Annotated in this window: 60 protein-coding genes and 4 pseudogenes (1 of these 64 running past the window's edge); 29 read left to right on the top strand and 35 right to left on the bottom strand. The window is 52.7% G+C overall.

Annotated elements, in window-relative coordinates:
* Positions 1-251 precede the first annotated feature (251 nt).
* Positions 252-1,682, top strand: coding sequence for a hypothetical protein (locus tag LJF34_RS21025; protein ID WP_231187542.1), 1,431 nt, complete (start codon positions 252-254; stop codon positions 1,680-1,682).
* Here the strand turns inward: LJF34_RS21025 and LJF34_RS21020 are convergent, their stop codons facing one another.
* Entirely contained in the window at positions 1,683-2,747 is a 1,065-nt protein-coding gene (locus tag LJF34_RS21020; protein WP_231187540.1) for an iron transporter, read from the bottom strand.
* Positions 2,748-3,127: 380 nt separating this feature from the next.
* Here LJF34_RS21020 and LJF34_RS21015 point away from each other — a divergent pair, with 380 nt between their 5' ends.
* Positions 3,128-3,592, top strand: a complete 465-nt coding sequence (locus LJF34_RS21015; protein ID WP_231187538.1) for a CPBP family intramembrane glutamic endopeptidase — start codon at positions 3,128-3,130, stop codon at positions 3,590-3,592.
* Between the two features lie 48 nt (positions 3,593-3,640).
* On the opposite strand, the gene LJF34_RS21010 is transcribed toward LJF34_RS21015, so the two are convergent.
* From LJF34_RS21010 to LJF34_RS20995, 5 genes are all read right to left on the bottom strand, one after another.
* A complete protein-coding gene (locus LJF34_RS21010; protein ID WP_231187536.1) occupies positions 3,641-3,841 on the bottom strand; it encodes a hypothetical protein in 201 nt (66 codons plus the stop codon).
* 135 nt (positions 3,842-3,976) lie between these two features.
* Positions 3,977-4,180 carry a plastocyanin/azurin family copper-binding protein gene (locus LJF34_RS29295; protein WP_342765890.1) on the bottom strand — a complete coding sequence of 68 codons (204 nt, stop codon included), beginning with the start codon at positions 4,178-4,180 and terminating at the stop codon, positions 3,977-3,979.
* 87 nt (positions 4,181-4,267) lie between these two features.
* The gene (locus tag LJF34_RS21005) at positions 4,268-5,260 is read right to left on the bottom strand and encodes an arsenic resistance protein (protein ID WP_231187534.1); all 993 of its coding nucleotides are present in this window, start codon (positions 5,258-5,260) and stop codon (positions 4,268-4,270) included.
* Positions 5,261-5,602: 342 nt separating this feature from the next.
* The gene (locus tag LJF34_RS21000) at positions 5,603-6,070 is read right to left on the bottom strand and encodes a DUF6789 family protein (RefSeq protein ID WP_231187531.1); all 468 of its coding nucleotides are present in this window, start codon (positions 6,068-6,070) and stop codon (positions 5,603-5,605) included.
* Positions 6,071-6,155: 85 nt separating this feature from the next.
* Positions 6,156-6,563, bottom strand: a complete 408-nt coding sequence (locus tag LJF34_RS20995) for a DoxX family protein (protein WP_231187529.1) — start codon at positions 6,561-6,563, stop codon at positions 6,156-6,158.
* Between the two features lie 153 nt (positions 6,564-6,716).
* Between LJF34_RS20995 and LJF34_RS20990 the strand changes: the two genes are divergently transcribed.
* Complete coding sequence (locus tag LJF34_RS20990) at positions 6,717-7,085, top strand: helix-turn-helix domain-containing protein (RefSeq protein ID WP_231187527.1); 369 nt, start codon at positions 6,717-6,719, stop codon at positions 7,083-7,085.
* Positions 7,086-7,179: 94 nt separating this feature from the next.
* Here LJF34_RS20990 and LJF34_RS20985 read toward each other — a convergent pair whose 3' ends face one another.
* Positions 7,180-7,470 (bottom strand): helix-turn-helix domain-containing protein, encoded by a 291-nt coding sequence (locus tag LJF34_RS20985; RefSeq protein WP_231187525.1) that lies wholly within the window; start codon positions 7,468-7,470, stop codon positions 7,180-7,182.
* Positions 7,471-7,633: 163 nt separating this feature from the next.
* Here LJF34_RS20985 and LJF34_RS20980 point away from each other — a divergent pair, with 163 nt between their 5' ends.
* The 9 genes from LJF34_RS20980 (at position 7,634) to LJF34_RS20940 (ending at position 15,525) form a co-directional block, all read left to right on the top strand.
* Positions 7,634-8,047 carry a hypothetical protein gene (locus LJF34_RS20980; RefSeq protein ID WP_231187523.1) on the top strand — a complete coding sequence of 138 codons (414 nt, stop codon included), beginning with the start codon at positions 7,634-7,636 and terminating at the stop codon, positions 8,045-8,047.
* 347 nt (positions 8,048-8,394) lie between these two features.
* Positions 8,395-9,426 (top strand): hypothetical protein, encoded by a 1,032-nt coding sequence (locus LJF34_RS20975; protein ID WP_231187521.1) that lies wholly within the window; start codon positions 8,395-8,397, stop codon positions 9,424-9,426.
* Between the two features lie 208 nt (positions 9,427-9,634).
* Positions 9,635-11,293, top strand: coding sequence for a hypothetical protein (locus tag LJF34_RS20970; RefSeq protein ID WP_231187519.1), 1,659 nt, complete (start codon positions 9,635-9,637; stop codon positions 11,291-11,293).
* Positions 11,290-11,550: a hypothetical protein gene (locus LJF34_RS20965; RefSeq protein ID WP_231187517.1), complete on the top strand. Its 261-nt coding sequence runs from the start codon at positions 11,290-11,292 to the stop codon at positions 11,548-11,550. The genes LJF34_RS20970 and LJF34_RS20965 overlap by 4 nt, the downstream gene beginning before the upstream one ends.
* Complete coding sequence (locus tag LJF34_RS20960) at positions 11,547-12,611, top strand: hypothetical protein (protein WP_231187515.1); 1,065 nt, start codon at positions 11,547-11,549, stop codon at positions 12,609-12,611. The genes LJF34_RS20965 and LJF34_RS20960 overlap by 4 nt, the downstream gene beginning before the upstream one ends.
* On the top strand, positions 12,604-13,926 hold the full coding sequence (locus LJF34_RS20955; RefSeq protein ID WP_231187513.1) for a hypothetical protein: 1,323 nt from the start codon (positions 12,604-12,606) through the stop codon (positions 13,924-13,926). The genes LJF34_RS20960 and LJF34_RS20955 overlap by 8 nt, the downstream gene beginning before the upstream one ends.
* Positions 13,868-14,758 carry a hypothetical protein gene (locus LJF34_RS20950; RefSeq protein WP_231187511.1) on the top strand — a complete coding sequence of 297 codons (891 nt, stop codon included), beginning with the start codon at positions 13,868-13,870 and terminating at the stop codon, positions 14,756-14,758. Before LJF34_RS20955 ends, LJF34_RS20950 begins: the two co-directional genes overlap by 59 nt.
* Before the next feature lie 133 nt (positions 14,759-14,891).
* A complete protein-coding gene (locus tag LJF34_RS20945) occupies positions 14,892-15,257 on the top strand; it encodes a hypothetical protein (protein WP_231187509.1) in 366 nt (121 codons plus the stop codon).
* A 4-nt stretch (positions 15,258-15,261) separates the two neighbouring features.
* Positions 15,262-15,525 carry a hypothetical protein gene (locus tag LJF34_RS20940; RefSeq protein WP_231187507.1) on the top strand — a complete coding sequence of 88 codons (264 nt, stop codon included), beginning with the start codon at positions 15,262-15,264 and terminating at the stop codon, positions 15,523-15,525.
* 314 nt (positions 15,526-15,839) lie between these two features.
* Here LJF34_RS20940 and LJF34_RS20935 read toward each other — a convergent pair whose 3' ends face one another.
* The 13 genes from LJF34_RS20935 to LJF34_RS29285 all read right to left on the bottom strand — a co-directional run bounded on the left by LJF34_RS20935 (position 15,840) and on the right by LJF34_RS29285 (position 25,463).
* Positions 15,840-16,325 carry a SprT-like domain-containing protein gene (locus tag LJF34_RS20935; RefSeq protein ID WP_342765895.1) on the bottom strand — a complete coding sequence of 162 codons (486 nt, stop codon included), beginning with the start codon at positions 16,323-16,325 and terminating at the stop codon, positions 15,840-15,842.
* Positions 16,326-16,346: 21 nt separating this feature from the next.
* Complete coding sequence (locus tag LJF34_RS20930) at positions 16,347-17,690, bottom strand: hemolysin family protein (protein WP_231187810.1); 1,344 nt, start codon at positions 17,688-17,690, stop codon at positions 16,347-16,349.
* Positions 17,691-17,697: 7 nt separating this feature from the next.
* Complete coding sequence (locus tag LJF34_RS20925; RefSeq protein ID WP_231187505.1) at positions 17,698-17,985, bottom strand: hypothetical protein; 288 nt, start codon at positions 17,983-17,985, stop codon at positions 17,698-17,700.
* A gap of 115 nt (positions 17,986-18,100) precedes the next feature.
* Entirely contained in the window at positions 18,101-18,529 is a 429-nt protein-coding gene (locus tag LJF34_RS20920; RefSeq protein WP_231187503.1) for a hypothetical protein, read from the bottom strand.
* Between the two features lie 3 nt (positions 18,530-18,532).
* Complete coding sequence (locus tag LJF34_RS20915) at positions 18,533-18,973, bottom strand: ArsR family transcriptional regulator (protein WP_231187501.1); 441 nt, start codon at positions 18,971-18,973, stop codon at positions 18,533-18,535.
* Between the two features lie 173 nt (positions 18,974-19,146).
* A complete protein-coding gene (locus LJF34_RS29290; RefSeq protein WP_342765894.1) occupies positions 19,147-19,395 on the bottom strand; it encodes a hypothetical protein in 249 nt (82 codons plus the stop codon).
* A gap of 205 nt (positions 19,396-19,600) precedes the next feature.
* Positions 19,601-19,930, bottom strand: a complete 330-nt coding sequence (locus tag LJF34_RS20910) for a hypothetical protein (protein WP_231187499.1) — start codon at positions 19,928-19,930, stop codon at positions 19,601-19,603.
* Between the two features lie 173 nt (positions 19,931-20,103).
* Positions 20,104-20,298: a cold-shock protein gene (locus LJF34_RS20905; RefSeq protein WP_231187497.1), complete on the bottom strand. Its 195-nt coding sequence runs from the start codon at positions 20,296-20,298 to the stop codon at positions 20,104-20,106.
* Between the two features lie 329 nt (positions 20,299-20,627).
* Complete coding sequence (locus LJF34_RS20900; RefSeq protein WP_231187495.1) at positions 20,628-20,909, bottom strand: hypothetical protein; 282 nt, start codon at positions 20,907-20,909, stop codon at positions 20,628-20,630.
* Positions 20,910-21,491: 582 nt separating this feature from the next.
* Positions 21,492-21,881, bottom strand: coding sequence for an SWIM zinc finger family protein (locus LJF34_RS20895; RefSeq protein ID WP_231187493.1), 390 nt, complete (start codon positions 21,879-21,881; stop codon positions 21,492-21,494).
* A gap of 1,163 nt (positions 21,882-23,044) precedes the next feature.
* Entirely contained in the window at positions 23,045-23,431 is a 387-nt protein-coding gene (locus tag LJF34_RS20890) for a VanZ family protein (RefSeq protein WP_231187491.1), read from the bottom strand.
* A gap of 286 nt (positions 23,432-23,717) precedes the next feature.
* Complete coding sequence (locus LJF34_RS20885) at positions 23,718-24,779, bottom strand: complex I subunit 1 family protein (protein WP_231187489.1); 1,062 nt, start codon at positions 24,777-24,779, stop codon at positions 23,718-23,720.
* Positions 24,780-25,151: 372 nt separating this feature from the next.
* Positions 25,152-25,463 (bottom strand): helix-turn-helix domain-containing protein, encoded by a 312-nt coding sequence (locus LJF34_RS29285; protein WP_231187487.1) that lies wholly within the window; start codon positions 25,461-25,463, stop codon positions 25,152-25,154.
* Positions 25,464-25,581: 118 nt separating this feature from the next.
* Between LJF34_RS29285 and LJF34_RS20875 the strand changes: the two genes are divergently transcribed.
* The gene (locus LJF34_RS20875) at positions 25,582-25,791 is read left to right on the top strand and encodes an SWIM zinc finger family protein (protein WP_231187484.1); all 210 of its coding nucleotides are present in this window, start codon (positions 25,582-25,584) and stop codon (positions 25,789-25,791) included.
* 115 nt (positions 25,792-25,906) lie between these two features.
* On the opposite strand, the gene LJF34_RS20870 is transcribed toward LJF34_RS20875, so the two are convergent.
* Together LJF34_RS20870 and LJF34_RS20865 are read right to left on the bottom strand one after the other, a co-directional pair.
* The gene (locus tag LJF34_RS20870) at positions 25,907-26,305 is read right to left on the bottom strand and encodes a PIN domain-containing protein (protein WP_231187482.1); all 399 of its coding nucleotides are present in this window, start codon (positions 26,303-26,305) and stop codon (positions 25,907-25,909) included.
* Positions 26,302-26,547, bottom strand: a complete 246-nt coding sequence (locus LJF34_RS20865; protein ID WP_231187480.1) for an antitoxin VapB family protein — start codon at positions 26,545-26,547, stop codon at positions 26,302-26,304. Before LJF34_RS20865 ends, LJF34_RS20870 begins: the two co-directional genes overlap by 4 nt.
* 277 nt (positions 26,548-26,824) lie before the next feature.
* Here LJF34_RS20865 and LJF34_RS20860 point away from each other — a divergent pair.
* A pseudogene (locus tag LJF34_RS20860) lies at positions 26,825-26,991 on the top strand (IS6 family transposase); the annotation flags it as partial.
* Positions 26,992-27,885: 894 nt separating this feature from the next.
* Here the strand turns inward: LJF34_RS20860 and LJF34_RS20855 are convergent.
* From LJF34_RS20855 to LJF34_RS20835, 5 genes and pseudogenes are all read right to left on the bottom strand, one after another.
* Positions 27,886-29,604, bottom strand: a complete 1,719-nt coding sequence (locus LJF34_RS20855; RefSeq protein WP_255666347.1) for a transposase — start codon at positions 29,602-29,604, stop codon at positions 27,886-27,888.
* 69 nt (positions 29,605-29,673) lie between these two features.
* Positions 29,674-30,993, bottom strand: a complete 1,320-nt coding sequence (locus tag LJF34_RS20850) for an MFS transporter (protein WP_231187476.1) — start codon at positions 30,991-30,993, stop codon at positions 29,674-29,676.
* A 663-nt stretch (positions 30,994-31,656) separates the two neighbouring features.
* Positions 31,657-32,292: pseudogene (locus LJF34_RS20845) on the bottom strand (transposase); the annotation flags it as partial.
* A gap of 43 nt (positions 32,293-32,335) precedes the next feature.
* A complete protein-coding gene (locus tag LJF34_RS20840) occupies positions 32,336-33,043 on the bottom strand; it encodes a helix-turn-helix domain-containing protein (RefSeq protein WP_231187474.1) in 708 nt (235 codons plus the stop codon).
* Positions 33,044-33,077: 34 nt separating this feature from the next.
* Positions 33,078-33,461 (bottom strand): methylated-DNA--[protein]-cysteine S-methyltransferase, encoded by a 384-nt coding sequence (locus LJF34_RS20835; protein WP_231187472.1) that lies wholly within the window; start codon positions 33,459-33,461, stop codon positions 33,078-33,080.
* A gap of 106 nt (positions 33,462-33,567) precedes the next feature.
* Between LJF34_RS20835 and LJF34_RS20830 the strand changes: the two genes are divergently transcribed.
* Complete coding sequence (locus LJF34_RS20830) at positions 33,568-34,332, top strand: AzlC family ABC transporter permease (protein ID WP_231187470.1); 765 nt, start codon at positions 33,568-33,570, stop codon at positions 34,330-34,332.
* Positions 34,333-34,361: 29 nt separating this feature from the next.
* A complete protein-coding gene (locus LJF34_RS20825; RefSeq protein WP_231187468.1) occupies positions 34,362-34,682 on the top strand; it encodes an AzlD domain-containing protein in 321 nt (106 codons plus the stop codon).
* 454 nt (positions 34,683-35,136) lie between these two features.
* Here LJF34_RS20825 and LJF34_RS20820 read toward each other — a convergent pair.
* A pseudogene (locus tag LJF34_RS20820) lies at positions 35,137-35,532 on the bottom strand (transposase); the annotation flags it as partial.
* A 353-nt stretch (positions 35,533-35,885) separates the two neighbouring features.
* Here LJF34_RS20820 and LJF34_RS20815 point away from each other — a divergent pair.
* The 7 genes and pseudogenes from LJF34_RS20815 to LJF34_RS20785 form a co-directional block, all read left to right on the top strand.
* Positions 35,886-36,179, top strand: a pseudogene (locus LJF34_RS20815) (ABC transporter ATP-binding protein); the annotation flags it as partial.
* A 56-nt stretch (positions 36,180-36,235) separates the two neighbouring features.
* Positions 36,236-37,459: an ABC transporter substrate-binding protein gene (locus LJF34_RS20810; RefSeq protein WP_231187466.1), complete on the top strand. Its 1,224-nt coding sequence runs from the start codon at positions 36,236-36,238 to the stop codon at positions 37,457-37,459.
* A 2-nt stretch (positions 37,460-37,461) separates the two neighbouring features.
* Positions 37,462-38,682, top strand: a complete 1,221-nt coding sequence (locus tag LJF34_RS20805; protein WP_231187464.1) for an ABC transporter substrate-binding protein — start codon at positions 37,462-37,464, stop codon at positions 38,680-38,682.
* A 2-nt stretch (positions 38,683-38,684) separates the two neighbouring features.
* Entirely contained in the window at positions 38,685-39,923 is a 1,239-nt protein-coding gene (locus LJF34_RS20800) for an ABC transporter substrate-binding protein (protein ID WP_231187462.1), read from the top strand.
* Positions 39,916-41,130: an ABC transporter substrate-binding protein gene (locus LJF34_RS20795; protein ID WP_231187461.1), complete on the top strand. Its 1,215-nt coding sequence runs from the start codon at positions 39,916-39,918 to the stop codon at positions 41,128-41,130. The genes LJF34_RS20800 and LJF34_RS20795 overlap by 8 nt, the downstream gene beginning before the upstream one ends.
* A gap of 115 nt (positions 41,131-41,245) precedes the next feature.
* Positions 41,246-42,178 carry a hypothetical protein gene (locus LJF34_RS20790; RefSeq protein WP_231187460.1) on the top strand — a complete coding sequence of 311 codons (933 nt, stop codon included), beginning with the start codon at positions 41,246-41,248 and terminating at the stop codon, positions 42,176-42,178.
* 26 nt (positions 42,179-42,204) lie between these two features.
* Positions 42,205-42,513: a hypothetical protein gene (locus LJF34_RS20785; protein ID WP_231187459.1), complete on the top strand. Its 309-nt coding sequence runs from the start codon at positions 42,205-42,207 to the stop codon at positions 42,511-42,513.
* A gap of 280 nt (positions 42,514-42,793) precedes the next feature.
* Here LJF34_RS20785 and LJF34_RS20780 read toward each other — a convergent pair whose 3' ends face one another.
* Positions 42,794-43,006, bottom strand: a complete 213-nt coding sequence (locus tag LJF34_RS20780; RefSeq protein ID WP_231187458.1) for a hypothetical protein — start codon at positions 43,004-43,006, stop codon at positions 42,794-42,796.
* Positions 43,007-43,331: 325 nt separating this feature from the next.
* Between LJF34_RS20780 and LJF34_RS20775 the strand changes: the two genes are divergently transcribed.
* From LJF34_RS20775 to LJF34_RS20760, 4 genes are all read left to right on the top strand, one after another.
* The gene (locus tag LJF34_RS20775) at positions 43,332-43,568 is read left to right on the top strand and encodes a hypothetical protein (RefSeq protein ID WP_231187413.1); all 237 of its coding nucleotides are present in this window, start codon (positions 43,332-43,334) and stop codon (positions 43,566-43,568) included.
* A gap of 36 nt (positions 43,569-43,604) precedes the next feature.
* On the top strand, positions 43,605-43,859 hold the full coding sequence (locus LJF34_RS20770) for a hypothetical protein (RefSeq protein WP_231187457.1): 255 nt from the start codon (positions 43,605-43,607) through the stop codon (positions 43,857-43,859).
* Complete coding sequence (locus tag LJF34_RS20765; RefSeq protein WP_231187456.1) at positions 43,846-44,118, top strand: hypothetical protein; 273 nt, start codon at positions 43,846-43,848, stop codon at positions 44,116-44,118. Before LJF34_RS20770 ends, LJF34_RS20765 begins: the two co-directional genes overlap by 14 nt.
* A gap of 675 nt (positions 44,119-44,793) precedes the next feature.
* Positions 44,794-46,089: an O-acetylhomoserine aminocarboxypropyltransferase/cysteine synthase family protein gene (locus tag LJF34_RS20760; protein WP_231187455.1), complete on the top strand. Its 1,296-nt coding sequence runs from the start codon at positions 44,794-44,796 to the stop codon at positions 46,087-46,089.
* Between the two features lies 1 nt (position 46,090).
* Here LJF34_RS20760 and LJF34_RS20755 read toward each other — a convergent pair whose 3' ends face one another.
* The 6 genes from LJF34_RS20755 to LJF34_RS20730 all read right to left on the bottom strand — a co-directional run bounded on the left by LJF34_RS20755 (position 46,091) and on the right by LJF34_RS20730 (position 54,763).
* Positions 46,091-47,344 (bottom strand): transposase, encoded by a 1,254-nt coding sequence (locus tag LJF34_RS20755; RefSeq protein WP_231187453.1) that lies wholly within the window; start codon positions 47,342-47,344, stop codon positions 46,091-46,093.
* Between the two features lie 3 nt (positions 47,345-47,347).
* Complete coding sequence (locus LJF34_RS20750) at positions 47,348-47,488, bottom strand: hypothetical protein (RefSeq protein ID WP_231187451.1); 141 nt, start codon at positions 47,486-47,488, stop codon at positions 47,348-47,350.
* 1,862 nt (positions 47,489-49,350) lie between these two features.
* Positions 49,351-50,508, bottom strand: a complete 1,158-nt coding sequence (locus LJF34_RS20745) for an NAD(P)/FAD-dependent oxidoreductase (RefSeq protein WP_231187449.1) — start codon at positions 50,506-50,508, stop codon at positions 49,351-49,353.
* Positions 50,509-50,697: 189 nt separating this feature from the next.
* The gene (locus LJF34_RS20740; RefSeq protein ID WP_231187447.1) at positions 50,698-52,221 is read right to left on the bottom strand and encodes an aldehyde dehydrogenase family protein; all 1,524 of its coding nucleotides are present in this window, start codon (positions 52,219-52,221) and stop codon (positions 50,698-50,700) included.
* A 192-nt stretch (positions 52,222-52,413) separates the two neighbouring features.
* The gene (locus LJF34_RS20735) at positions 52,414-53,043 is read right to left on the bottom strand and encodes a helix-turn-helix domain-containing protein (RefSeq protein WP_231187445.1); all 630 of its coding nucleotides are present in this window, start codon (positions 53,041-53,043) and stop codon (positions 52,414-52,416) included.
* A 196-nt stretch (positions 53,044-53,239) separates the two neighbouring features.
* Positions 53,240-54,763: an aldehyde dehydrogenase family protein gene (locus LJF34_RS20730; protein WP_231187443.1), complete on the bottom strand. Its 1,524-nt coding sequence runs from the start codon at positions 54,761-54,763 to the stop codon at positions 53,240-53,242.
* Positions 54,764-54,912: 149 nt separating this feature from the next.
* Between LJF34_RS20730 and LJF34_RS20725 the strand changes: the two genes are divergently transcribed.
* Positions 54,913-55,977 carry a zinc-dependent alcohol dehydrogenase family protein gene (locus tag LJF34_RS20725; protein ID WP_231187441.1) on the top strand — a complete coding sequence of 355 codons (1,065 nt, stop codon included), beginning with the start codon at positions 54,913-54,915 and terminating at the stop codon, positions 55,975-55,977.
* A 732-nt stretch (positions 55,978-56,709) separates the two neighbouring features.
* Positions 56,710-56,878: the start of a class I SAM-dependent methyltransferase gene (locus LJF34_RS20720; protein WP_231187439.1), read on the top strand. Its footprint extends 239 nt past the window's final position; 169 of the gene's 408 nt are visible here — the first part of the coding sequence; it begins with the start codon at positions 56,710-56,712; the stop codon falls past the right edge of the window.

The raw sequence follows: 56,878 nt of genomic DNA, 5'->3' as shown, positions 1-56,878 counted from the left end.
TCACCGTAACAGAGTAGCTAAATCCCGTTCTATCTTTTCAACCACAACTGATCAAACCAAGCTATAGTTGTCAACTATTCTCTGTGAACAAGAATAATGGAGGTTGTGCGATTTCATTCTCAATTGTTTAGTACTGTGCACATAGTTATTTGAAAATCAATTCCCTGACCGGGGTCTATATTGTGTTATTTATTCTCATGCAGATCGTGGTTCGCTGGATACAATATCCCCCGGCTCATTCCAACTAGGCGATGATCTCTACCGGGGATGATTTTCCGAAAGTGATCGCCCGCTATATTCTCTTTAGTGTTGCTATCTACGGTTGTATCTTGTTTTTCATTGAGACCGCCTTTGCTAGTAATGCTGCGATTGGATTGTCAAAGGCATCACAGAAATCATTTAATGTCCCACAATGGCTGTACGTCGCTACTGGTGGCGCAGCTATCGGCGCGTCAGCGCTGCTCGCAAGCACCGTTACTGATCGTACGCTCATCAATACGCTACACGATCAGCAAACGTCTATTACAGCACGCATGCGGATACGAAGACTAGCAACTATCGTCGGGCGTGTGATTGGCATTCTTTGTCTTGGTCTCGTTCTGTACCGTGGTTTCTTCGGTCCTCAAATACCGACTGTCAATGTGGCTCTTATAATTGTATTTGCAGGTGTTCGTGCTGGATTGACGATGTTTGCCTATCTTGTTGGAAACGTTTGGCCTATATTGAATCCATGGCGAACTATTGCAGATTCCATTACCGGTCTGGTACCGACATCAACTGTCTCGTATCCTGACCGGTTTAGTCGGTGGCCGGCTGTGATCGGCTTACTTCTTTTCGTGTGGGTAGAAACGGTCACACCAGTTAATAAACAGCCAGATCTTTTGGCAGTCGCGATCCTCGTCTACACTATCGTAACGATCGTTGGTGCTGTCCTGTTTTCACCGTCTACGTGGTTCGCGAATGTTGATCCGATCTCTGTCGCATTTCGCTTCTATGGTGAAGTCGCGCCATTCCGATGGCAGCAGGAGAAAGTGAGTCTTCGCCCACCTGGATTTGAACTTCCACAGTCAGACACCGTCTTTGAAACTGCAGATATCGCGTTCATCATTGCCTTAATTTGGGAACTAACGTTCAGTGGATTTGTTACAACAACAGTCGGCGGCTCATTTATCAGGAGTATTGTTGCATTTGGCATTCCTCCTCTAATGTTGTACCTGCTGATCTTCGTTGGTGGCTATAGCCTCTTCTTCGGGGCGTACCTCAAGGCAGCAAATATCGCACGAGAGACAGGCGAAACCTATCTCACCCCTCACACGATAGGAATCCAATTTGCAGCGTCGTTGTTGGCGATCGCGGCCGGATATCACCTTGCACACTATTTCGGATTTTTTGTCTCGTTGTCGCCACTGCTTGCCACGACCATCGTATCACCGTTTTCACCGCCTGCCAATCCGCTCGTCTTGTCACTTCCGGGGTGGTTCGGAATGCTCCCGATTGCATTTGTTCTCATCGGTCATATGCTCGCAGTTTGGGTCACACATACAAAATCCTATGATCTGTTTCCTAGCCGTTTGCAGGCGATTCGCAGCCAATACTCGTTCATTATTGTTATGATTGGCTACACAATCATCAGTTTGTGGTTGGTGTCGCTACCGACAGCGAGTCCACCATTTGTCTCCTAATTAGACGGTGAATTTCACCGGAGGCATATTCATGAAGGCAGTTTCGTACCCATCGTGGCGCGCGAGTTGTGGTGGTGAGTCGACTTGGATTTGGAATGTATCTCCAGTTCGTACTTCCTTGAGTGCCGTTCCGTAATGAACTTCAAGTTCTGGATCGAGTCCGGCTGCAAGCGTGGATGTGGATAGAGTCGATCCATTTCTAATCTGCTTTATCGAGAGTGACATTCGCGGCAATGCGATTTTGTTATAGGGGGTTCGTGGTGAAACCGCTAGGTAGGGCGCGTTGTTCCCTGTGAATCGATTCTCACCAGTGATGAGCGTGACAACGAAATCTGCATCCCCGGACGATTTTGTGCCGATAACTCTCCCTGGCAACGATTTCTGAGGGGGAGCGCGTCCAGGAGGTACCTTTTCCATCATCGGTTTGATTGCCCCTCGGTTGCCCTGTTTTTTGCCGAGTTGACGGAATTCGAGGTTGTACACGTCGTCTGTGTCAAAATTGAAACTGATATTGACGCTACTCGGCTCTGTGAACCGAGACGCGAATGAACCGGTTTGCTTTATCTGAAGTGGACTCGCTTCGATCGTTGCTGTATATTGACCTTCACCATCGAGGGACACATTATCGCCGTAATGAGAGCCCATATTTTGTGAGAGCATCGGCCAGGGTGACCTGCTATCTACTATTTTTCCGTCCTTTTTAAGTTTCACGTGGACGTTAGCGGGCAACACGATTTCCGACTTTGGATCCCAGAGCGACACCATGAGGTGAAGTGAGTCATTGGATTGAACAGTGACCTTGTTACTCGTCTGGCCAGTCAGATTCCAAAATCGATGTGGAAATGAGTATGTAAGGGCAAATCGGTAATCACCATCTGTCGTTATCCCATACATTCCCATTTCTTCAACGTATGCAGGATAATACACAGCATCTGGCCGATTTTTCACGAGCGGAGGATCTCGCCACGCAGATTGCTTCTGGAACCCCAGTGATTCAAGGCACCCACTAAGGGTGATACCACCTGCGAGGGCAGTTCCAGCGCGGAGAAGCTCCCGTCGATGCATCGCATAGAAATTACAGAGGGACTGAAATGAGGGTACTGGTTTGGACGTCGAATTCGTGTCCGGTACCAAAAGAAGCAGATGGGTAGTCTACGTAGATGTGAAGGATGAGTCAATCGTCTCACCGACTTCATGCGGTTGGTACTGGGCTATTGTTGGCCTTTGGAGCGTTTGCAATCGGTCAACTAGTTGTTGCCGTAATAGTAATCGGTTTCTCAAGTATCGGAATCAATGTTGTAAATCGCCCCGCGATTCTTCTCGCCATCAGTGTCGTGATGCTTCAAGGAGTCACATTTGGGGGTGTTGCTCTCGCATACCTTCGGTATCGGCATCTTAGCCTCGATTTTATCCGAGTCCGAGTACCTTCGCTCCGTGACTTGGGAATGGTCATTGTTGGATTCGGAGCTATTTTCGGGGTACTCCAAGTGATAAGCCGAATTTTTGCCAGATTTGGGTTACAGTCTGCACAGAATTCCGTGGTTGATATTGCAGGGCAGAATCCAACGATCTTTCTACTCCTTGTTCCACTGTCGTTCATACTCATCGGACCTGGTGAAGAACTGTTGTATCGTGGCCTCATCCAAGGAATCCTTCGCAAGTCGTTTTCTCCCGTTCGTGCAATCATCCTTGCAAGTCTGCTTTTCGCTGCGATCCACATTTTCTCACTCCAAGGCCAATTACAGGGAAAGCTCGTCTATCTCAGTGTTGTCTTTGCGCTTGCGCTTGTTCTCGGGAGTTTATACGAATATACGGATAATCTTGCTGTCCCAGCACTCGTACATGGTGCATACAACGCAACGCTGTTTGGCTTCCAGTATCTTATTGCGACTGGTATGATACCTCGATAACGCTCTTTGATGATGGCTTCGAACACTGGTCTTTAGCGGATTCTACAGTCATTCTACCCGATCTGCAGAATCGATGAATCGACCGTATTCCACCCCGAGATAAAAAGAGATGAAGCCGATAGCAAGCGTACCACCACTCACAACCAATTTCATCGAATCAGTTAGTGGACTGATGATCGTCCCTGTTAGAATTGCTCCTAATAGCATGAGGAAGCTTCCAAACAACGTCGTTGGGGTGAACGGGATCATGCTTGATTCTGATAGCACTTCCAATAAAAGGTATTTGTTCGCCGATCTCGCGTCTTCGAGTCACCACTTCTGGACGATAAAAACTGTGAGGTTCTGATTGCAGGAATAGCGGAAGTCGTTCTTTCGGTAAATGGCTTACTGATCTTCATAGGCGACTGCTTTTTGTTTGATAATATGATGACTCGTTGTCACTTTTCCATCAGGAGGCATGCTTCCTTCAGCCGGGCCGCCTGGTTTCCCTACTACAATTCTTGCTATCATACACATTGTCTTATGCAGAATACAATAGTAGTCATAGGTTCCTTCTGTGTTGAATGTGTGCTCATATAGTACTCGCAAGTGAGGCCACGACTGCAATCACTGACGTCAGTCTCATTTACCTCATGCATTGTACACCCACAAGTGGATGTTCAGTTCGTCATTCACTTATGTGCCTGACGGAATCGAGGTGGGTGTGTCTGGGAGGAGCCATCCTGGAACCAGTCGTGTGAGAACGACCATCCCCATGAGTTCAACAAGCGTCTGAGTCACGACTACAGCTGGTGCCAGGTCGTAGCCCGAGGGGAGTGCGAGTGCCAACGGGAGAATGACCAGCGAATTTCGCGTCACAGAGGTGAATACCAATGCACGACTCTCGCCGACATCCATCCGGAAGAAGCCCGCTGCAAGCCGTCCGAACAGCGGCATGATGACAAGGAACGCAACGTACACCGGAACGACAGCGACGATTTGATCGATCGAATGCTGGACACGTGGCAGTTGAGAGGCGATGACGACGAACAATGTCGCTCCCATCATCGGTACCGGTAACCACCCCATTGCGTCCTGCCATTGCTCACCTTGCCTTGCTCGATCCGCCCAGATCTCGGTGAGCCACGAGAGTGCCAATGGAAGAGCGATGATTAGAACAAACGCCTCAACGAATGGGCCGACTTCAATGAACTCTGCCACTTGCTGACCCATGAATATCCAGAGATAAAGCGGGAGCAATAGCAATTGAACAAGCATCAGCGCCGGCGTCGTCGCGGTGATCTGTTCGGCGTCGCCATCCGCCAGCTCCGTGAATGTGATGACGTAGTCGATACACGGTGTCAGCAACACCATGAACGTACCAACGAGTATCACTGGTTTCTGCGGCAGGAATCGTGTGAGGCTAAACACCACCACAGGGACAACCACGAAATTCATGCCGAGCGCGGCCACCATGAATCGTCCATTTCGGAAGGCTCGCCTGATCTGAATGAACGGAATCTCCAAGAATGTCACGTACAACAGCACTGCCAGAACAGGATTAATGAGCAGTTCGAGGACTGAACTCGTACTTGGTAGTCCAAGACCGACCCCGATCGCGAGGAGGACGGCGACGGCGTACAATCCGACCTGATTGTGCTGAATCCACTGTTTTGAAAGTCGTGTCATGGAGTGGTCCCTATAGTCATTGAATTCTGATTCCACGGAAGAGTAGTATCCTCAGTACAGCCAAGATCGGTGCGGCGACGTATCGAACGAGTCGCTGATCGTTGGGACCGCTGTTGGGATACCGGGCAGCTGTGCTTGGGCGAAGCGCAAACAGGAAACCGACACCGATGAAGAAAAGCCCAATCCCATTCATTTGCACCAATCTCGTAGCGGAACTCGTAAGTCCACTTCGATCGTTCTCGGATCGTCTTCCCCATTCCCGAGTTGCTACAATTTTGAGTCGTATCGGAACGCTAGAATAAGGGTCCTCAACTAGGTAAGCGCACGGTAATCAGCTCCTCATCAGTCAGCAGTTGCAGCCGACTCTCTGCTCGTCACCGAAGTGGTACGATTCAACGCCCAACCGAGCACGCCACCATAGACCAAATGCAGAACGAATGTTGCAACCGCAACCTTGGGGGTAATTGCAGTCCCAAATACTCCCCAGCCGAGGAAGGGAAGGAACGTGACTTGCATGAGTGTCCAGAGCACGACGCCGAGACCAAGTCCCTTCCAGATCGTCACTGGATGCGCAACTCGGACGAGGGCTGCGCCGAACAGGCCACCGTACCCGAGATGGAGCTCGATGGCGAGTGCCATCAGCAGTGGTTTTGGGACACCACTGCCGAGGAGCTGACCGGCCACAGCTTTTGGGATTGGTTGTGGCATCGGGGATGTACCTGTTACCGTTGCTAGCAGCATGGGGATCGACATTGCGATTGTCGCACCAATTCCATAGCTGAATCCGCGTCTCAGTCGCTGTCGTGTCATGCTCAAAGAGACCAAGACCGACCACATAAGGCTAAGACAAGGCCGAACTGACGAACTCAGCAGAGCTATACTAGGTGAGGACACCCTAACCAAGGAGACGGTCAGTTGGTTGCCACAGCGAGTAGGAACCGGTGCCCAAAACCAAAATCACGCTGGATCCGACGAGGACGACGATGTTTTTCCAGTCTAGGGCGACGTAGAGTATCGCGACGATCATCACGGGAATTAAGGCTAAAGCTGCGAGTCGCCCACCAATTCCGAACAACAGCATCACAACTGCCGCTAGTTCGATAATCCCTGCTACGATGACCATTACTGCCGGAAATGGTATTCCATACGCATCAAAGAAAGCAACCGAGTCGCTGTACGTGACGAACTTACTCAGTGCTGGTTTCGCGATAAGTGCTATGAGAACGAGACGGAGACCTGTAAGAAGCCAGTTCGGGGTCAACTGATGAAGCGACTGAAGAGTATTTACGCGCACTTCTCCCATATCTGGCAGTCGTCAACAGCTCGAATAAGCATAAGCGAAGCTCATGCTGATGAGGTACTGCTTACTAACCAACTCTAATTACCGTATTGGCTTTGGAATGCTGACTTAGTAGCAGTATAGTAATGACGTCTCAATCACTACTGCTCGAGTAGAATGAACCAAGCATCCAACGAGGACTGCATTGCGTCGTGGTGTGCTGACGATGAGTGGTGTACTGTCACCTGTACAGCCCATCTTATCGGGAAGAAGTGGCATCCGGTTATCGTGCATCGGTTGCTTGCGTGCGGCCCACTCGGGTTTAACGCCCTCAAAGCAGAAATCGACGGGATCTCCAGTACTGTCCTCTCGAATAGCCTGGAGGATCTCGAAGAAAATGGCCTGGTGAATCGTGCGATCGTGAGCGAGAAACCATTTCGCGTCGAGTACTCGCTAACGACGGAAGGAACATCACTCAAGCCGATTATTGAGGCGATGGATGCCTGGGGCGATGACTATCTCAATCGATCCAAGGGCTGTGCCTGAATCGATGCAGTCTATCTCGTCGGATTTTCGTTGACATAATCATGCGTCGCTACGTGAGATCAAACCGGACTCCGATGCCGATTATCGACCAGGTTTAAGATTCGGTCTGGCTAGACTCATGCTCAGTTACCCATTCGAGCAGAGGATCAAGTTTCTCACGGAGGCTCTCTCCCTTCTCTGTGAGTTCATATTCGACACGTGGGGGAATTTCTGCATACTGCTCTCGGGAGAGGTACCCCGCTGCAACGAGTTCATCGAGGCGTGTCGATAACGTTGAACTGCTAACGTCGTCGAACATATCCTCGATTTCACTGTACCGAGCCGGTCCTAACGCCCCCACAACACAGACTACCTGCATTGCATAGCGGCGACTGAGTAGATCCATGACTCCACCAAGTGGACAGTAGCAGATTGGAACGCCACTAGTTGAATTCGCCGTTTCAGACGATGGTTCTTGATTATTCGCCATAGCTGTTGTTCACCGCAGCTCATTCGATACTTCGGCCTTGACAGTATAATAGCTTTGACTCTCAAAGTAAAAGCGCACCATGGTAGATTCCATTGAACGTACGAGAGACGAGCAGCCTGAAAACAGAGTAATCGATGATCATACGGAAGGAGATCTTCAAGAGATTACCTGCAGGTTCACGGAAGAACAGACCGACCAACGGAGAAAATGGGTTGAGGAGAACCTCCTCCCTCATTTAGAGACTATCGAGGAGCACGAGGACGGGTTCTCATTCGTGTTTGATCGGAATCCAGAGGCATACACTGCAGTCACAGAAGTAGCGTGGAAGGAAACTCAATGCTGTTCATGGGCCACGTTTGAAATCGAACTCCCGCCAAGCGATGACTCCCTCAAGTGGAATATCCGTTCAGACCGGAAAGAGGGTGTGGACTTCTTTAGGGAAAAGTTCCAGGAAACGCTCCAAGAATTCGAAGACGCAGCCACAGGCGACTAAGGTCTATGCTGTTCCAGCTGAAGGCATATCGTCTGGGCTTGGATTTTGTATATCGCCACATGAAAAGGCCGCTATCGTACAATAGCGATTCTATATCCGGTATTTACACTGGACGTGGTGGCGTGTAGTGCACTTCCGCCTTGTGCAACATGGAGCAGTGAGACAAATGGGTCCCTACCAATCAACTCTTCATATGCACATGGACCAAATTTACTGTCCCCTGAATCTCTAACCGGCAGTCGATTCGACCGGGTTGCCGCCCTCGAGAAAGCACGAAATCAGACTTCCCAAGAGAATAGTAATGTTCAGCAGTCGTCTTTTTCACGGTAGGTGACATATGTGCCATCATGGGCGACGCAGATAAGGACGAATCAATGGTCGGGCGGATGGATGAGTCCCGAATTCGATTTTGGTTTCTCCTCAATGGGGATCGGTGGGTGATTACTGGCATGCTCACGCTCGGTCTGTTCGTTATCCTCGTCGTTGCTGGGACAGTCGGCCCCTCATCGTTTCGCTCGGTCATGAGCAACACAAATCAAGTTGGTATCGCATTCCAGGCATTCATTGCGTCGCTTATCACCGGTGTGACGCTCGTCGTCACCATCGGTCAGCTAGTCCTCTCACAGGAACTCGGGTCGCTAAAAAGTCAACGGGAACGAATGAAGGCCACCGTAGAGTTTCGCCAAGATGTCGATAGTTTGATCGGGACCATCGGGCTGCCCGATCCCGCGGCATTTCTCCGTCAGCTTATTCTGACAAGCAAAGACCGTGCCGAGGTACTTGAAGACGTTCTTGCAGAGAACAGTGATGACGAATTACGCGACCAGGTCGATCAATTCGTTGTCGCTCTCATCGAAAACGCGAACGAAGTTGAAGAGCAGCTAGAGGACGCCGAGTTCGGTGAATTCAATCTCTTACGCACAGCCATGAACTATAACCATTCGTGGAAGCTATACGGTGCCCTATGGCTCCGGTCGGAGTATGATGACAGTCTCGACGATGAGGAACGAAATGCGTTCGATGAATTGATCGACGTGCTCATGTTTTTCGGCCCGACACGGGAGCATTTCAAAGCACTCTACTTTCAGTGGGAACTCGTCCGCCTCATCCGGTCGATTCTGATTACCGCATTCCCCGCATTGGCCGTCGCGATTGCGACACTACTCTATCTGGCACCGACCTCGTTTCCCGGTGTGACCCTCGGCGTCGCAAATATCATCTGGATCGTTAGTGCGTCCTCAGCTATCTCTATCATCCCATTTTTTGTGCTGACCTCGATCGTCCTGCGAATCGCGACGATTGCGAAGCGGACGAGTGCGATTGGGCCGTTCATTCTGCACGAATCGGACCGTGGCGATGATATCGACCTCGAGAATTAAACACTCATATATTACGCTCTCCACGCATGCGCTCGGCGTCTCCAAATCCGATGCGCGCCAACAATCCCAGAAGAACAAGATCAAACACAAGAGCGACTACGAGAAGAAAGAGCAGGAAGGTCATTGGGGAGCCGAATCGGCCTATCGCAAGTGGCAAGCCGCCTCGGACATCGAGAATTCTCTGACCGAGTCTGGCTCGGGGCTGTTTATGACATCAACCTACGTGAGCCTTCGCGCCAGCTCTGAAGAGCAGCTGCTTGATGCAGCGAAGACGATGAAACAGCGCTTCAAAGAACAACCCGCCCGGTGTGAAGTCGTCCCCGCCCACTTCCAGCAGGAAGAGATGGCACACTCGGCCGCCCCACTCGTCTACGATTCGATGAACAAGGCGACACCGATGCTTGGACGGGCGTTGGCAAAGCAAATGCCCTACACATCGAATAACATCTACGAGCCATCGGGAATCGAGGTTGGCATCCATCACGATCGGGACGAACCCACGATTGTCGATCCGTATCTTCGGGGAATGGGGTACAATATGATGGTGTTCGGCAAAATCGGGAGTGGCAAATCCACTACGTCGAAGAAAATCCTCACCCAACTCAAAAAGCGCAACCCAGAGATGAACGTCGTGCTCATCGACCCTCTCGAAGGGCTTGCAGGTCCGTCGAAGCTCTTCGATGCCGAGCAGATCGTCGTGGGGGGAGAAACAGGCCTCAATCCGTTGGAGATCAAAGAGACACCCGAGGAGAAGCTATCCGTTGTTGGTCGGACGACGCCGTTCAGCGAGGCGATGGAACGCTTCATCAGTTTCGTCGAGACATTCTACGACCTCGAAGGCCGAGAACTGGAAGCCGAGAAAAAGAACGTCTGGGAGAAAGCCGGACGGCGTGCCTACAACGAGAAGGGAATCACGAAGGACCCAGGTACGCACGGCAACGAATCACCGACGCTCCGTGACGCGATTCAGGAGATTGCACACATTGCTGGTGTCGGCGATAATCCCGAGATTCACCAGATGGGCGACCTCCTCGACGCTGATTTGAGTGAGACGGACGTCCCGCTGCGAACCCGCGAAGCGGCTGAGCGAGTACTCTCGGAGGATATTGAAGCGTTCCGCACACGCTATCGCCATTTCACGAAGGAAACTGGCTTCGATTTGAATGCCCACGGCGGGAGTTTCTACCTGGATCTGCAACTCAAGGAAGGGAAAGGCGAAACGGGGCTGATGCTCGGGTTGCTCCTCACGTCGGTCTACGAGATGGCCAAAGAGAGCGACGACCCGACGATGATTCTGATTGACGAAGCGCAGTATCTCACCAAGCACGCGGATAACCTCACGTTCTTGGAGCAGGTTGTCCGTCACTCTCGGCACTACGACCTCTCGTTGCTGTTCAGCACCCAGTCGATCAGCGAGTTCTACGCGAAAGACGACGAGGGGACGAGTGCGCTCAAATCGCAGGCAGAAGTCATCTTCAACAACTCCTCGATGATGTGTTTCCACCACTTGGACGATATGACGCCCGAGTTCGGAAGTGAAATCGGGCTCAATGCCGAGGAAGCAACCTTCGTCAACAGTGCTCTGCCGGGAGACAAAGACCGTGGCTACTCCGAGATGTTGCTCGCTGTGGACGAAGACGGTACGCGAGAGTGCTACCCGCAGCGGGTTGAGATGAGTATGGATGTGAATCCAGTCGAGTTCTCGATCGTCGATTACGAACCGAGTGACCACGGGAATTGGCACGACTACCTAGAGCGCCAGCTTGGCGACCGCTTCGCTGATGGGCAGCCATCCAGTGACGAATCGGAGAGTGAGACAGAGGAGCACCGTTCGGTAATGGCGGCTGACGGGGGTGAGCAACAATGAGCCTCCTGTTCCAAGCTGTCGAGATCGTAGTAACCGCGTTTCACACACTCGCGAGTGTCACACCCATCCAGCAGTTCTCAACATTCCTCGCCGAGCGGATGTTCGCAGTCTTCTTCACGAACAGCCTCGTGCCGACGTTCTTGGGTTACTCGGCACCGGAACTCAGCGCACTGCTCGGTGACATCGTTGCGTCGTATATGGCGATCATCGGTGTGCTAATCGGAGCCTCGAAACTCATTCCGGGGGCAGGTCGATGAGCCGCTTCAGTCGATCAGCCGAGTACAGTGCCGCACAACTCGGTGCAGCGTCCAACAACCAAGCCACTGATGAGCTCATTCGCGTTCGCCCGTTCAAAGACGATGGTGGGATAGATACCGCGATCGAGTGGTTCGAATCAGTCCATCCGTCTCACTCGGACCTAAGTGGCAAGCGAAGCGTGCCCCGTGCAGCAGAGATCGTCTACGACGGTGAGCAAATCAGCTTCCGGTATCTCCCGTGCAGTGATGATTTCCACTGGTTCCTCACCCGACTCCGGCACAAGTATCCTGATTCGGACGTTCGGCGGGAAGAGGCCGACCTCATACACATCGATGAGGGGGATTACGTCGCCGGTGGTGAGTGGACGCTCCGGAAGCACCGATGGTGGCCAATTCGTCGCCGTGACCTCGAAGGGTTCCGCGAAGACGACCCATACGAAACTGTCCTCGGCGATATCGTGGATGATGCAGTGAAAGCCGGTGGTGCAACTGGTCGAGAGCCAGTACGGAGCGTTATCCAAGTCATGTTTCGCCCGACAACGCGGAACTGGCAGACTGGCCGCATTTTAACGACGAATCTCACCGAACTATACTATCACTTGAACGGTGTCTATACGATCCACGACCTCGCCGAGACCAAACGTGAGAAAGAGACAGCCGATGCAACGGAGATCGGAAATGTCCTCGACCGGCGCGCAAAGGAGAAGGCGTTTGATGTGATGATTCGCCATCTCTCGGTCGGTGACGACAAGGAAGCGGTCAAACACCACGCCGAGGCGGTTGGTGCCTCCTTCGCGAGCTACTACAACTCAAAGACTGAGCAGGCGTTCATCGTCGAGCCGAATAGTTCGCCGAATGCATTGGCAGAAACGATGGCCCGCCGAGAGTGGGCGGGCGAAAAGATGTTGCTCACGTCGTTAGAGATCGCCCCGATTGTGCATCTGCCACCGGCGGATATCTCGATCGCCCAGCTTGACCGCCGCCAGACCAAACGCGGCGAAGAGGTGCCGGTCGGATCCCACGAGCACAGTGGGTACATCACGGGGGAGAAAGATGCTTAATCGACTCTTCGGTGGTGGGGAAGACGATTCGACGGATGAATCACTGGTGGGTAAAGCCGAAGAAAGCGCTTCCGTCCCAACGACGATCACGAACGAACCGTACGGGTTCACACAGACAGGCTCAGAGTACGCGGCAGATGGGATGACCGAGACGATCACCGAGACCAAAGAGCAGGGACCGGTGGCAGGCCCAGAGATTCGGGAATTGCTCGAACGTGCTCGTGACCATCCGGACATGCCACTGTGGTTGGGCTACAACGACAGCGCCCAGCAGGGCTTCGATCCAGCACCAGTGAAGTTCAATCAGCTCTTCCAGCATCTCTGGGTTGTCGGAACCACTGGCGCGGGGAAGACCACCGAAATGCTGAACTGGATGGTTCAATTAGCGTGGGCAGGCTACGGATTCATCTACTTCGACCCCAAGGCCGAGGACAGCAAAGAACTCCTCCAGAAACTCCCCGAGTATCGGCATGACGACGTAATTTGGATCGAACCGGGTGACAACGACCACGACCGGAGTATCGGGATCAACTTCCTCGAAGTGCCGGACTGTGAAAGCGAGATGGAGCTTGAACAGCACGTTACCGACCGCATTCAGGTGCTCAAGGCCGTTTTGTCGGGTGATGACTACTGGGGACCGCGGATGAATGCGATCGTTGAGTCGATGGCACGGGCGATGATGCAGGCGAATCACGAAATCGAGGACCGAGACGAGCAGTACTGTGTGCTCGATATGTATTTCGTCCTCCTGAACGCCCAACGCCGCGAGGACTTCGCCGAGGAAATTGATGATCCGTGGGTCGGTGAGTTCGTTTCCGAAATCGCCGAAATGGATGACGATGCCGTACGACCTGTGATTACCCGGCTGAAACCGTGGGTCGAGAGTCCTGTCACCCGCCGGATCGCGGGGTGTCGTGCGAGTACAATTGACTTTCGAGACATCCTCGATGACGAGAAGATCGTGATCGTTCGGACGGCCGTCTCCGACGATGATATTAAGCAACTCGTGATGCTGGGTACGCTCCGCCCGCTGTGGAACACGATTCAAAACCGCTCGATCGAAGGCGCGGAGAAAACCCCGTTCTTCGCGATCCTCGACGAGGCAGACCGCGTCCTTCACAAGAACCTTGACGTCGACGACATGCTAGCACGTGCTCGCTCGATGCGTCTCTCGGTGACGTTGGCGTGTCAGTACCCGACCCAACTCAAAGAGTCGGGCGTGCTCAAACCAGTCAAGAACAACTGCAACACGGGGTGTGTTCTTCCGCGTACTGGACGACGAGGACGCCCGTCCACTTACACGGCGGTTGAGTGACTGTGATATCGAAGATTTCACCGAACTCGAAAACCATCGAATCTGGTCACGGATTCCGTTAGACGGCGGTACCCGGTTCTCTGGAGCACTCAAGCTCAAGACGTTCGCACCGTATCCGAATATTCGCAACGAAGAACAAGCGGAAGAGATTATCACTGAAAGTCTGGAGCGGTTCGCGGCCCCGCCACTCACTGATGACGAGATGATGCGTCAGCTCAAGTTTGGTGGGATGAACGAGGCCGTCACCCCGGAGAAAGCGAGCGCCAAGACACTCGATACAGCTAACGACGACCGATCGCGTGATGCGGCACTGAAAGCCATCTACGACGAGAGCATTCGACAAGGACAACCGGGAGAGTTCATTCCGATCGAGGCGTGTCTCGATCGACTCACCGACTATCTACCTGCACGGGGAGGTGTTGAGACCGCCGAACGTGCGTGGCGGCATGTCCTCAAAGACATCCCAGAGGCCTACCTTGAGTATCGCGAGGAAAGCGGCCAAAGCCAAGTGAAGGTTCGCTCTCGGAGCTTCATGAACGTCGGCGATAGCGAGAATGACGGCGGGGCAGAACACTGGGCACCGATGGCTGATGCCTATGTCCCGATGACACAGCTCGGCTTCATCTTCGAAACTTGTGTGACTTGGATAGTCAGGTCAACTGGATACCGTTCTGGGACTGCATCGATTTGTGTTACTGATACCCGTTTTGGAAACGGTGTGTTGCCTGAGGACGCTCGTCCGAGACAGCCGGATGAGATGGAAAACAGCGTTCCCAGGCTAATGAGCGTGGTTCGGCGTTTCATATCATTTCATAGGTGTATTGAGGAATAAGCTTCGTGGTGAGTGAAATACCTCTTTGACATTACTCTCTCAGTTGTCGTCGCACCGTCATTCGAAACACCGTCACGCTCTGTCGTGTGTGCCAAGGCATAACGTAAAGCCGTCTACAGACCTCTTGGAAACTATGAACAATCACTCATCACCCGCAACTCGATCCGCATGGACAGCTCGATCGACGTTTGTGCTCTTTGGTTTTCTCGCCCTTACTGCACAATTACCAGTGGTTGTTGATATCTACAGCAATGTGGTCTTTCGACTGCTCTTCATTCCGGCCTATCTCATCTCAGGGCTTGTCTACGAGGGGCTTGGACTCGAACATATCATCTATGCCCTTGATGCACAGATTCCAGGGGAGCAACTGTATTTGTGGGATCTCGGGCAGATCATTACGTACTATCTCTTTGCTGTGAGTGCCACATGGCTTGGACGGTGGCTCGAAACCCGCAAACAGAAGCCGAATCATCAAATGTCGAGCAACAAAGGAGGGTAACTCCATGACAGTTCGCTACACCATCGCAGCAGCGTTCCTGTTGGTCGGTATTCTGTTGGTGGTCATGAATCTACTTAGTCCACCACAAGTGACTGCAATGGGCTGTTCGGAAACATACACGGGTCCAGACACACCTCCTGAACGTCACTGTACAAAAACGACGAGTATTGCGACAGGGCAGTTAGTGTATGTCTTGGGAATCAGTGTGGGTGCGATTGGGATTGGCTATGCGCTCGTTTTTAGCGATCATTTCTTTAACCGGATCTGAATTGAGTATCCATATTGCAAGTCGATTAGCGTCAATCTTGTTGGCTTGTGTTCTCTAAGACGATCGCAAGTTTTCTATGGAGTGTGTCCAACTGGGTGTCTCACGGGTTATGGGAGACGCTACCGAGCAAAATGTCAACGATAGTCGCCAGCCAGATAGATATGGAAATACGAGAGTTAGTATGAGCTACTAACCAGAACTGGCTCAATGCCCGTAGCACGAGTGATAAAATATACTCAAGCAGAAATCAGCAGTTCGCGAAAATCTTCCTCGTATCTACTACTTGTCGCGAGAACTACTTAAACGAGAATCGGTCAGTGGCCGTCGCTCTCCTCAACACGGAACGACCCACCACACTCACTACAGCTGTACTGCTCGGGGTTGCGAACTATCTTCGAGCGCCGATACCGAGCAATCCGACCGCCGCAGTCCTCGCAGATGAGCCACCACTTTGGTGTAGTGAAGCGTTCGCAGTGTTGCGAGGTGTCGAGGGCGTCCGTCCAGCGGGTGAACGTGGCTCCGTGATCCGCGTCGCCGAACTCGTGATATTGCCAGGCGTGAATGAGTTCGTGCCGAACAGTGGAACTGAATTGCTCCCACCCGTGGTGTTCGTATGCCTTCCAAGTCAGCGCAATCGTGATTGCCTCTGTTGTCGGGTCGTACTTCGTGACGCCTGCCTGTCGTTGGGCTCGGTGTGAGACCTCCCAGTCGATCGTTTCGACCGGCAGATCCGGGAAGTGTTCGGCGGCGACGTTCGTTGCGTGCTGTTGAGTCGGGTCACTCTCTTGGACCCGATACAGACACCACTACCTGAGGCCTCGTTATTCCTCAGGGGTCTCTTTCTGAGAGTGCTCTGTCGGTTGGATCACGAGACGTTCGATTCGTGCGTTGTCGATAGCGTCGACGCGAAGGATGTATCCCTTCCGTTCGATTTGGTCACCGACTCCAGGTTCTCGCCCAAGCTGACTAAAGACGAAGCCGCCGATCGTCTCGACCTCGTCGGTCTCGAACGTGGCGCAAAGCCGTTCGTTCACGTCTCGGACTGGGACGCCGCCGTCGACGATGTACGTTCCGTCGTCTCGCTGCTCGATAGCGGGGCCCTCCGGTGCCGTGTCGAATTCGTCTCGAATGTCACCGACGATCTCCTCGAGGATGTCCTCGATGGTGACGATCCCCTCGAAAACGCCCCATTCGTCGATGACAACCGCGATCTGTCCACCACCGTGCCTCTGAAACTCGGCGAGAATTGCGTCGATCCGCCGCGTTTCCGGAACGACGAGAACGTCGCGTTCGAGGTCACGTGCAGTGATCGGGCCGTCGTGATCGGTCTCGGTTTCACTCGCCTTCAGAATGTCCTTCGCGTGGACGAATCCAATCGGCTGCTCCCCGTCTTCGTCAAGCACGATATATCGCGTGTAGGTTCCACTGGCGGCAACCGCACGAAGTTCTGAAAGCGCCATCGAGGCGGATACGGTTTCTACATCGGGACGTGGAACCATGATTTCGCGGGCGATCGTATCGCCAAGCTCGAAGACACTCTCAATCATCTCGACCTCGTCGAGATCGATCTCTCCGGTTTCTTCGGAGCGACTGAGAATCATCAGAATTTCTTCCTCGGAGTGTGTCTCTTCGCCTTCTGCCGCTGGCGAGACCCCAAACAAGCTCGTGAAGTAGTTGGCAGTGCCGTTGAAGACGATAATACCCGGGACGAACACGTAATAAAAGAACTTCATGAGTGGCGCAACGAGCAACGCTACCCTCTCGGCCTCCTGGATGGCGAACGTCTTTGGCGCGAGTTCACCGAATACGACGTGGAGGAACGTGATGAAGCCGAATCCCAGCGCGAACGCGACAAGATGAATTGTTCCCGCAGGCAGGAGTTCACCGAGAACCGGTTCAATGAGTGCTGCCACAGCCGGTTCGCCGATCCACCCGAGGCCGAGTGAGGAGAGCGTAATCCCGAGCTGACTGACTGCGAGATAGCTGTCCAAATTCTCGATGGCGTCTTGTACCAGGCCTGCGCCGGGCTTCCCGCGGTCGACGAGCGCGTTCACCCGGGTCGGTCGGATTTTTACGAACGCGAATTCGGCGGCCACAAACACCCCGTTCATGATGACGAGGAAGATAGCGAGAAGCAACCCACCGACGGAGATCAAATCAACCATTACACGTTCATAGGCGTGTGGGGCTCTTGTAAGGGGTGGCTGCTGTCGTCTCGATTTCCAGATTCGTCTCGGATACATCTCTTTCGGGACACATCCTCAACGGTCCATGGGAACTGCTTAGTGACCGTTTGTCGTAGCCGGTATACGGGCCACTGACACGCTCGTCGTCCTCCTCCGATGGAAACGCCTCAAGCGTTCCGTCGTTCGTTGCGTTTTCGACGGTGGCCATGTATTTGGAGAAGGCGTTGCGGTGGACGTGGTGCGGGAACGTACAGGCCATCAGTTCGTCGGTCACGTCGTCGATGGAGACGGTGTACTGGTGGGCTGCGGGGTTCTCGTGGCTCTCATTGGTGACTTGGATGAGTCCGGGAGCGTCGACGTCGAAGGAGAATTGTTCCTACTGGAAACTCTTACTCACAATCGTTCCAGACCCCACCTACTCGGTCGTCTACTCGCTCAAGAACGGAATCTATGACGGCGACAAAATCGGTCGAGAAGTCTCGGTCAACAGCATCTTCCGTACGTGCCTTCGGTGGTTGATGGAAGTGGTCCCGGGAATTATGCGGATTGTCGTGCCGATCCCACCGACACATCCACGCCGTGCCACCTCTGTCCTCACGATAGGTGATATTGAAATCACCATTTGTGTAGACACGGATTTCGAATACAACCTGTTGAATTGTGCCAGGAAAATACTGAAAATCTAACCACACGACGACCGATTCCGGTCGCTCGTGCGGGAAGACAGAGACAGATTTCACGAGTGAGAGCGTACCCAATCGACGAGCAATGTGACGTAACACTGTCTCATCGAGTATTTTCTCGGTATCGTCGCTCATCGATTAGGCGGATGCTTGTGTGGTGTTGTCGTGGTTCTGTCGTGCCTGTTCGAGTTCTTCAATTCGCCGTCGAACGGTTTTCCACTCTTGCAACTCCGACCAGACATCCTCGACATCAGCATAATCTGCGTGATCGAGCGCATCCACTTGGTCAGGTCCCTCGGCATCGTATTTTTGGCGGTAGCGCTGCTCTTTTTCGATTTCTGTTTTCAATCGCTGTTCGAGTTCCTCCATGGGGAGTCCACGCAGCCGATGAATCCGTCGCCATTGAAAATAATCCTCGTCACGGACGAATTCGTCTGGTGTCTCGTTGGTCTGCGTTAGCATCCCGATCTCCGTGAACCACTGCAGGTAGTCTCGAGCGGTTTCCTTCGAGACATTTGCTCTGTCGGCAATCGCGGCAACTCGTGTTGGCTCATACAACTGCAGGGCAGTGGTGTACACCCGATCTCGTGTCGATTCGTTTTCCCACGTTTCGGTCCATTCCTCCGCGAGGCTTGGTGGCTTGGGTGGGGTATCGTCTGAGGTCATATCCTATTCTTCGGGCTGCTACAGCATATATATTGCTCGCGCTTAAAATATTGAGTAGTGAACGCTGGTTATCGATTCTCGCGATGTTACTGACCGACTCCCCTCTCAACGCGAATTGCACCACCACACTTGCTACAACTGTACTGCTCCGGATTACGGACGGTTTTCGACCGTCGATAGCGCGGAATTCGACCGCCACAGTCCTCGCAGACAAGCCACCACTTGGGAGTAGTGAAGCGTTCGCAGTACTGCGAGGTGTCGAGAGTGCCCGTCCAGCGGGTGAACGTTGCGCCGTGGTCCGCGTCACCGAACTCGTGGTACTGCCACGCATGAATGAGTTCGTGCCGGACAGTCTCACTGAATTGCGCCTACCCGTGGTGTTCGTAAGCCTTCCAGGTCAGCGCAATCGTGATTGCCTCTGTTGCAGGGTCGTACTTGGTGACGCCTACCCATCACTGGACGCACTTCGACTGCTAGATCTCGAAAGTATTCTGCTGGGAGAGTCATCGACGATGACCATCGGTCGGCTACCTACTCGGCTCAGTCGGCGTGTTCGAGAACCTTCGCGACGATCACAATTGCGTCAAATTCGGTTGACGTCCCCTGAATAGTAATCTCACCTTCACCGCGATCATATTCAATCGAGTCAATTTCAGCTGTTTTCGGGATATGCACCTGGCGAAGAGAGAGTTCGATCCGATCGTACTGCTCGTCAGGGATTGTTTCATCAGTCGCGTCGTTTTCGTGATTTGCAACATACTCCACAACCTCATCAACCGTTACTGTTCCACTCTGTTGATCGAGATAGTACAGTGCGTATCGTCGCCGCTTCGTACTGAATAAGTCGAAGATAGTGTCTAATGTCGCCATGTTTCCCGTCAACTCAGCAATGAATATCGGTATGTGACTCAGTAATCAAGATTTGCTTGATAAATTGACCTCCGTATGGGACAGTGCGAAGGCTACTGCTCTAAGTGAACCTTCACCTAAAAATGGAATAAAGTCACACAGCGTCGCCTGATGGCGACTACGTGAATCGTGTATTATGCGCGAACGACGTTCATCGCGCGCGGGCCCTTGGGGGCCTGTTCGATATCGAAATCAATCTCCTGTCCCTCTTCGAGGTCAGCGCCGCCAACGTCCTCCATGTGGAAGAATACGTCGTCGTCAGAGTCGTCCGTCGTGATGAAACCGTAGCCGCCAGTGTCGTTGAAGAAATCAACCTTACCGTTTGCCATTACAACTAAACAGAGACCCAACACACGGTTAAGACTTCCGTATTCATTTTTTAATCTGAAGAATATTTAGACAAACATCCAGAAAAGACGATATTCAGTATTTACTCGACCAATCGGGTAGTTCTGCGGAGAAGACGCACCGGGTTCACCAGAACGAACCGTTCCTTCTACCGAAGCCATACTTCTCGCTTTGCGAGGGTCTTTGTCCGTGACCGCTCGGAGGGCCACAGCCCGTCCAACTGTACCTCCTGTTGGCGTCGCTATCTGTGATGATCCGAACACTGGTGATATTCTATGGCAACTCCCAGAAAACGATCAGTCGTTTTCCGTCAGTGACTATCGTCCTCAACGCGGAACGACCCACCACATTCGCTACAGCAATACTGTTCTGGGTTGCGAACTGTTTTCGAGCGTCGATACCGGGCACTCCGACCGCCGCAGCCCTTGCAGACGAGCCACCACTTGGGTGCAGTGAAGCGTTCGCAGTGTTGCACCTCCCACTCGGTCGCTTTGACCGGCAGGTCAGGGAAGTACTCGGCGGCGATGTTTGTTGCGTGCTGTTGTGCTCGGTCGAGGAGGGTCGTCGGTGTTTCAGGTGTATCGTCGGTCACACCAGTTAGAAACTGTATCAGTGGAAAGAGAACGGTGAGAGATGTCGGATTAACAACTGCCGAGATTCTGAAAGTCGCTCTGGTTACACTTTGAACAATGAGATGGTTTCGAAATAAAGGTGGTACCGCATTCTTCGCATTCAAAAATATCACCGGTCGGTCGTACCTGCTGTTCCGTCTGCCGAGACGGTTTTTCTGAACGAAAGGCACCGCGTAACCGATGGAGTATTTCCATAGCAATGCATAGACACTCGCTCCACATACATAGATTTTATCACCGAAATTTCATAATAGCGTCCATCATTACTGTATAGAATATTGGTAATAAAGTCGGCTCGCCGGTGATGAGATGGCGCTGAAACCCTCATAGTCTCACTCCTGAGGTACGTCATTCTTCACCCCTAAGGAGAATGTCCCAAGCGTCCCGGGAAGTACTCGGCGGCGATATCGGTCGAGGGGGGCTGTCGGTGTCTCCGGTGTATCGTCGGTCGTTGCATCCGCACTTTCCGTCAGCGTTCACTGGTCGGTGATATCCGAGAGCGTCAATTGGCGTACCATGGATAAAAACAGCTGAAGTGGTGGTTAGTTCGGCAGTTCTTTTCGTCCCGTTCTCATGCATGGCCAGCACGGGAAGTCACCGAGGTCGTCGCAGTCGCAGTCCTCCGGTTCGGCTTCGTCGTTGTCCTCGGATGGGAATGCCTCAAGCGTCCCGTCGTTGGTTGCAGTTTCGACGGCGGCCATGTGTTTGCAGAAGGCGTTCCGGTGGACGTGGTTCGGGCAGGTACAGGCCATCAGGTCTTCGGTCACGTCGTCGATGGAGACGGTGTACTGGTGGGCTGCGGGGTTCTCGTGGCTCTCGTTGGTGATTTTGACGAGTCCAAAAGATCGCGTGGGAGAAAAACTGTTCGGCCTGTGCGCGTTGGTGTGCCATCTAGCAACAGTACGAGCTACAAGAGATTCTCCTCGTGACATCCGACTACAGCAAGAAGTCGTTTTCGAGTAGGAACACTATCCTTGGTCGCGTTCTCTCCTCGGTGATGAACTGGTCGTAGCATTGTGAATCCAAGACGGCTGTGGGACGTGAGTACTACCGGTCTTGGTAAAGCGAATAGTTCTGCTTCCGGAGACAGTCTGATTGTTCGCCTGACCAGTGTAGGTAAGATTGTACCGATGAATCACGCCCCAGCGATCAATGGCCGCTGTCAGTGATGCGTTTGTCATGGTCTGTAGGCCGAGATAGTTTGCAAAAATCGCCGGACTATCGAGTCGTGTCAGGTGTATGTGGTAGCGAGGGGGAGATGAATTCGGAACCTCCGTGACTGTGAAACCGTGGGTGTGATTGAACGCACTCAAGACAGTATACAAATACTCACGTGAAGTGAACGTGGTAAGCACCGGGACTTCAGAACGATTGTAAACTCTCATTGTCGTGTTATTCTGTGCGATATACCTCTGATAGACGGTATCGCTCGTTCCATAGTACTCATAGCGCTGTAACGAAGAATCGGCAAAGGTCAGTGATGATGTGGGATATCGGGTTCGTGAATAGAAGTGGGAACCATTGGAGCCACGTTGTATTCGGCTGTGAAACCGGTATCGCACTGTCCCATTCGAATATCGCTGGGCACTGGTCCGTGTGACAGTGTAGGAGTCTTCTTGGAGAATTCGTTCATGTGCCTCCGTAAGCGTGCTGACGTCAGTCACCCCCTGAGCGGTCAATCCGGGAGCAAGTTGTCCCTGAAGCGTTGACGTGGTCGTCGTTTGAGGGTCGGGTCCCTGAATGAAAGAATTACAGCCAGCGGTGACACAGAGGCAAGCGACGAGGAGGAGGGCGAACCGACGGGAGGAGATAACCATTGAGTGTATGCATTGATGACATGATGGCTTAAATCCACTGAATGGGTGGATGAAAATCAGATCGGGGAAACGGAGGAGATTAAGCTAGCACCGAAGATCACAGACGAATGAGCGCACGTGCAGCCAGTCTGCGGAGAGAGTGAGTGATGACGATATTCCTCGGGTGATTCGAAAATCCGAGTTTTCTACGATAAAATGCCCGCGGTATCAGTACGTAACTTTAGCAGACATTCCACTCTAGCGTTCGAGTTTGTGAGGAAAAGATGGCTCGAGATTCATCATGCTGTCAGCCGGAATCGTGTTAGCCATGGGTCAAGCCCGGTAGCGAGAAGCGCACCGATGATCGCACCCAATATATCCGCTACCCAATCAAAAATCGAGAGGTCGCGACCTACAACCCATTGGATGATCTCAACCCCGCCACCGTAGAGGGAAACGACGGCGATGCTAAGAACGATCGTCGTGACCCACCGGTCTTGTGGGACGAGAGCGAAGGTGACTGTTCCAGCGAGACAACAATACGCAACCGCGTGTCCGTATTTGTCCAGACCTATGAGCCCAAAGGGGCCTATCAGGGCCTCTCCTGGCGCGCGTGGGGCGACAGACATCACGAAGATGGCGACGGCGATGACAACTGCTGGCAGCCAGCGAACCCGATAGCGCATACGGCTTTTTTATCACCGGTGGGTGTAATGTTTTTCGTCCTGGCACTCTCTTCAAAAAAGATCCTTGTAAAAACACTGACGGGCCTCAAATACGAAGGAATCAGAGAATTGGGCACAGTTCGATCGGAGTCGAACTGTGAGCCCACACGGATGGCGTTCCATGTACGTGCCCCAGATTCAATTTACACAAGATCGGCTCATGGATTTCAGGGATTGTTCCTAAGAAGGTTTGAAAACAGCAAGATCCGGAGAATTACACTTTCCCAATTGAGGAAGAAGGCTGGCACTACACGCCTAGAATTGGCATAAGGATTGCTGTGAGGAGAAGGTTGGCGAATGAAAGAACGAGGAGGCCCTTCCAACCGATTTCGATGAGCTGGTCGATGCGGACACGCGGTATTGCCGACCGTGCCCACTGCGTGAACAAGAATACACCCCAGATCTTGAGGAGAAACCAAATGAACCCCGGCAGCCACGGCCCATTCGGCCCTCCAAGAAATAACGTCGTAATGATTGCACCGCCGAGAAAGATATGGAGAAATTCGCTCCCATAGAGAAAGACGAAGTAGACACTCGAGTATTCGGTCTGATAGCCAGCGATGACCTCCTGTGGTGCTTCTGAGGTGTCAAACGGATTTCGTCCAATTTCTGCTAAGTTCGCCACCATGAACAGTGCAAAAGCGAATGGGTTGACAAAGGCAAACCACGATGGGATTTGGACGCCCAACACGTCCACCAGTGGTCGGGTTTGGAACGCAACGACTTCGCTCACTCGAAGCGTTCCTGTGAACAGGACCACTGACGCGGCCGTGATCACGAGTGGAATTTCGTATGCGATATTCTGTGCTACTGCACGCATCCCGCCGAGGAATGAATATTTGTTGTTTGACGAGTAGCCAGCCATGACTAACGCGAGGCTCGCTAACGACGAAATGGCAAAGAGAAATACGACCCCGGTCTCGGGGTCGGCGAGTTGGATCGTAACGCCAGCGATAGTCCCCATCGGAACAACGGCGAAGCCGACACATGCCGAGAAAAAGAGGAGGACGGGGGCGAGATCCCAGGCAGGACGGTCCACGCCATCTGGGATAATGAGTTCCTTCGAAATCAGTCGGACGATGTCCGCGACGATGACCAACAGTCCAAATGGACCAACTCGATTCACGGCGATTCGATCCACGAAAGCTGCGTTCACTTTTCGTTTCGCCCACGGACCAGCAATTGCCATGTGAGTCAGGCAGAAGACCCCAATTAGGGCGGCACCGAGTAATGACGCGATGAGTTGTTCTATGACGGTTACATTCGGGCCGAATCCCAGTATCTCCGCAATCGTCTCAACGAGTCTCATTGGTTACTCCTTCTCATCTGAGGGCGATGAGCGCGTTGCCGTCGATCAAGGGCTGTTTATATGCTTCTCTCCTTTTCTCGTTCACCAGAATGCTTGGACTGAAGATCAGTGGAGCTCACAATGAGATACTTGATAGGGCTGTCCTCTATGTCGCATACTCAAGGATGTCGAAGCGACAACAGGGAGGCTAACGATAGCAGGATAACAGTCTTGCTCCATGGTTCAGTGGCCGGTGCATTCAGATCCTCACTTCGTCGAAGTGCGTCCGTGACATCAGCGGCTCCCCCAATGCCACAATTATCCAGACGTGTGTTCAGTCGCAAAGAGTGAGTAGCTGACCAACACCGGATACCTCTGAGACAATCAGTCACTTCAGCGATCGGTTGCCCTAACGTGGAGTGAGGAGAACACGGTCGCCTCGACCTTCCGGAGATGCTCACCGACCGTCGTTTCGGAGAGCCCTGTCACCGCCGCGATTTCGTCGTGGGTTGCCTTGCGAGGTTCTTGGTAATAGCCGAGCGTTATCGCCGCCTGGAGCACCTCCCGCTGACGTTCGGTCAGCCGAGAGACGATGTGGCGGGGGCTGGGAGTGTATGTGCCGGTTCGTTCGACCTCTATTCTGACACCCTCCGGCTGTTCGGAGAGTACGTCGGTGAAGGCTGCTTCTGTCCCGATGTACGTCACCCGGAGACCGCATATCCCAGAATACAGGCACGTGTGACGGTCGTTGAATACCTCAGTTCATGCTATGAATTCGATTAGGATGGCGTTTTTCGCTTTGAAGGATATAGAGGACCGGCTAATGGCCTGCACGTGTCCGCACCACGTCCACCGGAACGCCTTTTGTAAATACATGGCCGCCGTCGAACACACAACCGGTGACGGGACGCTCGAGGCATACCCCCCCAAGGACGACGACGATACCAAACCCGAAGACTGCGACTGTGACGGCCTCAGTGGCTTCCCGTGTTGGCCGTGCGTGCAAACGGGACGGAAGGAACTGCCGGACTAACCACCGCTTCAGCTCTTTTTATCCATGACACGCCAATTGACGTTCTCGGATATCACCGACCAGCGAACGTTCACGGAGGGTATAAATGCAGCGACTAACGACCTTCACAAGAGACTTATCGGTACTCTTCGATGTCAATCACTTTCTGTGTCTCTTCATGAGTCAAGTCACCGTCTCCAGAAACTACTGGTGCATCGAGTTCACGACCAACCGCAGCAATAAGAGCATCAGGTCCGTCGAGATACGGGCCACTGGGTGCGATTTCGTCTGCAATTTTCCCGGCGGCAATCGCTATCCGCTCGTCGGTAACATATACTTCTCCCCAGGCGAGATCAGCGCGCACACCGTCGACGTCACCATCCGGAAGGTTGCCCGCTCCGACAAGCACTTCGGCATACGCAACAAGAGGAATGATCCACTGCTCATCGGCACCACCCGCTTCCTCGTAGAACGTCTTGGTAGACGCAACACCTGCGAGGTAGTCGATTAGAAACGACGTGTCGAGAACCTTCACGCGTCGCCTCTATCAAGTCGTTGCATCCGTGCCTTTCGCTTCTCTTTGCCCTGTTTGCGACCCTCACGGACGCGTTCAGCCTCTTCGTCCGACCAGCGACCAAATCCATCAGCGAAATCGCCGCTGTTGTCGTCGAGCACACGCTCAAGAACGTCGTTGAAGCTCTCACCCTCTCGTTTCCGGCGTTCTAATTCCCGCTTTACTGTATCGCTAACGCGAATCTGATCGTTTGCGATGCCCATCGTACGTTGACATTCGTGTTGACGCTACTTCGTCTTTGTGTTTGTAGGATCCGATCCAGGTACATTTACGACAATATCCCCGAGACACCGACGGCCCTCCTTGACCGAGCACAGGCACACGCAACGAACGTCGCCGCCGAGCACTTCCCAGATCTGCCGATCGAAACGATTGAGTGGGAAGTTTCACACCGAGCACAGCGACAGGCAGGCGTCACGAAGTACGACCCTGTAACAGAGGCAATCACGATCACGCTGACCTGGGAAGCCCACAAACTTTCGAATTGGGTTGTGCGGTCACCTTGACTATACCGAGCGAACCCTGATCGAAAAGTGGTTTCACACGCTCAAACAGCGGATCGACCGCTTCCATACGTCGTAGTGGACAGTCGGCCGAGCGTCCGACTCTGTCTTGGACAGTTTGTACACAACTAACACCATCTGTGACCACACCAATCGCTCAACAACCAAATCCTGCCGAAGAGGAACTAAACTAGACAGTGCCGGCTTTGCTAAATTGCACCACGAACTACGCATGGATGGATTTGGGGGTATCGGGGGTACTCTACTTCATGGAATTAGGCGGCAGGAGGTCGGCTTCATGCTGGATAGAGAGCGTGTATTGTCCGTTGTCTCATTCATCGCTAATAGAGATCAGCAGTATCGGACTGATTGTCTGAACGGCCGTATTTGATCGTGACGACGCCAGCGGCTGCAAGAACGAGTCCGCAGAGACTCAATACGAGTTGAACGAGGACGTGATTCAGTAGGTAAGAGTGAGTCACAGTCCCAAAATTACTGGTAATCTGTGTGGCCGGAACCCAATCGATGAGGAAGACTCCAGTCGGTGTGAGGCCAAGGAGGATCATCAGTGACCCTAATAAAAAGTCCTCAATTTGGGCTGTATCCATCACACTTCAGTACTCGGCCTGGATGCTTAGTTCTTGAGTGGTGAGGAGTTCGCTTCACGAACTGCGCATAGATTGATTCGGGGGTCCCGGGGTAGCTGCACTTCCGCTTACAGCCTTATTAGGAAGTAACCAACACACCACCACTTCTAGTGTAGATCAAGGTTACATTCCCTCTATCGTACGGTAGTAGCCTTTTAGACATCTATAAATCTCATGTCGCTACATGAAATATCCTCCTACTGGAAGATGAGACTATACCATGTATAGAGGAGATGTGATGTGCGAAATCAGGGAGATAGCGCGATCAGATCGTTACGGAAGCGAGGCTGAGCGTTCGATTCGTGTTGATGGTCTAATCAGAAGCACATCTGAGAGGACGCTGGAGAAAGCTGTAGCTCAGAACCCGGCTTTCGACCAAACCCTTGAGTAGCTATCCGACTCCGGTTCGCTTCTGCAACAGCGTGAGCGTGTTCTGTGCTGTGATTATCGGCGAATGCTCGTATTCATCGATTAGAGACACCTGTACGAGGAGATCAACTGCCCGCCAGATCGAATATAGCAGGCAAGCAAACGCGAAGTAGAAGAATCGCAGTACAAAGTTCTTCGACGTCGTTGCGGCCATGAACCGCTTGATACTCTTGTAGCCGCTCTCGATCTCCCAGCGGTAACTGTACTCACGAACTGCCTCGGCCGGAGCGTTCGTCAGGAGCACTGCATACTGTCCGTAGTCGGTCCGCTCAGAGTTCTCTTTACATTTGTAGACGAAAGTGGTCTCGTGCCACTTGTTCTTCCCGAGGTGGAGCTTCCGATCGGCAGTGTAGTAGTCCTGACCGCGCTTGAGCAACCGCTTTGCCTGTGCCTTTTCGCTAGTGTACATCCGCTTCGGGACGACGTAGGTGAGTCCTCGCTGGGAGATAGATTCCAAGAGGTGTTGACTGTCGAACTCGCGGTCCATTAGCACTCCATCAATGTGGAGCAGACTCTGAGCACTATCGAGTAGGTCCTCGACGATCTCTTGACGGGTCTCGCCCTTCTTGACCGGCCGAGCGTCCAGCACCAACGGAACTGCGTTGCCGACCAACTGGACAGTCGCCCACTGATAGGCGTACTCGGTGTTCTTCTCCTTCGTCCCAATGATCTCGTCTTCGTGTCCCTCTCGATCACCAGTGAACGGGTCTTCCTCAGTGATGTCGATAGCGACCAACCCAGCTCGATGGAACGCATCTGTCTCACCTAGTCGATGGACTATCCGTTCCACCGCCTCCCGGTACATCTCACGAATCTCACAGATGGAGAGGTCGCGTAGGTGTGCTCGGTGATTGTGTCCAAGTGGTGTCCGCTCCCGATTTGACTCGTAGAGAAAACCGCGTGCGCCCTCGTTAGCTGCGAGATTTTCGTGCAGCCCGAGGTAGGCCTGGAGCTCCCAGAACGCATTCTGGTGAATCTCACAACCCTCGCTACGACCCAATGAGAACGCTGGGTGGACGATCCCACTCACCTGCTCTGTAATGTCTTCGGCACGACCGAGTATCTCCTGCTGAGTAGGTGCTTCGCCGGTGGATTGTTCTCTTGGGGACGACCGCTCCGGTGGCTGGCGGGGGACAGAAACGCCAGCCCTGTCCGCCTGAATGAGGATACTCCTCGCCGCTGTTTCGATCGTCTCTCTGAGCTCGGATGCGAAACGGCGGTGCCACGTTCGCCACAGCGTCGACTGGTCGGGCACGCTCTCGAAGTTGAGGCGCTTTCGAGCTGACGAACACTCGTTGAGATACTCGATGAGCGGGCTTTCGTGCTCCCAGCCGTGGAGTTCCTTCAGCAAAAAGGCTCGGACCAATTGTTCCATTTCGTAGCGAGTCGTTCCCGCATAGCGGTCGTGAGCTTCGAACTCGACATACGTCAGTGGGAGGCAGCACACGAAGTCCTCAACCGACTCGTGAGCATCGTGCTTGAACCAGACCCTCGCGACGGTTCGGATGTCTTCTTCGAGCCCACCAAGCGAACTCCTATCGTACAGTGGAGTCGCATCGTAGGCTGGCCACTCATGGTATGAAGTCTCAGCGATTTCTCGAAATATCTCACGTAGAGATGCTTGAGTTGGTGCTACACTGTTGCTGTCACAAAACGACACTCGCTGATGATCACCAGTCATCCTTGCGCCACAGTGCCGTCCGTCTGCACTCCGCTCATTCCGAGAGAGGAAGCGAGCAGCATACGGACCTCAGTCGGGGTCCTCCGACAGTGGCGATACTGATGGCCCCCCACGGATTCCAAAATCACCTTGGTCGATATCGTCCATCGCCGGAAGAGAGCGCAAGCGTGAACGAATCGCAAAGTAGCAGCTGACGAATGCGAAGCTCAGTGCAGCCACGGCCATCGTCGTAACGACACCGACCAGACTTCCCATGATTCCACCGAAAAATGAGCCAATCGGCACCGTGAGCGTGGAAACGCTCGCATCAACGGACGTCACTCTGCCGAGGAGGTCCTCGGGGGTAACTGTTTGAATGAGTGTCTGACCCATCACGTTCGTGACGCCGATGGGTATTCCAGTTATCGCGAACAAGGCAACTGTAAGCGCTGGCCACGGAGAGTAGACCGCACCAACCCATAGGAAGAATCCAACTCCGAGCCCGATGATTCGGATGAAGCCGTACCTGATGTGAGTCAATCGAGACGCAATCAGCGCACCAATAAGGCCACCTGCACCAATCGCTCCGAGCAGTGCACCATAGAGTATCGACCCGCCACGAACGGCTGCGAATCCCGGTAGTACGGCGAGCATGATACCCGTCCCGAAGTTGGTGACTGCCGTGGTGAACATCATCTCGGTGAACACTGTCCCCCGGAGCCACTGAACTCCATCCCCGAGATCAGAGAGGTATCCGGCAACGTCGATTTCAGCTGCTTGATCGCCTGTATCGGAGCGTTCGGAAATCCTGACACCGACGAACGAGAGGACTGCGACCACAAACGTGATCGAGTCAAGCACGAATAGAGAGACAGCGCCAATTACGGCGATGAGGAGTCCACCGAGTGCGTCGAACACCATGTTCGTTCCTTGGTTGGCGAACGAAAACGCCGAGTTGGCGCGTGTAAGTTGACTCTTCGCGACGATCTGAGGGAGCGCCGCGTTCTGAGCGGGGTAGACGAACTGGTTCAGGAACGAGAGGAGCGGAATCGTCACCAGAATCAGCCCAACGGAGAGATGGTCGAAGTAGGCCGCGACAGGTATCGATAAAATGAGGGCGGCTTGGATGAGTTGCGTCCACACGAGGGTTCGGATGAGTGGCCAGCGGTCTACGAGCGGTCCGGACACGAACTGCAGTGCTGGCGGCAAGAGAAGCAACGCGCTCGCCAAACCCGTGTAGAAACTCGACCCAGTGAGGTCGTAGACCAGCCAAGTGCCAGCAATCGTATAGAGACTATCGCCAGCGTTCGTGACGAATCGCCCGAACAGCAGGCGGAGGAAGTCGAAGTTGTTCCAGAGAGACGACGTATCTGCGTTCGGGGCCTCCGCTACCTCCTGTTGCTGGCTCATGTCCCCACCTCCAGTGAGGTGCTTGTCCTCCGGCTACCAATAACTCCGAACGAGATCTCACGGTTTGGCGGTTCGAGCGAACTGCTCAGAACGTAGCGAGAAACGACTGTTCGCGGTTTGTCAAGCGGTACTAGTTCGAGATGCGAGTCGATCGGCTTTCGAGTGGGTTTCTGACCGCTGTAGACCAGAGACCCAGCGAGTGTCTGCATTTGGGATAGTGTTCATTGTTGAGGAAGTGCGACTACGGAACCCGTAGTGAGATGAGGCGACCCGAGTGCTGCTGCTATGCGGCGGTCGCTACGCGGTGGCGACTATCGCAACAAGAGGAATGAACGTACGAGCAGCTGAGTGGGCCATAGGAAGGGGTTGAGTTAATTCACGTAGGTCGGTTGTTTATATGTATCGACTGAGTACAGTTGCGCCGATTTCACTCATGCATTGAGAACGCTAGTCTCAACTTCCGTCCTCCTACGAAAGTTGAGACTACAACAAGTTTAGCGAGGCTGTAATGCGTGGGTTCGGCCGAATCAGTGAGGAGAAACTACTCCAGATCATCTCTCGTTCGCCTCGTCCCACCGCACTAACGACCAGAGAAGTGGTTTTCTAAGACTCCCGGTAGCGTTGCCACTCCGAAATCTCCATTGACCTGGACTGAGTGCCTTACTATCCGATCCCAGTCTCCTTCTTCAGCAGTGTGAGCGTATTGTCGGCAGTCACAATCGGTGCGTGCTCGTACTCACCAGTCAACTCAACCTGCACGAGCAGATCGACCGCTCGCCAGATTGAGTACAACAGACAGGCAAACGCGAAGTAGAAAAACCGTAAGACGAAGTCCTTCGACGTTGTTACGGCCATGAACCGCTTGATACTCCGATAGCCACTTTCGATCTCCCAGCGATACCCGTACTCGCTGAGACATCTCTCGCCACCGTTCGACATGAACACCGAGTACTGGCGATGATCAGTGTACTCGGTATCCTCTTTCCGCGATAGATTAGTGTCGTACTGTGCCACTCGTCGCTGCCGAGATGGAGATTCCGGTCGGATACTGGTTTTGATCCCACTGGAGGAGCCGTTTCGCTTGTGCTTGCTCACTCGTCTTCATCCGCTTCGACACGACATACCGGAGCCCACGCTCGTCGATTCCCTCAAGAATCTGCTGACTGTCAAACTCTCGGTCCATCAGAACGTTATCGACGAGAACCTGCTCTTGGACAGAAGCCAAGAGATCACGGACGATCTCCAATTGGGAATCGCCATTCCGACTGGTCGTGCATCTAAAACGATCGGTACTGCATTGTCACCCGCTGATAGGTATACTCAGCGTCATCTGGCCCATTATCTATGGTCCGAGTAACTTCGCCTCCACTTTTTGAAGATGTTCGTGCAACGTAGACGCTGATATGCCCAATTCATCAGCCAATCCGTCTGCAGAGATACGCCGGGGCGTCGAATAGTAGCCCTCCTGTCGTGCGAGTTGAAAAACTTCATGCTGTCGGCGAGTCAGTCGATGAAGTGGCAGTCCTCCCAATCCCGTCCCCCAAGCCGCCTCTGTGACACCCAGTACATCGATTTCTGCACCTACAGACTCACAAATCTCGTCAATGATCGACTCTACCTCTTCCCGATTGTAGTTAGTGAGGAGTCGCCAATACTCCACACCGTTGTTACCGTCCACGGGCTCCGCGTGGACGAACCCGCGAGAGAGGAACTCGTCGCTGATTTGTGTCGTTCCGTCGTGGTCGATGAGAAGACCTTTCGTCGCGTTCCCCGGCGTCGAAGTTGCTTCAAGTCGGTGCATTTGGTTCACTTCTGAAACGACGTACACCTGTGGATGGGCACGAATTTGTTCGATCCCCGATGAAATCTGTTCTTCGGTGTTCGCGTAGATGGTGTAGAGTGTCGTCGTCCGACCGTCCTGTCTCGTCCGTGTTCCGTACCCAATCAACCCAATATCTAACTTCTCTGTCAACTCGATGACCCAGCAGTCCGGGTGCCAGACCATAAGAGAAACGCAGAGGGCCCTGTCTGTGTGTTCGGAAGCGTTCATGTGTAGTGTCTCCTGTGTTCGTTTCGACGTCTGTTTACCTCGTGTTCGCCTGCTCAAAGTTCAGTAACTTCTCTTTGAGGCCAGGATAGATATACCCGCCGAGGGAGTCTGTGCCGACAACACGGTGACAGGGAATGACCACCGGAATTGGATTCCGTGCGCAGGCTTGGCCGACAGCGATGGGTGCCGTTCCCAATCGTTCAGCGATCTGCCCGTAGGTTCGGGTGTCGCCGTATGGGATCTTGCAGAGTTCTCGATGGATCTCGCCAGTGAATCCGTCTGTAAAATCGAACGTGAGTTCGAACTGACGGCGACGACCGTTCTCGTATTCAGCCAATTGCTCTCTGATGGTATGCCGTGACTCAGCAATCCGTGTCGGGTCTAACTCGATTTGACGGGCGAATAGTTCGTACGTCATTGATAATAACAACTCACAAGAGATCGATAAAGATGGAACCGGTGATAGCAGGTCGTCCTGTTACTGGCTGTCGTCTTCTATGAGAACTGTGAGAAAAATACAATCTATGAGGAAAGACAAGGCACCAGCTTGGCGAGCATTCTTTGTCGGTGCGAGAACGATCAGTCCATTTCTTGTCGGAATTGTCCCGTTTGCGCTCGTCACAGGTGCGACAGCAGTACGCGTTGGCATGACCCCAAGTCAGGCAGTTGGAATGTCCCTATTTATGTTCGCTGGGACAGCGCAACTCGCTGCAATCGAGCTCATGAAGCAAGCCGCCCCCATGGGGGTGGTTGTTCTAACGGCCATCGTTGTCAACGTTCGACTCGTCATCTATAGTATTTCAGCAGGCACATATTTTGATGAGGAAAATGTGCCAAGAAAACTACTGGCTGCGTATCTCCTCACTGACGAGTCGTATGCAGTAACGTTCACTCGATTTCGAGAGGAGACTCCTCAAGTTGGTCAGCGAATTTGGTTTTACATTGGTGCGAGTAGTGCACAATGGATAACGTGGCAAGCAGGAACATTGACGGGAGCTGTTTTTGGAGCAAATATTCCCGAGCTCATTTCCCTGGATTTCATCATCCCGCTAACGTTCTTAGCGCTGTTGATGCCGTTACTCACCGACCGTGCATTTCGAGTCACCGCGATAGTAGCCGCCGTCGTCAGCATTCTCGGTACGAATATTCCATTCAATTTTGGGTTCATCGTCGCTGTTATGGGAGGAATTTCGGCTGGAGTAATAATCTCCTCTCGAACAAAGCCGTCTTCATCGCGATTAGGATTAACAAAGGACAAAGATGCGGACACTCCCAAAGGTGAGAGATGATGTTGATGGTGACTGGCTACGATTCAGTGATGATTTGGGTCATCATCGTTGCAGCGGGTATCGGAACGTTTGTGCTCAAATTCCTCTTCTTTTTGATTTTCAGTAGAGTCAACGAGATGAGCCCGATAGCTACAAAAATTCTCAATTTTGTGCCAGCCGCAGTGCTTGCCGCATTAGTTGCACCCTCAATCCTCGTGATATCTACAGAACTAAACGGAACACTTATTTTTGACACACCGAAGCTCATCGCAGGAATCATTGCAGGAGGGGTTGCCTATCGTACGAATAGCGCGCTTTGGACTATCAGTGTTGGACTCCTCGCTCTCTGGACGACCAATCTAGTCCTCTAATTGCCACTTACGGTATGCGTTCTCAGTATGGCAATCCTACAGAAGACCAACCGTACAGATTCGAGGAATTGCATAGATTCAGACATTTATTGCCGACAATCAGTGGGAATTGCAAAAGAGAGACCAAACTGGTGATAACGACCCCAAGAAGGTCGATTTTAGTCGTCAGGAAACTGGAAACGCTACAAATCCATCCTCAAACAACCACGATTTGTTCGAGGGTAGTTCATGCATTGAGAGCGCTACTCTCAACTTCTGTAGGAGGACAGAAGTTGAGACTACAGCGGGTTTAGCTCTGTGATGCGTAGTATCGGGGGGTTCAGTGAACGAGAACTGACTCAGATTGCTCTCCAAACGGCCACTCTTGTTGAGCTGTCAAACATATGCGCGAATTTCGGCGACTTCCGACAGCGTTACCACTCAGACGCTGTGCTACCCGAGGTAGAGTTCCCAACTACCCAATTCCTGTTTCCCTCTTCAACAGCGTCAGCGTATTGTCTGCTGTCACGATTGGCAAATGCTCGTACTCATCAGTCACCGCAACCTGGACGAGCAGATCAACGGTTCGCCATATCGAGTACAGCAGACACGCGAATGCGAAGTAGAAGAAGCGCAAGACAAAATTCTTCGACGTCGTAGCGGCCATGAATCGTTTGACGCTCTTATACCCACTCTCAATCTCCCACCGATACTCATACTCGCGCAACAGTCTCAGATCCCCGTTGGTCACAAACACTGAATACTGGCGATGATCCGTCCACTCAGGGTGCTCCCTGCGTCAGTACACCAATGTTGTTTCGTGCCGCTCGTCGGTATCCAAGCGGAGATTCTGATTGGTCACGTACCGATCATCATCATAGGTACTCAACCAGGAAGATACCGGGGGCGTCGGCTCGGCCGATTCGACGCCGTCGTGGCCTGCGTCAGAGAGCGTCTCAAACACGGCTGCTGCGACACGATGACGGAACTCGATGCGATCCGAGTGACTAGAGGTGGACGCTTGAAAGTCTCCTCCAAAAGGCCTCAAGTCATCCGAGTTACCGTCCGTCTGGTGCTCCGAGACAAAATCGTCGTCTTCTCCGTCCCGATGTCGTACTCGGGATGGACGGACTCATGATCTGCCTCGCAGACGAATACATCGTAGCAGGGGAGTGTGGGTCGTACCACCGAAGTGCCACCCAATACTGCTCGGTCGCACTAGCAGTTGACACCGAAACTGAGTACCCCATCCAGCGGCCACTCGACTGGCTCGCGGCCGACTGAACCACGCTGGTCATCGCCCACCGCCTTTCGACAGTGAAAGACGCCGATACCATCGTCGTGCTAGACGAGGGACGAGTCGTCGAACGGGGAAAGCACGAGGAGTTGCTTACTGTGGATGGTCTGTATGCGAACCTTTGGGGCGTGCAAGCCGGCGAGATAGAGTCCTTACCTGAGAATGTTCGTTCAGCGCGCGTCGGAACGAGCAACCGAGCACGGGTGATGACAGCCTTTTAGTTTAGGCACACCTAAGAATCGGAGCAGTTATAACGTTTTAGGCGAGCCTAAAACGCATGGCGAGCGATGACACGATACACGATGCACCGACGCGGCGAGACTACGTGAAGTTTGGCGGGGCGGTTGTCGGTGGCGGATTACTCGCCGGGTGTTCCGGTAAACGGGATTCGGGTCCAACTGATTCGGCGATAACGACAGCAACGCCAGCCGATACTGACACTGAGACCTCTACGGAGAAGGATAGCTCGTATGAAGCCTGTATCGAACCGGTTGGGTGTCTCACGTTTGAAGAGCCACCGGAGACGTGGATGGCGATAACCGGTCCGTGGGCAGATATGGCACTCGCGCTCGGCCAGCGTGACGGGTTCCAACCGGCGGGATGGTACGGACCGAGTTACTTTTTCGACCGTGTTGGCATCGAGTGGCCAGCAGACGCCGGGGCACCCTACTCGGACGGGAAGTGGGACGCCGAGGTCTTCTACGAACTCGATCCCGACGTCATCCTTACCGACCCGAACTACTTCGCCGCGAACGACCGTTCGTGGGATTACTCCGACACGCAGGAGATCACTGATAACGTTGCCCCATTCTTCGGCAGTACTCTCTATCGCCGCCTCCCGTTCCACGACTATCGGTTCTACACGCTGTACGAAGCGTTCGAACGGTTGGCAACGCTATTCCGGACAAGCGAGCGGTATGAGGCGTTCACCGCCGTGTTTGAGGCGATGCGAGAAGAGATTCAGTCACGCCTCCCGCCCGAGAGTGAACGCCCCAAGATCGGGCTGTTGAACTTCAATTCATCGCCAAGCGATGGGACGTTCGCACCGATGACTATCAGTACTGAGGGAAGCGAAATGAAACAATATCGTGACCTCAGGATTACGAGTGCTTTCTCGGCCGAAACCGTCGCAAGCGGCGAAATCGACTACGAACAGTTACTGGAAGTCAACCCCGAGATCATCGTGATCCACAGTGGGATTCGACTGACAACCGATGACGGGGAGTTCGACGGCGAGGCGTTTACCGATCAATTCGTTACGCCGTTCAATGAGCACCCCATCGGCAGTCAGCTCACCGCGGTGCAGGAAGGGAATATCTACCCTGGCGGGTCGTTCCAGCAGGGGCCGATCGCCAATCTGTTTCAGACCGAGTTGGCTGCTCGTCAGCTCGCACCAGCAGAATTTGGTGAGTTCGACCCCGAAAACTTCCCTGACGTTCCGGAGGACGAACAGCTCTTCTCACGCCAGCGGGTCGCGGACATCATCAGCGGAGACTTTTGAATATGAGTGACAGCAACGACATAGATTCGACCGAGGCACAGACTCGACGTGACTACCTGAAGTACAGCGGGGCAGTTGTTGGTGGTGGATTACTCGCAGGCTGCAACAGCAACGGCATCGAATCAACGTCGACGCCGGGCACACCAACTGATTCGACGACATCCACCACGACCAAGGACGAGTCGTATTCGGTAACGATGGCGCCGGCTGGCACCGTGGAATTCGAAGAACCGCCGGAAAGTGCATTCACCGTCCTCATACATCACGCTGACATGGCGCTCGCACTCGGCCACGGCAATGCGATCAACGCGATGTATCGTCCTGGCCTCTTCGGCGGACTCTACAACATGTTCTTGGACCGTCTCGACGGCGTCTCAGTCGAGTGGACTGGGCTTATCGATTCGTGGAACATTGGCAAAGAGACGCTCTACGAGCTGGACAGCGACATCCACCTCGCGGACCCCGCGTACATGACCGTCATGGACAATTGGGACGTCACAGACGTCGAGGAAGTCCGCAAGAACATCGCCCCGTGGTTCGGAAACGCGTACAGTGACCACCACAGGGACCCACCCGACGCGTGGGCTGAGCAATACGAGTACTACACGCTCTGGGAGATCTTCGAGAAAGTCGCAGCCGTGTTCCAGCGTGAAGACCGGTATCGGGCCCTCGCGGAGATTCACACGGATCTCGTGTCCAAAATCAAAACGAATCGCCCGGCAGAACCTGAGCGGCCACGGGTCGCACGTGTGCAAATGGGACTCTCCGATAGCGGTCTCAGCATCTATCCGTTCAACATCAACGATCCCGGCTTCGAACAGGCACATCTCCGCCCACTCGGTGTCGAAGATGCGTTCTCCGATATTGAAGGGTATACGCAGGTCGACCTCGAAGCGCTCGTCGAAGCCGACCCCGACGTCATTCTCGCCACGCACGCCATGGGGCCGGAACGGAACTTCGCCGAAATCAAAGCCCATCTTGAGGGTGACTCGGTCGCCCAGCAGATCACCGCAGTCGAGAACGGTCGCATCTACCCGATGGCAATCCGGTACGGCGGTCCGATTGCCAACGTTTTCCAGCTGGAAATGGCCGCAAAACAGGTGTATCCCGAGCAGTTCGGCAACTGGCCGACTGCAGAAAGCGGATCGTATCCTTCATTCTCGACGTCAGAGCAGCTGTTCGACCGCCAGAACGTCGCAGACAGTATCAACGGGGCGTTCTAACTATGGGCGACGACACCACTCAAGACAAGATACCAACACGACGGGACTACCTGAAGTACGGTGGAGCGATTGTAGGGGGTGGATTGCTTGCCGGGTGTGCTGGCAACAGCGATCAGGAATCGACCCCAACGGACACAGCTACGCAGACGACAGCACAAGAGAGCGAGACAGCCACGACAACGCCAGAGCCGAGTTACACGGCCGAGATATCGCCAGTTGGTACCGTCACGCTCGAAGCACCACCGACGAACGTCTTCACCCACTTCCCCTGGTTCCCGGACATGGCCACCGCACTCGGACAGGGTGAGACCGTCAACTACCTCTGGTGGGACGGAACCGCGGCCGCCCTCGAATACTTCACCGCCGGAATGGACGGCGTCGAGATCGCGTGGGCAGACCAGGCAAGGGAGTACGGCTTCACGAAAGAACAGCTGTACGAACTCGATAGCGATATCCACCTTGTCGACCCAGCGTGGGTGACGACAGAGGACAACTGGAACCAGGCCGACGTCAACGAGATCGCGAACAACGTCGGACCGTGGTTCGGGAACTACTACAGCTGCTATCACGGCGCATCGCCCGAGAAATGGGCCGACGGCTACGAGTACAACACGCTGTGGGAACTGTTCAATGGCGTCGCAAGCCTGTACGGAGAACGGTCGCGGTACGAGGCACTCGCAGCCGTCCACGACCACCTCCTCGGGACTATCGAAGAGCGGCGTCCACCGGAGTCGGAACGACCGACTGTCGCATACCTCTCTATTCAAACGGACCTGTCCGCCATCTATGCACTTCATCTGAACGCTCCAGGATACTGGAACTCCCATACTCGACCGCTCGGGGCCGTCGACGCCTTCGGCGATCAGGAGTTTAGCGGGCCGTTCAAGCGAATCGATATGGAGGCACTGCTGGAAGTCGACCCAGACGTGATACTCGCACTCTGGACGGTCACGGAGACAGTCGACTTTGAACAAATGGAGCAGAACCTGCGGGACGACCCCGTCGGAAGCGAGTTGACTGCCGTACAGAACGACCAGATGCACGTCCAGGGAACGCGATGGCAGGGACCACTGATGAACCTCTTCCAGACGGAGATGACCGCCAAGCAGTTGTACCCAGAACAGTTCGGTGCGTGGCCAGGATACGAGAACGGCGACGTGTATCCAGAGTTCAGTTCCGACCAACAGCTGTTCGACCACGAGCGGGTCGCAGACATTATTCGAGGTGATATCGATGCATAGATTCGAGGTGATATCGATGCATAGCGATTCCGTCGAAATGCCGACGCGCAGAGACGTCGTCAAAGGCGGCGGTGCACTTTTAGGCGGTACAGTACTCGCTGGCTGTACAAGCGATACCTCTGAGCCTCCCCAAACTGAACCGCCCCAAACCACTGGAACGGACAGGACCACCGCAGCCCAATCGCTCTCGGCGACGCTCCGGCCTGTCGGTGACATCGAACTCGACTCGGTCCCGGAACACATCTTCACGGATTTGACCCATCATGCGGGGATGGCGCTTGCAGTTGGCCGAGCCGATGCCGTCAACGCGACCTGGGGCGGTGACGCAGCCACCCAGATGTGGAACAGTTATCTCGAACGGCTCGACGGCATCTCCGTCGAGTGGAGTGACCTCCCGAACTCGTTCAACCCGGATAAGGAACTGCTCTACGAACTCGATAGCGATCTCCACCTCGCAGATCCCGCATACATGACGTGGATGGACTCGCTGGATCGCACCGACGTCACTGAGATCGAAGAGAACGTCGCACCGTGGTTCGGCAACACCTTCAGCAACACACACGGTTCTCCGCCCGAAGAATGGGCTAACCTATACGAGTATTATACGCTGTGGGAGATCTTCGAGCAAGTCGCCAAGCTCTTCCAGGCCGAAGATCGGTACAGAGCGCTTGCTGATATTCACACCACCGTGCTCGCGTCGATCGAGCAAAACCGTCCACCCGTAGACAACCGACCGACAGCGGTGACTCTCAAAGTGGTCGACGAGTCACTGTGGGTATACCCTCTCAACGCGCCGGGCTTCACCTATGCACACACGCGCCCACTCGGAGCGACAGATGTGTTCGTGGACTTATCGAGCAGCCAGCAAATCGATTACGAGACGCTAGCAGAGCACGACCCGGACGTTATCCTCGTCGCCGAGATGATGGGCCACTCCGGTATCGAGGACGTCCGAAGCACGTTCGAAGAGGATCCAGTCGCACAGCAGCTCAGCGCAGTGACGAACGACCGCGTGTACGCTGGCGGCGTACGTAATCAGGGCCCGGTTATCAACCTCTTCCAGTTGGAAATGACTACCAAGCAATTATACCCGGACCAGTTCGGCGACTGGCCGACCTATACCGGCGGAGCATACCCTGAGATTCCAACTGACGAGCAGCTGTTCGACCGCCAACGAGTTGCAGATATCATCAACGGAGACCTGTAAAGACGCCCACCCATTGGGTTAGTAGTTGAGGGAAACGGCTCAGTGTCACTCCCCAACTCGAACAGCAGATTAATCTTAAGATTAAATTTAAGGTTATACACTCTAGTGTCGGTGTATGGGAACGGACCAGTTCACACAAGCACTCGACGACACTGAAAGCGTGCAAAAACGCTATGCGAAACAACTAGGAATCAAACCAGACCGGATTCCGTTCACCGCGGAAACGCTACCGAATCCAGAGGTTGCCGTCCGTGTGAACGATGACTTACTCAACGAAGTCGCTTCACACATTCTGAACCGAGCGGGCCACGTCTCGATCATCGACCGGCGCGGGGCAGGGGAGACTCACTTTCGCGATCTCGTCTATGACGCACTCGCAAACGGCCCCCGAAGCGAAGAGTTCCACATTGCACGGATTCGTGAAGTCGAGTCAATCACAACACGACGATTCTACACGCGACTACTAGACGAACTATCCCAGTATGAAGACCTGGAGATACCGGATGCCTATCCACATCCGACCGATGAGGTCCGACAGATCGTCGAAGACGTAGCCGCTCAGCTCGAAGAACAGGATATCGCCTGCATCATCCAAGTGGATCAACTCGAGGATGCAGCACGCAACACGCGTACATACGAACAGCTACTCGCCGCGTTGCAGAGTGTCGGTGACCTCGGTGATGAAGAACCAGTATTCCTGTTGTTCCTGTTCGGTACACCGATAGCAAGTGAGCGAATCGACGAACTTCGCGAGACACTTACCTCTCGTCTCGTCGCGAAGGATCGATCACTGGAACGGTTTGGTTTTGCCGAGACTGATGAACTGATCGGACGGTGGCTCGCGTTCGCACGCGAAGAAGAGTACAGTGATGGCTACTCATCTGATCCCTACAGTGCAAGCGCAATCGACGAGGTTGTCGATCGAAGTGACGGGACTCCCCGATCGATTCGGCAACAGTGTTACCACGCATTCCGTGCTGGCGCACGGCAGTTCGATGACATCGAAACCGTAGAGATTGACGACTCGACACTCGATCAGTACACTTAAGCTTAATGATAAGGTTAAGATCAACAATGAGTAATCCACTGAACGATGCGATGGATGCAGCAGAATCGGGTGGGGAGACAAACGAAGAGACGTCGAGAAACGAATTCGACGCGGACGAGTATTTGAACAAACTCGGGGAGGGACCAAAAGAACAAACTGTTGGCTTCTCAGTCGACGAGCCGATGCACCGGTTTTACAAAGAACTGCAGAGCGACGACAACCTCGAATTCAACGTGGCCGAGTCATTTCGCGAGCACCTAAAGAAGCTAGCTCGTCGCCATCCGGAAACGTTCGAACGCGCGATGCGGAAATGGGAAATCGATAGGCAATACTAATCTTAAGATTAAGTTTAAGTTTGATACAATAGTCTTGTCAATGACTCAGCGTTGGAAATCTGTAGCAATGCAAATATCCGGTAGAGTTACGAACTAGCGATATCGGAGCAAGAAATCGGGGAGTGGCCACGCTATTAACATTAATCTTAAGATTAAAAGCACTCGTCAGTGCTATCTGCTCTAAATTAGCGACCCAATTCACGAGCAGATTCGGCGCTGGTGTACAGGGCGCTTGATCACCGACGTTGAATCCTGCATCTGCAGCACCGGGGAGTTGGACCTAATAGCCATTCCCTGCGATTTGGAGTGAAGCATTTGTAACGCGGTGGATCGAGACAGTGTCGAGCGCGGCTGACGTTACGAGTTCAATGAAATTCACGTCATTGATGCGGCCGAGGTCGTCGTCGGTCTCTTCGACGAATCCAGCGGCTCGGGCGGGCTTTGTAACCTGGAGAGCGAGGCCATCGCCGGACCGTTTGATTGTGTTGGGCATTAGTGGTTAGTATTCTATGCTAACCATGAGTGTTTGCCTTGTCGTCCCGTTCTCGGCGCAGTAGTGATGCTGAGAATGGTAGAATCGAATTTGGAGGAGGTACGTTCAGTTTCACTTCCACTGTGGATGGCTGAAGACTTTATCCGTCGGATACCAAGCGTCGAGTGCAGTTAGCAATCCAGCAGCCGATGTGGGTTGTCGTACTCATCCCAACCCATACACCCATATCGGCTGCTTATTCCTCTTACTACATCGCATTAACTAGTGGCACGAATAGACTTTGACCGAGGGTTTACCTGTGTGGTAGGTGAATTGGAGAGTACGAATGGTTCCAAATGGGAAATCTCCGCTCTCCCCACTTGCGCAAGACGCGCTTGATGCGCTCGCGAGACGTCTCCCTGAAGAGCGCGAGCTCACCTACGAGCACGCCTATTCGATTTTGGACGATGAAGAGGATCTCGGACGACCATCTGCCGAGGATATCATCGAACGGCTGCACGATAAGGGCCATATTTACGAAGTGGAGGGAAAGATTCGACTCACCGACTACAGCTCTGAATAGTGACGTCAGTCTCGGTCCGAGCGGTTCGAGATTCCGGTGCTTCTGACGTTACAGACGGACGATACGCTGACAGCACCGGTTCACGACATTGCTGATCAAACGATTCAGTGTGAACAGACCGAGTTCGGCCCACGGTTTGCAGGCGAGGAGTGCGAGACGTTAGTCTACCCGTTGGAGAATGGGCTGGTCCAAACGACGCTCGCGTATTGGAACCGTATTCTCGCCAATCGGCATCCGGCGATGGTTGACGCTGATGTTTCACCGGAGGTGAGTGCGAATGGGGCGTACTAACACAACGTATCGTGATTTGCTGCAGGCGATGGAATCTCGATGGAGCAAGTATCGACGGGCACTCCGTCACGCTGACGAGCCCGTCTTCGATCGACTCTTCGAATATGCCCGCGCTCATGCGGATGCGAGTGGGGTTCAGAACCACCAGTTCGTCGAGATTCCAGCGTTGATTTCGATGCTCATCGAGCAGCAAAAGCAGATTGAGGATTTAGAAGACCGACTCGATCACGTTGAGGACGAGTTGAACGATCGAGGATGAGGACATGATGTACAAAATCGACTACGTCGACGGCGACGTGCTCAAATGGTCGGTAACGAGTCGGGGGCGAGGTGTGAAGTCGATGAGTTGTACACACCCACGATCTATATCTCTGCCCATGGTGACGGCGAATTTTCGATGGCACGTGCTGCACTCCGAGACCATCCTCCCGTCGTTCGGGTTGCTGTCGTCAATGAACGAGTGAGCTTTCGCCACAATCCTGAAAAGTACTTCAGGTGGACGTGGTCGACCTCAAGGCGGTGAATTCAGTAGCGTGAACGGTGAGTAAATGGGGTTCGCCTGGTGTGTATCGCTGTTATAATGTCGGCTTCTCGCGGGAGTTTCGATACTGTCTCGAAGAAGGGGTTGACCCACTACCGACCCACGAACTCTCGCAGATGCAGATAGCCATTGGAGACAGAGCTTACAAGTGAGAGGGTTACCGAACTCACGATTGACGATGCGCATAAGGAGTTGATTCGAGCAGTCGATAGGTATCGTGACTCGGGGGCGGTTTGTAGGGGAATTGCGGTCGTGGATCGATCGGCTTGCGCGTGGAGCGGTCGATCCGAATGAGTTGGTGACTACGGTTGGCAGCTCACAATGTTGTCAACGATCTCGGCAAGCTTTCCCTTAATACGTTCACATAATATCCCAGATTTCATTTAGGAATGCATGAGCGACGATCCTACTGGTAGTTCATTCGCTACTGACTCACTGCACGCCGGTCAAGACCCTGATCCTGTGACTGGGGCACGAGCGCCACCACTCTACCAAACCACTTCCTACGTTTTCGAAGACGCCGAAGATGCAGCAACCCAGTTTGCGCTCGAAAAGCCCGGCTATATTTATTCTCGATTGATGAATCCGACTCTTGAGACGCTACAAGATCGACTTGCCGCTCTTGAAGGCGGTGTCGGGAGTGTCGTCACTGCATCTGGGATGGCTGCGCTGAACCTCGCAACGTTCCTACTGGCAGAGGCTGGCGACAATATCGTCACAGCCTCCTCATTATACGGAGGTACATACACGTACTTCACCCATTCAATCGAACGCCGAGGTGTCACAGCCAAATTCGTGGACACACTCGACTATCAGGCATACGATGAGGCCATCGACGACGATACTGCCTATGTCCATCTTGAGACGATCGGGAACCCAGCCCTCGACACACCTGATATCCAGCAGATCGCCGATATCGCTCACGACCACGGCGTTCCCTTACTCGTCGATAATACCTTCGCGACACCCTACCTCTGTCGTCCACTCGAACATGGCGCGGATCTCGTCTGGAACTCGACCACAAAATGGCTTCACGGCTCCGGTACTACCATTGGTGGCGTGATTGTTGATGGTGGCTCATTCCCTTGGGGCAATTATCCAGAGAAATATAGTGAGATTGCTCAAGATAACCCTGCATATCATGGTGTCAACTTCGCGGAAACATTTGGGGATGAGGCGTTCACATACGCTGCGATTGCCCGCGGACTCCGCGATCTTGGAAACCAGCAAGCGCCTTTCGACGCTTGGCAAACTCTACAGGGACTCGAAACGCTTTCCCTTCGGATGGACCGTCACTGCGAGAATGCAATGGCAGTAGCCGAATATCTCCGAGATCATGAGGATGTTGCGTGGGTGAACTACCCGGGTCTCTCTTCCCACAAAACTCACGATACGGCTACCGAATATCTCGAAGGCGGCTACGGTGGTATGATCACTTTCGGTCTTGCGGATGGATACGACGCTGCGCGAAAAACCGTTGAATCGACAGAGTTGGCGAGTTTGCTTGCTAATGTTGGTGATGCAAAGACACTCATCATTCATCCAGCTAGTACGACCCATCAACAGCTTACAGACGCTGAACAGGCTGCTTCCGGGGTCACTGATGATCTCGTTCGCCTTTCTGTAGGTATTGAAGATCCCGGACAGATCATTGCTGATCTTGAGAACGCTATTGACGCCGCCACGTGAACTACCCCGCGTACGGTGACGCGGGGCTTCCTGCTTCCACGACGCGCTTTGCATTCACCCGAACGGGGGTGAACGTAGTGAGCGCAGTCTGCACAGGCGTTGATTCGGACCGTCCCGGCCCTATATCCGCTGAAAAGAGTTCTTCTAAACCTCTGTTTTGAATATTCTTCGCCGCGTTCAAATCGCGGTCTTCCGTATGGCCGCACGCCGGACATGAGTGTTCCCGAACCCACAGTGGCTTGCTGGTCTCGACACTACATCGAGAACACTCTTTCGTCGTCCCACGTGCATCGACACGGAGAACGTATGTTCCATGGAGTTCGCCCTTGTATTCGAGCAAGTCGAGAAACCGCGACCATGCCGCGTCCTGCTTGTTCTTGGCGGAATGGCTGGTTTCGAGCATCGACTTCACGTCCAAGTCTTCGACGAACACCGCGTCGTATTCCTTCACTAACCACGTCGAAAGTTTGTGCTGAAAGTCGAGCACCTTCCGTTTGATTGCTCGCTTGGCTTTCGCCGTTTCCCGCCGTTGTTTCTCCCAATTGGCCGACCCGTGTTCTTTCCGGTCTAACGACCGTTGTTCTCTTGCATATCGGTCGTACTCATCGGTTACGTCGAGCGATTCGACCGAGAGGTTGTCCGTAGTGTGGATGTACGACAGAATCCCAAGATCGACCCCGACGCTGTTCGTGCGGTTGATGCTCTCGATAGCGGGTTTCTCCACTTTCGGAATATCGGTGACGAAACAGGCGAACCATTCGCCGGTTGTCTCTTTCTTGAGGATGACGCGCTTGATGTCGTCTGTTTTCGGGATCGGGTGCGATTCCCTCACCCGTAGGTCGCCGATTTTGGAGAGATGAAGTGTCACGTACCCATTTTGGCCCGTGTTGTTATCCACGTTGAAGCCTTCTGATTGATACGCGACTGACCGTACTTCTCCCGCACCTTGCCACCGCAAACGCCCAACTTTGTAGCCTTTCTTTCGCTTTTTCCGCAAGGTTTTCAGGTCTTTGTGGATTTGCGAGACCGTTTGTTGGGCGGCATGTGCTGACACCTCTTTCCATTCCGACCACCGTTTCTTCCACGCCGGAAGCTTGTTGACTTGATCGTACGCACTCGGTTTGTTGGTAGGTGCGTGAGAATAGTAGTCTCTGACGGCGTGGTTTCTGATTTGGCGGTGAATGTTGATATGTCGCCACGCTTCGCTGGCCACTTCCTCGTTGGGATAGGCACGACAGCAAAGCGTGATGTCCATGTGTTAATCGTCCTCGGCGTTGAGACCGGCGCGAATGAGGTCGGCGTAGGCGCGTGGCATTCGAAGCCCACGAGCGTCGGCGTACTCTTTGGCGCGTTGGATGTCGTCGTCTGAAAGGGCGACTCTGAGGTGACGTTCGTCCATTGTGTTGCAATTCATGGTATCATCCGTGGTAACATAGTTGTTGCGATTGTGCGGTTGGTTGGTCATTGGACGCGATTCACCCACGGGTCAGGTGACCCGTGGTACTCTCGCTGTATTTTATAGACGGCTCTTGTCGTTTCGATACCGAGCCGATAATCAGAAGGGATCGACAAAATGGTTTGATATCGATGATACACAGAAAGCGTTGATTCGAACGGTGGATGCGTATCGTGATCCAGAGGCAGTTTGTGAGGAACTGCGGTCGTAGGTTGATCGACTTGAGCGAGGGGCAGTTGATCCGAATGAGTTGGTGATCACGAATTGGGTTTCGAAAAAGAAGGAGGACTACACGCAGTCCACGCGGAGTGTAGCAGCATTAGAGCGAGCGGCTGAGTTGGGGTTGGTGCATGCCCCTGGACAGAGCGTTTTGTATGTGGTGATGGATGATTCGAAGTAGTCGCGAGAGCGAGTGATGTTGGCGAGTGAGAATCTGGGTGCGTATGATATTGGGTTTTATCGAGAGTTGTTAGTTCGTGGGGCAGCGAGTGTGTTGTCACCGTTTGGGTGGCGCGAATTGGATACTGAGCAGGAACTGGAGCAATATTCCGAGTCCAGTTTACAGTCATTCGGATAACGTTCGATCCAACAGTACACTCCCGGTTGAGATTTTCCCATGGTTCTCTCTTGGATTAGCCATCGGTGTCAGCTTCAACCGAACCCTCTTTGGTATCGTTCGGCCCATCCCAGACTTGCGCCGTCGTCGCACAATCTCCAAGTAGTGCGGCGATTAGATTGAACAACGCTTTGTGAATTTCGTATCAGGACACGACATGTATTCTTCTTTCTTCGAAACCATATCATGTGGCTATCGGTACAAAAATCTACAACCCACCGAACGGTCACCGCTGGAAACTCGGACTCACAGATTACTCGAAGTATATCGTCGCCAGTAATCTGAATTAGTGATTTCAGAGATTCGCTTACGTCGTTTCTACGTAACAGAGACGGTTATAGGGAATATATCCAACGAGATCTTTCTCCTCGTTACGAAGTTGTAAACCATTGTCTCCTTCTCTTATATCGTGACATTCTATTTCCTTGTTATCCGTCGTTATTGCTACTAACTTTCCCATGGTCTAAGAGGTGAGTTCAGAACTAATGAAGGTTTCCAGCATGCAGTACTTGGCTACACGATGGTTCATGTCCAGTTTCAATACCAGCTAGTGACGAACGTATCTCACAACGGAGACGATAAATCCGAATACACCCAGTAACAGGAATGGAACACCAACCGGAGATGATTCAGCACCCATCTCTGGAGAGAGTATGTAATAGACTCCCAGAAGAGTAAATGTGGCTGCGAGCACCACGTTCCACCGTTGGTTTGGAAATATTGTCGTTTCCTCGGACGTGGAATCTGGCGAAGACATACTCTTCTACTGTTTTGAATACGGAAAGCTATTTCTGTAATATAGACTCTACCCCCCATTGTTGAAAGTCACTATCGAAGACAAACAGATGCTCTATCTCGTGCTCTCGAGAAGCACTGCACTCGTGTGATCGACAAATGAAATCTGATGGCCGTCAAAACGCTCGAATCAGAAATATTGGCCTGTTCGATGAACGATCCCGGTGGTGTGAACGATTCTGTTTCTTCAAGTCGCGTATCCAATTCCACTTTATCCCAGAGATTATCATTATCAACCATGTCTATTTGAATACCTCCCCCAATAATAAAGATCCCTATACCGTGAACATTTCCTTTTGAATAGCAATAAAAAATTCAGTAATGGCGTCGATAGGTCACCTACCGAACCCTGTTATGGCTTCGTCGATCACATCTCCCCGGAAATGGTGAGTGCTTAGAGTGTCTTCCAGGACCTGAGGGCGCGACTCCAAGTCGTCACACTAGCGATCCAGCGTGCAGCAACCATCTTTTTCAAGATTTGTGCCGGATAGGAGCCAAACGTCTCGATAGGGGAAACTGGTACACTATGTGCAACAGCGGATTCACCGATCGAAATTACAGTTCCTTTATCCGAATAATTCCACGCTTCAAGTGGTTTCTCGTCAATTGACCGCTCAATATTTTTGGCGACGGTATTAGCAGCTTGCCAAGCAGCTTGTGCAGTTGGCGGAATAACGCCATCTCCATCGTTGATGAGCCCTGCGTCGCCAATTACGAACACGGAGTTGTCACTCGTCTTGAAGGTCGTGTCTGCCTGCACTCGATTGTGTTCTTTCGCGACCGAGACGGATTCCATGGTATCCCGCCCTGTAATCCCTCCCGTCCAAATAAAGAGATCAAAGTTAGCGGAATTTCCACTCGCAAACTCGATCTCAGTTGCTTTTGCTTCGGTAATTGGGTCATCAGTAAGGATATCAATGTTCGCCTGTTCTAATTCCCTCCGAACGGATCGCTGGAGGTCAGATGAATGGCCTGGCATAATTGACTCCATTGCTTCAACGAGAGTGACCGAAATTGGGAGCCCTTCTTCATCAGCTAACGCGGCAATTTCACCTGCAGTTTGGATACCGGAGAGACCTGCACCACCAACAACGACGTGTACTGGATTCTCTTCTGAAGCGGTATTCGCTTGATCTCTCAACTGATCGTGGATGGCTAGTGCATCATCAAGTGACTTCAATGTATGTGCATTATCCGACAATCCGGAGATTCCATAATAGGCGGTCTGGCTCCCAAGAGCAATGAGAACGTAATCATATGATATTTCAGTGCCATCATCAAGACTGATAACTTGTTGATCAGTCTCGATAGTTTCGACCCGACCCCGGATGAAGTTCGTTGATGATTCCTTAATCTCATTGATCGGAATTGTAATTTCGTGTTTTGCATCTGGATTTCGAATTACTCTGTGTACCTCATGCAGCACTAAGTGATAATCATGGAGGTCAACCCATGTTATATTACAATCTCTATGCTGAAAACGCTGTTCTAAGCTTTGCACTGCACTTGTCCCCGCGTACCCTGCACCAAGTACGACAATATCATGGCTCATACGGAGTAATGGATTACAAATAATACTAAATATTCGATTAGTGCAAATATTACACTGCCAAATGGCCCAACTCATGTAAACTTTGCATGAGTTCGCCGTTGCAGAGGTTGATTACTATAGAGGGTACATCGAGAGGTAAATCCTGCAGCAGCTAGCAGTTGAGAAGAGGAAACTGATTACCGGAAATTTTCACTCAAACCCGACATTAATGCTCTTGGTTTGGGTATACTCTTCTAAGGTTTCAAACGCAGTCTCACGACCGGTTCCAGATTGTTTGTAACCACCAAATGGCTGACCGGCTTGAAATTCATTGTAGGTGTTGATCCAGATATTACCCGCTTCGATATCGCGTGCTGTCTTATAGGCAGAATCCAAATCGTCCGTGATGATTCCTGCTGCCAAACCGAACTGCGTGTCATTCGCCAATTCGATCATCGTATCATAAGAGGACCACCGAAACACTGCTTCGACGGGACCGAAGATTTCCTCTTGTGCAACCCTGCTTTCGTGGTCGAGGTCTGAAATCACGGTTGGTGCGACAAAATTTCCATCAGTAAGCGCTTCATCATCAGGGGGCCCTCCACCAGTTAGAATTTCCGCATCCGCCTCCTGTGCCCATCCAATATATCGCATCGTTCTCTCCAACTCGGCCTGTGATACTTTCGGACCTAGTTCTGTTTCGTCTAGGAGTGGATCCCCAACTGTCAGACTTCCAACTTCACCCATATATGCCGGGAGGAACTGGTCGTAAATATCCTCATGGATTAGCAACCGAGTCCCAGCACAGCAGCACTCTCCTGCGTTGAAAAATAACGCTTTAGTTGTGACTGTTACTGCTTTTTCTATATCAGCATCCGGAAAGACGATTACAGGACTTTTTCCACCGAGCTCTAACGTAAGATCAGTGATCGAGTTCGCAGTGTTCTTCATCACACCATGGCCGACTTCAGTTGATCCTGTAAAAGCGATTTTTCGCACATCGTCATGGCTTACAAGGGGTGCACCTGCTTCGGCACCATATCCGGTAATAAGGTTGACAACACCGGGCGGTAAAACATCTTCAGTTTCGCGGATGAATTCAATTATCGATAGAGGAGTCTGCTCAGCTGGCTTCAACACAGTTGTATTCCCGGCGGCAAGAGCCGGTGCCAATTTCCATGAAGCCATCAGCAACGGGAAATTCCAGGGAGTGATTTGTCCAACCACTCCATAGGGCTCTTTAATTGTCTGGATATGGTTATTACTATCTGTAGGAATTGTTTTTCCTTCCAAGAAACGGGCAGCACCAGCGAAGTATCGAAAGTGATCGATTACTAGCTCAATATCGTCACGGGATTCAGTAATCGGTTTTCCGTTATCAAGCGATTCAAGTTTTGCAAACTCCTCTCTTCGAGTCTCGATACGATCTGCGATTTCGGTTAATATTCGTTGCCGGTCTGCTGTCGAATATGCGGCCCAACAATCATCATATGCTTCCCAGGCAGCATCAACCGCACGATCGATGTCAGCTTCGTTCCCGGCTTGCACTTCAGCGAGGACTTCTCCCGTTGTTGGGTCGCGTGTTTGGAGTGTCTGTCCGGAGGCACTGTCGACCCAATTGCCTCCTATGTAGAGTTGAGCAGTATAGTACGGGAGGAGGTCATTCGCGACTTCTCTGTGTCGTTGTTTGATGATCTGCTTTCGATTCGAAGATGTATTAGAATGTGTTGGCATTGCTCGAAGTGCTAGTCAATATATCTTTAGTGGTTCTACATAACTATTTGGTGCGGTTGTGGGAGACGTTAAGATTGGTAACTACTATCTCGTGCATCGCGCCCGCCCTTCTCTGATCCGCCCATACCGATCTCGATAGAGGCCGACACGGAAAACAAAGCACAACCCTATATGTATGAATTCGAGCCAAATTCAGTCATTTGCCCCACCATCTGTGGCGACTACCCGCTCTGTCTCATCGTCGAGATCTTCTTCACGGTCCTCTGTTTCCCCGTCGTTGTTTTTTACGAACTTTTCCCCTTCTTCTGTTTCGTGGAGAATTTGCTCGAGTACCTCCGTATCGTTGCGGAATTTGTGTATCTCTGGCAGGGAACTCGAATCAAACTGCGCGATCAAATCGCCATGTTTCTTGAAAAATTCGTGTTTCCAAGTTTCGCTTTTCTCGTGCTTTCGGAAGCGGGCGATAAACTGCCAGTGATGATAATCGTCTGCATTGAAGAACATCAAGACGTGGGGGTCATTCATCAAATCGTCATAGCATTCTTCCCACCGATCCTCAAAGTTAGGATAATGAAATGCGATTTGGAAAAGGTGGTACTCAAAAAAGCTCTCATTTAATAGGGAAACTTGTCGAAACACGTCCTTGTCGCTCAACTCACGAAGAATATCGTTCACACGATTGTGCGACAGAGAGATCCCATACTCATCCTCTAATCGTTCCTTTAGCACTCGCACCGAAGCAGTTGGATGCTCGATACGGGCCTTCAGAATAGCGATATCCCGAGCAGAAATATCGTCGATCTCATCGATGGCAGAAGGCATGGTCTTATTGTGTCTATGGGGGTTCCAGATTAAAGGTCTTTTCACTTTTTACGTTCGTTTGGCCTTCTCTGACGGGGTCTCTACGTTATACCGGGTTGTATTCTAGAAACAACGTGTGGATATTACCCGCACTAAAAATGGTCAGTGGCTACCTGATGGCAAGGATCGCCATTGGGAGGCCAGGAGCCAACGATCTCTATTCGAGAGCGATATTGAGCGTCTTTGTCTGTGTGTAGTGTTCTATGGCTTCAAATGCAGTCTCGCGACCGATACCAGATTGTTTGTACCCGCCAAACGGTTGTCCAGCAGGGAATTCGTTATAGGTATTCACCCAGATATTTCCAGCTTCGATGTCTTCTGCAGCCCTATAGGCCTGGTTCAAATCATTGGTGATCACACCTGCCGCAAGTCCATAGTCAACGTCATTCGCCAGTTCAATCATCTCGTCATACGATGACCACTCGAAGACTGTTTCGACGGGGCCAAAAATTTCCTCTTGAACGGGACGGCTCTCGTGATCGATGTTCGTGAGTACGGTTGGCGAAACGAAACACCCATCACTGAGCGCCTCATCATCGGGAGCATTCCCGCCCGTTGCGATATCTGCTCCAGTCTTGCGTGCCTCTTTGATGTAATCTAGTGTCCGATTGACCTGATCCCGGGTGACCTTGGGGCCAAGAGTGGTTTCCTCAAGAAGGGGATCTCCCATGGTCAATTTCTCTACCTCCTGGACGAACGCATCAAGGAATTCACTTCTGACATCCTCATGAACGAGAAGCCGTGTTCCCGCACAACAACACTCACCGGTATTGTGGAACATCCCGATTCGGGCGACTTGGGCTGCCTTTTCGATGTCTGCATCCGGAAACACGACTACCGGACTCTTGCCACCCAGTTCTAGGGTGACGTCCGTGATATTCTCTGCAGCGTTCTTCATCACACCTCGACCGACCTCTGTCGATCCGGTGAATGCGAGTTTGTAAATGCCGTCGTGACGCGACAGCGGTTCACCTGCTTCGGAACCGAAGCCAGTAACCACGTTAACGACACCATCGGGAAGAACGTCGTCAATTTCACGCATGAGTTCTAAGATCGAGAGTGGAGTCTGCTCAGCGGGCTTTAGGACAACAGCGTTCCCAGCCGCGAGGGCGGGTGCCAACTTCCATGCGGCCATCAGTAGCGGGAAGTTCCAGGGAATGATCTGCCCAACCACTCCGTACGGTTCCCGAAGCGTCTGGATCTGATGATCACCGTCACTGGGAATCGTTTTTCCGCTGTTTATCCGTGCGGCACCTCCGAAATATCGGAAGTGATCGATAACGAGATCGAGATCGATTCGAGCCTCCGAAATCGGTTTTCCGTTGTCAAGTGATTCGATCGTCGCGAAGTCTTCTTTCCGGGCTTCGATTCTATCTGCAATTTTACTGAGGACTTGCTGACGATCTGCTGGCGAGTATGCAGACCAGCATGTATCGTAGGCTTCCCAAGCGGCATTGACTGCATTGTCGATGTCAGCCGCGTTGCCAGCTTGCACTTTTGCGAGCACTTCGCCCGTTGTTGGGTCGTGAGTTTGGAGCGTTTGACCGGCTTCACTATCGAGCCATTCGCCTCCGATGTAGAGTTGGCCTGGTTGAGTTGGGATTTGTTTTTCTGCTGCCTCGTTATGACGCTGTTTAATCGCTGTTTTCGTGTCGGTTGATCGTTGAGAGTCGGTCGACATTACGACAGTGATTCTGTAGCCATCATTAATAACAATTTCTGTTCGGCAGTTACATATAAATCTGATATCCGATTTTGCAATTACAATTTACACTAATTCCGCCCGGACCCGGTAAATATTTATAATATAGTGATAGACAATGACGTGCAATGCGAGCTGTAGTACTCGAGGAATTCCAAGAACCGCTGCAAGTACAGGACGTCGAACGACCGGAGCCAGAGTCACATGGTATCGTCGCAGAAGTCAACGGCTGTGGTGTGTGCCGAAGTGACTGGCATTGTTGGCAAGGAGATTGGGATTGGTTCGGCTACCGACCAGACCCGCCACACATCCTCGGCCACGAGCCTTGTGGCACAGTCGTAGCCGTGGGCGAAGATGTTGAGAGCGTCTCGGAAGGGGACCACATCGCAATTCCTTTCAATTTCGCCTGTGGAAAATGTGACCTTTGTCGAAATGGGCACGAGAACATCTGTGAGAATCACGTCGGCCTCGGCTTCATGAACGAAGCTCCGGGTGCGTTCGCCGAAGAGGTTCACGTACCACACGCAGATATCAACGCCGTTCCGCTACCGGACAGCATTCATCCTGATACAGCTGCAGGAATCGGGTGCCGATTCATGACGTCGTATCATGCGATGGCGCATCGCGGTGATGTCGGCAATGGCGAGGACGTCGTTATTCACGGTCTCGGTGGCATCGGACTTTCTGCCGTTCACATCGCGAACGCGCTCGGTGCGAACGTTATCGGAGTCGACCTCTTCGATGAAAAACTCGACAAAGCAGAAAGCCTTGGCGCAGTTGAAACCGTGAATGCGAGCGAAGTTGACGATGCTGCAAAGGAGGTTCAAGATATCACGAACGGTGGTGCTGATTGCTCAGTCGATGCACTGGGAATCGAGACGACGTGTCTAAATGCTGTGAATTCGCTCAAAAAAGGCGGCCGACACGTTCAGGTTGGACTGACAACCTCTGAGGAAGCGGGCCAAGTGCCGCTGCCGACCGACGAATTCGTAGCCAAAGAGATCGATTTCCGTGGCTCGCTTGGTCTCCAACCATCTCGGTACTCCGAGATGCTGGATATGATCAAGACGGGTAAGCTCGACCCGACCGAACTCGTGTCGGAAACAATCTCGATCGATGAAGTTCCAGATACGCTTGCGGCAATGAGCGACTACGATACGATGGGTATCCCCGTCTGCAGTGATTTCAGCTAGATATCCATCTAGCTAATAATTTTTATGGCGATATCTGTGCTGTGGTGATATCCATTTAGGCATCTCCATAGAACTGTTCTCTCCCAACCGGAGTAGAGATCCGCAAAATCATGGTATTCTTGGTCGCTTGAAAAATCGACAGTTTCCATTCCTTTTTATGATTCCATCGACTGTGGCATGTCGAAGCGTTGTCCTCGACGGTTTATCGCGAACGACACGGACCGACCTGAGGATACAATCGAAAAGACGGATACTGCGCGTATCGGACTCGCAGCCCAGCGTTTCGATACCGGTAGAACAAGCTCCGTTGTTCTGGTGACCACGGACAAACCAGCGGGACAGGCTGCAGAATCACCGCTTCCAAGCCATGGGTTCACAAACGACGTTGAATATCGGTATGCCAGTGTCGAATCCCTCGAGACGATCACTGCCGCCGAGTTCGACGACTAAGGAATACCTTCTCCTCGATACAGAACGATTCGAGACGGCACAGCAACGCGCACAGGCCGAACAATTTGCAATACAACCGACGACGGGATGCTCAACGCGTTCCCGCCCGAGGATGAAGACGATGCCTAATTAGACGACCGTGATTGTGAGAGGCTTGGTGGTTCTCGTGCTGACCGGGCGTACGAACGGGACGGAAGGACCTGCCGAACGAGATATTCGAAACGATTACAGTCCCACCGAGTAGATCCATTACATGGATTTGCGCCATTCTGGAGCGGTACCGTGAGCGCTTCAGTCTCAGCACCTGAACGACCGCTCACCCATGTCTACGACGCGGCATATACAGGTGTCCCGAATTGGGATATCGGTCGACCGCAGCGTGCATTCGTTCGTCTCGCCGAAACTGGACGCTTCGAAGGGCCGATATTAGAAGTGGGCTGTGGAACTGGTG

Source organism: Haladaptatus sp. DYF46 (genome assembly GCF_021083305.1).
Classification (GTDB): Archaea; Halobacteriota; Halobacteria; order Halobacteriales; family Haladaptataceae; genus Haladaptatus.
Note: the sequence above shows the minus strand (reverse complement) of the source record. Positions and strands in the feature narration are given on the sequence as shown.

What these genes read in the sequence shown, in the direction of transcription:
- LJF34_RS20780 (WP_231187458.1), bottom strand. Translation starts at nt 43,006, where the DNA reads ATGCCCAACACAATCAAACGGTCCGGCGATGGCCTCGCTCTCCAGGTT.
- LJF34_RS20810 (WP_231187466.1), top strand. Translation starts at nt 36,236, where the DNA reads ATGGCGAGCGATGACACGATACACGATGCACCGACGCGGCGAGACTAC.
- LJF34_RS20975 (WP_231187521.1), top strand. Translation starts at nt 8,395, where the DNA reads ATGGGCGACGCAGATAAGGACGAATCAATGGTCGGGCGGATGGATGAG.
- LJF34_RS20955 (WP_231187513.1), top strand. Translation starts at nt 12,604, where the DNA reads ATGCTTAATCGACTCTTCGGTGGTGGGGAAGACGATTCGACGGATGAA.
- LJF34_RS20850 (WP_231187476.1), bottom strand. Translation starts at nt 30,993, where the DNA reads ATGAGCCAGCAACAGGAGGTAGCGGAGGCCCCGAACGCAGATACGTCG.
- LJF34_RS20945 (WP_231187509.1), top strand. Translation starts at nt 14,892, where the DNA reads ATGAACAATCACTCATCACCCGCAACTCGATCCGCATGGACAGCTCGA.
- LJF34_RS20885 (WP_231187489.1), bottom strand. Translation starts at nt 24,779, where the DNA reads ATGAGACTCGTTGAGACGATTGCGGAGATACTGGGATTCGGCCCGAAT.
- LJF34_RS21020 (WP_231187540.1), bottom strand. Translation starts at nt 2,747, where the DNA reads ATGCATCGACGGGAGCTTCTCCGCGCTGGAACTGCCCTCGCAGGTGGT.
- LJF34_RS20985 (WP_231187525.1), bottom strand. Translation starts at nt 7,470, where the DNA reads ATGGATCTACTCAGTCGCCGCTATGCAATGCAGGTAGTCTGTGTTGTG.
- LJF34_RS20930 (WP_231187810.1), bottom strand. Translation starts at nt 17,690, where the DNA reads ATGGTTGATTTGATCTCCGTCGGTGGGTTGCTTCTCGCTATCTTCCTC.
- LJF34_RS20970 (WP_231187519.1), top strand. Translation starts at nt 9,635, where the DNA reads ATGACATCAACCTACGTGAGCCTTCGCGCCAGCTCTGAAGAGCAGCTG.
- LJF34_RS20795 (WP_231187461.1), top strand. Translation starts at nt 39,916, where the DNA reads ATGCATAGATTCGAGGTGATATCGATGCATAGCGATTCCGTCGAAATG.
- LJF34_RS20980 (WP_231187523.1), top strand. Translation starts at nt 7,634, where the DNA reads ATGGTAGATTCCATTGAACGTACGAGAGACGAGCAGCCTGAAAACAGA.
- LJF34_RS20965 (WP_231187517.1), top strand. Translation starts at nt 11,290, where the DNA reads ATGAGCCTCCTGTTCCAAGCTGTCGAGATCGTAGTAACCGCGTTTCAC.
- LJF34_RS20840 (WP_231187474.1), bottom strand. Translation starts at nt 33,043, where the DNA reads ATGAACGCTTCCGAACACACAGACAGGGCCCTCTGCGTTTCTCTTATG.
- LJF34_RS20920 (WP_231187503.1), bottom strand. Translation starts at nt 18,529, where the DNA reads ATGAGCGACGATACCGAGAAAATACTCGATGAGACAGTGTTACGTCAC.
- LJF34_RS20805 (WP_231187464.1), top strand. Translation starts at nt 37,462, where the DNA reads ATGAGTGACAGCAACGACATAGATTCGACCGAGGCACAGACTCGACGT.
- LJF34_RS20790 (WP_231187460.1), top strand. Translation starts at nt 41,246, where the DNA reads ATGGGAACGGACCAGTTCACACAAGCACTCGACGACACTGAAAGCGTG.
- LJF34_RS20910 (WP_231187499.1), bottom strand. Translation starts at nt 19,930, where the DNA reads ATGGCGACATTAGACACTATCTTCGACTTATTCAGTACGAAGCGGCGA.
- LJF34_RS20865 (WP_231187480.1), bottom strand. Translation starts at nt 26,547, where the DNA reads ATGGGCATCGCAAACGATCAGATTCGCGTTAGCGATACAGTAAAGCGG.
- LJF34_RS20775 (WP_231187413.1), top strand. Translation starts at nt 43,332, where the DNA reads ATGGTTCCAAATGGGAAATCTCCGCTCTCCCCACTTGCGCAAGACGCG.
- LJF34_RS20725 (WP_231187441.1), top strand. Translation starts at nt 54,913, where the DNA reads ATGCGAGCTGTAGTACTCGAGGAATTCCAAGAACCGCTGCAAGTACAG.
- LJF34_RS20750 (WP_231187451.1), bottom strand. Translation starts at nt 47,488, where the DNA reads ATGGACGAACGTCACCTCAGAGTCGCCCTTTCAGACGACGACATCCAA.
- LJF34_RS20835 (WP_231187472.1), bottom strand. Translation starts at nt 33,461, where the DNA reads ATGACGTACGAACTATTCGCCCGTCAAATCGAGTTAGACCCGACACGG.
- LJF34_RS20905 (WP_231187497.1), bottom strand. Translation starts at nt 20,298, where the DNA reads ATGGCAAACGGTAAGGTTGATTTCTTCAACGACACTGGCGGCTACGGT.
- LJF34_RS20730 (WP_231187443.1), bottom strand. Translation starts at nt 54,763, where the DNA reads ATGTCGACCGACTCTCAACGATCAACCGACACGAAAACAGCGATTAAA.
- LJF34_RS20960 (WP_231187515.1), top strand. Translation starts at nt 11,547, where the DNA reads ATGAGCCGCTTCAGTCGATCAGCCGAGTACAGTGCCGCACAACTCGGT.
- LJF34_RS20825 (WP_231187468.1), top strand. Translation starts at nt 34,362, where the DNA reads ATGATTTGGGTCATCATCGTTGCAGCGGGTATCGGAACGTTTGTGCTC.
- LJF34_RS20995 (WP_231187529.1), bottom strand. Translation starts at nt 6,563, where the DNA reads ATGGGAGAAGTGCGCGTAAATACTCTTCAGTCGCTTCATCAGTTGACC.
- LJF34_RS20740 (WP_231187447.1), bottom strand. Translation starts at nt 52,221, where the DNA reads ATGCCAACACATTCTAATACATCTTCGAATCGAAAGCAGATCATCAAA.
- LJF34_RS20940 (WP_231187507.1), top strand. Translation starts at nt 15,262, where the DNA reads ATGACAGTTCGCTACACCATCGCAGCAGCGTTCCTGTTGGTCGGTATT.
- LJF34_RS21015 (WP_231187538.1), top strand. Translation starts at nt 3,128, where the DNA reads ATGGTCATTGTTGGATTCGGAGCTATTTTCGGGGTACTCCAAGTGATA.
- LJF34_RS20800 (WP_231187462.1), top strand. Translation starts at nt 38,685, where the DNA reads ATGGGCGACGACACCACTCAAGACAAGATACCAACACGACGGGACTAC.
- LJF34_RS20855 (WP_255666347.1), bottom strand. Translation starts at nt 29,604, where the DNA reads ATGACTGGTGATCATCAGCGAGTGTCGTTTTGTGACAGCAACAGTGTA.
- LJF34_RS21025 (WP_231187542.1), top strand. Translation starts at nt 252, where the DNA reads ATGATCTCTACCGGGGATGATTTTCCGAAAGTGATCGCCCGCTATATT.
- LJF34_RS21005 (WP_231187534.1), bottom strand. Translation starts at nt 5,260, where the DNA reads ATGACACGACTTTCAAAACAGTGGATTCAGCACAATCAGGTCGGATTG.
- LJF34_RS20760 (WP_231187455.1), top strand. Translation starts at nt 44,794, where the DNA reads ATGAGCGACGATCCTACTGGTAGTTCATTCGCTACTGACTCACTGCAC.
- LJF34_RS20735 (WP_231187445.1), bottom strand. Translation starts at nt 53,043, where the DNA reads ATGCCTTCTGCCATCGATGAGATCGACGATATTTCTGCTCGGGATATC.
- LJF34_RS20765 (WP_231187456.1), top strand. Translation starts at nt 43,846, where the DNA reads ATGGGGCGTACTAACACAACGTATCGTGATTTGCTGCAGGCGATGGAA.
- LJF34_RS20830 (WP_231187470.1), top strand. Translation starts at nt 33,568, where the DNA reads ATGAGGAAAGACAAGGCACCAGCTTGGCGAGCATTCTTTGTCGGTGCG.
- LJF34_RS20895 (WP_231187493.1), bottom strand. Translation starts at nt 21,881, where the DNA reads ATGTCACGAGGAGAATCTCTTGTAGCTCGTACTGTTGCTAGATGGCAC.
- LJF34_RS20990 (WP_231187527.1), top strand. Translation starts at nt 6,717, where the DNA reads ATGAACCAAGCATCCAACGAGGACTGCATTGCGTCGTGGTGTGCTGAC.
- LJF34_RS20890 (WP_231187491.1), bottom strand. Translation starts at nt 23,431, where the DNA reads ATGCGCTATCGGGTTCGCTGGCTGCCAGCAGTTGTCATCGCCGTCGCC.
- LJF34_RS20755 (WP_231187453.1), bottom strand. Translation starts at nt 47,344, where the DNA reads ATGGACATCACGCTTTGCTGTCGTGCCTATCCCAACGAGGAAGTGGCC.
- LJF34_RS21000 (WP_231187531.1), bottom strand. Translation starts at nt 6,070, where the DNA reads ATGACACGACAGCGACTGAGACGCGGATTCAGCTATGGAATTGGTGCG.
- LJF34_RS20875 (WP_231187484.1), top strand. Translation starts at nt 25,582, where the DNA reads ATGGCCTGCACGTGTCCGCACCACGTCCACCGGAACGCCTTTTGTAAA.
- LJF34_RS21010 (WP_231187536.1), bottom strand. Translation starts at nt 3,841, where the DNA reads ATGATCCCGTTCACCCCAACGACGTTGTTTGGAAGCTTCCTCATGCTA.
- LJF34_RS20745 (WP_231187449.1), bottom strand. Translation starts at nt 50,508, where the DNA reads ATGAGCCATGATATTGTCGTACTTGGTGCAGGGTACGCGGGGACAAGT.
- LJF34_RS20785 (WP_231187459.1), top strand. Translation starts at nt 42,205, where the DNA reads ATGAGTAATCCACTGAACGATGCGATGGATGCAGCAGAATCGGGTGGG.